The following is a 55,529-nucleotide window of genomic DNA, read 5'->3' as shown; positions in this document are numbered from 1 at the left end:
GCTGGCGGAGCTCGGCGCAGAGCGCCTGCTGGACCGCGTAGATGCAGATGTTGAATACCAGCCCGCCGCCGCGGAATGGCGTGCGCGCATCGTTGAGGTGCTGAAAGCCCGCGTGCCGAAAGAGACGCCGGTGCAGGCCGCGTTCACCGCGACGGGTGCCGTTAACGACATTCACACCAGCCCGTACACCAAAGAGGCCCCGCTGGTCGCGAGCCTGGCGGTGAACCAGAAAATTACCGGCCGCGACTCGGAAAAAGACGTGCGCCATATCGAGATCGATCTCGGCGACTCTGGCCTGCGCTACCAGCCGGGCGACGCGCTGGGGGTCTGGTATCAGAACGATCCGGCGCTGGTGAAAGAGCTGGTTGAGCTGCTGTGGTTGAAGGGAGACGAGCCTGTCACCGTTGACGGCAAAACCCAGCCGCTTTCCGACGCGCTGCAGTGGCATTTCGAGCTGACGGTGAACACCCCGAATATCGTTGAAAATTATGCCACCTTAACGCGCAGCGAATCATTACTGCCGCTGGTGGGCGATAAGGCGAAGCTGCAGCATTACGCGGCGACGACGCCAATTGTCGATATGGTGCGTTTCTCTCCAGCGCAGCTGGACGCCGACGCGCTGATTGGCCTGCTGCGTCCGCTGACTCCACGCCTGTACTCCATTGCCTCTTCCCAGGCAGAGGTGGAGAGCGAAGTGCATATCACCGTGGGCGTGGTGCGTTATGACATTGAAGGCCGCGTCCGCACGGGCGGAGCCTCGGGTTTCCTGGCTGACCGCGTGGAGGAAGACGGTGAGGTTCGCGTCTTTATCGAGCACAACGACAACTTCCGCCTGCCGACGAACCCGGAAACCCCGGTCATCATGATTGGCCCGGGCACCGGCATTGCGCCTTTCCGCGCCTTTATGCAGCAGCGCGCGGCGGACGAGGCGCCGGGTAAAAACTGGCTGTTCTTCGGCAACCCGCACTTTACGGAAGATTTCCTCTACCAGGTTGAGTGGCAGCGCTATGTGAAAGAGGGCGTACTGACCCGCATCGATCTGGCCTGGTCCCGCGACCAGAAAGAAAAAGTATACGTACAAGACAAACTGCGCGAACAGGGCGCAGAGCTGTGGCGCTGGATCAATGACGGTGCCCACATTTATGTCTGCGGCGACGCCAATCGCATGGCGAAGGACGTTGAGCAGGCACTGCTGGAAGTGATTGCCGAATTCGGCGGTATGGATGCCGAAACGGCGGATGAATTTTTAAGTGAGCTGCGCGTTGAGCGCCGTTATCAGCGAGATGTCTACTAATGAGCGAAAAACATCCAGGGCCACTGGTGGTCGAAGGTAAACTGACAGACGCCGAGCGCATGAAGCTGGAAAGCAACTACCTGCGCGGCACCATTGCTGAAGATCTGAATGACGGTCTCACCGGCGGTTTCAAAGGCGACAACTTCCTGCTGATCCGCTTCCACGGGATGTACCAGCAGGATGACCGCGACATTCGCGCCGAGCGTGCTGAACAGAAGCTGGAGCCGCGCCATGCGATGCTGCTGCGCTGCCGCCTGCCGGGCGGGGTGATCACCACCAAACAGTGGCAGGCCATCGACAAGTTTGCGGGTGAAAACACCATTTACGGCAGCATCCGTCTGACCAACCGTCAGACCTTCCAGTTCCACGGCATTCTGAAGAAGCACGTGAAGCCGGTGCACCAGATGCTCCACTCCGTCGGGCTGGACGCGCTGGCGACCGCCAACGACATGAACCGTAACGTGCTCTGCACGTCGAACCCGTATGAGTCCGAGCTGCACGCCGAAGCGTACGAGTGGGCGAAGAAGATCTCCGAGCACCTGCTGCCGCGCACCCGCGCCTATGCGGAGATCTGGCTCGATCAGGAAAAAGTCGCGACCACGGACGAAGAGCCGATCCTGGGCCAGACCTACCTGCCGCGTAAGTTTAAAACTACGGTGGTGATCCCGCCGCAGAACGATATCGACCTGCACGCTAACGACATGAACTTCGTGGCGATTGCCGAGAACGGCAAACTGGTCGGCTTTAACCTGCTGGTGGGCGGCGGCCTGTCCATTGAGCACGGTAACAAGAAAACCTATGCCCGCACCGCGAGCGAGTTCGGCTTCCTGCCGCTGGAGCACACGCTGGCCGTGGCCGAAGCCGTGGTTACTACCCAGCGCGACTGGGGCAACCGTACCGACCGTAAAAATGCGAAAACCAAATACACCCTGGAGCGCGTGGGTGTTGAGACGTTCAAAGAGGAAGTGGAGCGTCGCGCGGGGATCAAATTTGAGCCTGTCCGCCCTTACGAATTCACCGGCCGCGGCGATCGTATTGGCTGGGTAAAAGGCATCGACAATAAATGGCACCTGACGCTGTTTATCGAAAACGGCCGTATTCTGGACTACCCGGGCCGTCCGCTGAAAACCGGTTTGCTGGAAATTGCGAAGATCCATAAAGGCGAGTTCCGCATTACCGCCAACCAGAACCTGATTATTGCCGGCGTGCCGGAGAGCCAGAAGGCGAAGATCGAGAAGCTGGCGCGCGATCATGGGTTGATGGATGCGGTTAAACCGCAGCGCGAAAACTCAATGGCCTGCGTGTCGTTCCCGACCTGCCCGCTGGCGATGGCCGAAGCGGAACGTTTCCTGCCGTCATTTACTGACAAGGTAGAAGCGATTCTGGAAAAACACGGCATTCCGGACGAGCATATTGTTATGCGCGTCACCGGCTGTCCGAACGGCTGCGGTCGCGCGATGCTGGCCGAGCTCGGCCTGGTGGGCAAAGCGCCGGGTCGCTACAACGTACACCTGGGCGGCAACCGTATGGGGACGCGTATTCCGCGGATGTATCGCGAAAATATCACGGAACCGGAAATTCTCGATTCCATTGACGAGCTTGTCGGGCGCTGGGCGAAAGAGCGCGAAGCGGGTGAAGGCTTCGGCGACTTTACGGTGCGTGCGGGCATCATTCGCCCGGTGCTCGATCCCGCCAGGGATTTCTGGGAGTAACCCATCCTTTGCCCGGTGGCGCTTCGCTTACCGGGCCTACGGGTTTTGTAGGCCGGGCAAACGTAGTGCCGCCCGGCAAAACAGGCAAACGAGGTTCTTATGTCCGTACTCGATCTAAACGCCCTTAATGACCTGCCAAAAGTCGAACGCATTCTGGCGCTGGCAGAAACCAACGCTCAACTGGAAAAGCTGGACGCCGAAGGGCGCGTGGCGTGGGCGCTGGAAAACCTGCCGGGAGACTACGTGCTGTCGTCAAGCTTTGGTATTCAGGCGGCGGTCAGCCTGCATCTGGTGAATCAGATCAGCCCGGACATTCCGGTGATCCTCACCGATACCGGCTACCTGTTCCCGGAAACCTACCAGTTTATTGATGAGCTGACGGACAAGCTCAAGCTGAACCTCAAAGTTTACCGCGCGACGGAAAGCGCGGCCTGGCAGGAGGCGCGCTACGGCAAGCTGTGGGAGCAGGGCGTTGAGGGCATTGAGAAATACAATGCGATCAACAAAGTTGAGCCGATGAACCGGGCGCTGAAAGAGCTTAATGCGCAGACGTGGTTCGCGGGTTTGCGCCGTGAGCAGTCCGGCAGCCGCGCCACGCTGCCGGTGCTGGCAGTTCAGCGCGGGGTCTTTAAAGTGCTGCCGATTATCGACTGGGATAACCGGACGGTGTACCAGTACCTGCAAAAACACGGGCTGAAGTACCATCCGCTGTGGGATCAGGGCTACCTGTCAGTGGGGGATACCCACACCACGCGCAAATGGGAACCGGGAATGGCGGAAGAAGAGACGCGATTCTTTGGGCTGAAGCGCGAGTGCGGGTTGCACGAAGGGTAATTTCATTGACTCCCTCTCCCTGTGGGAGAGGGTTGGGGTGAGGGCATCAGGCCGCACGGCGTTCAAAAACCTCAGGCTTTCCCCGCTTTCGCCAGCTCTTTCACCAGCGGCAGCATCACTTTCACTACATCCCGGCTGCGGTGTTCAATGCGCTGCGGCAGGGCGCTATCAATGTGCTGCTGATTATCCAGCATTACGTTATGCCAGCTTGTCCCGTTCGGGAAGGCTTTCGATTTAGCCCGCTGCTGATAGCCATCTTTCTTGCCCAACGCCCAGTTTGTCGCTTCGACGTACAGCACCGGAATGCCCGCCTTATCGAACACTTCCCCATCGTTGCAGCAGCCCGTTCCGCGCGGATAGCCCGGATTACCGCCGGGGTTGCTGGTGGCATAAACCCCGTGGCTGCGGGCAATCGCCAGTGCCCGGTCGCGCGTCAGCTTCCGCACGGTACCCGGCGTACTCTGTCCGCTGTTGAAATAAAGCTTATCGCCGACGATCAGGTTATCGAGGTTGATCACCAGCAGCGTATTTTTCTTCTCTTCAGCACTCATGCGCTTCAGGAGATTCTCAGCGCCGAGTTTGCCTTCTTCTTCACCGCTGGTGGCAACGAAACGAATGCCATACTGGGTGGGAATATTCTTCATCCGCTCGGCCAGTTCGAGCATCACGCCCAGGCCTGCCGCGTTATCGTCCATGCCCTGCAGCGTCAGACCGCCGAGGTTGTTATCCGTATCGGCGTCGCTCATCGGCGCGTAGGTATCGAGGTGCGCCATAATAATAATCTGCTCGTTTGCGCTACCTTCATGCGCTGCGATAACCGTACTGCCGGTCACGTTATGCCAGTTTTTGGTTTTATTTCTGGAGGTATAAACGTAGCGGCTGTGAAACGATCGGATATCGCTCTGGTAACCCATATCGGCAAACTGCTGGCGAATATAGTCAGCGGAGAGCATTTCCGCCGGTGAGCCGGTCATGCGTCCGGGGAAGACGGTGGCAATGTGCCGCGCCTGCATGTTGGCGATTTCACCATACGGTTGATTTTTTGCCTGAGCCGGAAGGATAAAGCAAACGCCGAGCGCCAGGGCAGCAATACGGTGGCGCGTTGCGGAAAACATAGTGAGTCCTTAAAAACAGAGCAAAATTTTGACCCGTCTAGTATGAAACTGTGATCGTCCTTACACAATTTGAATTGCTCTTAAATGCCCGAAATTTCGCGTGTTAAGCACTTTTTGATATTTGCTTTTTCATCGCGTTATTCCATTGAGTAACTACTCATTCCAATTCGTAATTTCATTCGCTCTAAGCCGCCCCCTATAGTCCCTCTATTCCTCGTTGTTAGTGAGTTGTTGCTTGTGGACTATCTGCCCTTATTTGCCGCGATTAAAGAGAAACCGGTGCTGGTTGTTGGTACGGGTGAGATTGCCGATCGCAAAATCGCGTTTCTGCAGCGCGCGGGCGCGCGGGTGCAGGTCGTCGCGGGGGCAGATTTCGACGAGTCACAAATTGACAGCGTGGTGCTGGTGATTGCGGCGACGGAGGATCGCGAACTGAACCGACGCGTTTCCGATGCCGCTCAGGCGCGTTACCGCCTGGTGAACGTGGTCGACGACCAGCCTTTGTGCTCGTTCATCTTCCCGTCGATCGTCGATCGCTCTCCGCTGCTGGTCGCCATCTCTTCCGGCGGTACCGCACCGGTACTGGCGCGCGTGCTGCGTGAAAAAATTGAAGCGCTGCTGCCGACCAGCCTCGGGCGTATGGCGGAGAAGGCCAGCTACTGGCGTAACCATCTAAAAACTCGCCTGACCAGCGTGACGGAGCGCCGTCGCTTCTGGGAGCGCGTGTTTCGCGGCCGCTTTGCCAGCCTGATGCATGCCGGTAACGAGACGGCGGCGCAAAAAATACTCGAAGACGAACTGGATAACCCCGGCAGTACGGGCGGGGAGATCATTCTGGTGGGCGCGGGGCCGGGCGATGCCGGTCTGCTGACGCTGCGTGGCCTGCAGGTGCTGCAGGACGCGGACGTGGTGTTCTATGACCATCTGGTTACCGACGGCGTGCGCGAGCTGATCCGTCGCGACGCGGAGCAAATCTGCGTCGGTAAACGGGCGGGCGAGCACTCCGTCCCGCAGCACGATACCAATCAGATGCTGATTGACGCCGCAAAAGCCGGAAAAACCGTGGTGCGCCTGAAAGGGGGCGATCCGTTTATTTTCGGCCGCGGCGGCGAAGAGCTGCAGGCGGCAGCCGAAGCCGGGGTACCGTTCCAGGTGGTGCCCGGCATCACGGCGGCCTCGGCGGTAACGGCCTACGCCGGTATTCCGCTGACCCATCGCGATTACGCCCAGAGCGTGACCTTTGTGACCGGCCACTACAAGACTGACAGCACGCCGTTTGACTGGTCGCACCTCGCCCAGAGCCGACAGACGCTGGCTATCTACATGGGCACGATGAAGGCGGCGGACATCAGCGAACAGCTTATTCAGCACGGCCGCGCTGCGACGACGCCCGTGGCCGTCATTTCTCGCGGTACGCGCGTCGATCAGCACGTTGCGATCGGCACGCTTGACGATCTTGCAACCCTGGCGAAAGACGCCCCAATGCCCGCCCTGATCGTGGTGGGGGAAGTGGTGCAGCTGCACAGCACGCTCGCCTGGTTTCAGCACACAACCGACACAGAAGGCTTTGGCGCTTCTGTCATAAATTTGGCTTAAGGAACGGTTATGGACCAAAAACGTCTTACACACCTGCGGCAGCTCGAAGCGGAAAGTATCCATATTATCCGCGAAGTGGCTGCCGAGTTTTCTAACCCGGTGATGATGTACTCCATCGGTAAAGATTCCAGCGTCATGCTGCATCTGGCGCGTAAAGCGTTTTATCCGGGTACGCTGCCGTTCCCGCTGCTGCACGTTGATACCGGCTGGAAATTCCGCGAAATGTACGAGTTCCGCGACCGTACCGCGAAAGCCTACGGCTGCGAGCTACTGGTGCATAAAAACCCGGAAGGGGTGGCGATGGGCATTAACCCGTTCGTGCACGGCAGCGCCAAACACACCGATATCATGAAAACCGAAGGGCTGAAGCAGGCGCTGAATAAATACGGTTTTGATGCGGCCTTCGGCGGCGCGCGCCGTGACGAAGAGAAGTCCCGTGCCAAAGAGCGTATCTACTCCTTCCGCGACCGCTTCCACCGCTGGGACCCAAAAAACCAGCGTCCGGAGCTGTGGCACAACTACAACGGCCAGATCAACAAAGGCGAAAGCATTCGCGTCTTCCCGCTCTCTAACTGGACCGAGCTGGATATCTGGCAGTACATCTATCTGGAAAACATCGAGATCGTTCCGCTGTATCTGGCCGCCGAGCGTCCGGTGCTGGAGCGCGACGGCATGCTGATGATGATCGATGACGATCGCATCGACCTGCAGCCGGGTGAAGTGATCAAACAACAGATGGTACGCTTCCGTACCCTCGGCTGCTGGCCGCTGACCGGCGCGGTGGAATCCAGCGCGCAGACGCTGCCGGAGATCATCGAAGAGATGCTGGTGTCGACCACCAGCGAGCGACAGGGGCGCGTGATTGACCGCGACCAGGCAGGCTCCATGGAGCTGAAGAAACGTCAGGGTTATTTCTAAGGAGCCGCCATGAACACCACTATTGCTCAACAAATTGCCAACGAAGGCGGCGTGGAAGCGTATCTGCACGCCCAGCAACACAAAAGCCTGCTGCGTTTTCTGACCTGCGGCAGCGTGGATGACGGGAAAAGCACCCTGATTGGCCGCCTGCTGCACGATACGCGCCAGATTTACGAAGATCAGCTCTCTTCCCTGCACAACGACAGTAAACGTCACGGTACCCAGGGCGAAAAGCTGGATCTGGCGCTGCTGGTGGATGGCCTGCAGGCGGAGCGCGAGCAGGGCATCACCATCGACGTGGCCTACCGCTACTTCTCCACCGAGAAGCGCAAATTTATTATCGCCGACACCCCGGGGCACGAGCAGTACACCCGCAATATGGCGACCGGTGCGTCGACCTGCGACCTGGCGATCCTGCTGATCGACGCCCGTAAAGGCGTGCTGGATCAGACCCGTCGCCACAGCTTTATCTCCACGCTGCTGGGGATCAAACACCTGGTGGTGGCGGTCAACAAGATGGATCTGGTGAACTTCAGCGAAGAGAAGTTCGAGGAGATCCGCCAGAGCTATCTGACCTTTGCTGAACAGCTGCCGGGCAACCTCGATATTCGCTTTGTGCCGCTCTCGGCGCTGGAAGGGGATAACGTTGCCTCACAGAGCGCGAACATGCCGTGGTACAGCGGCCCGACGCTGCTGGAAGTGCTGGAAACCGTTGAGATCCAGCGCGTGGTCGACACCCAGCCGATGCGTTTCCCGGTGCAGTACGTCAACCGTCCGAACCTCGATTTCCGCGGCTTCTCGGGCACCCTCGCGTCAGGCTCCGTGAAGGTGGGTCAACGCGTCAAGGTGCTGCCATCCGGCGTGGAATCGACCATCGCCCGTATCGTCACCTTTGACGGTGACCTGCAGGAAGCGGGCGCCGGTGAGGCGGTAACCCTGGTGTTGAAAGACGAGATTGATATCAGCCGGGGCGACCTGCTGGTGGACGCTCAGGAAACGCTGGTGGCGGTGCAGGGGGCGTCCGTGGACGTGGTATGGATGGCGGAGCAGCCGCTGACCGCGGGCCAGAGCTACGACATCAAAATTGCCGGCAAGAAAACCCGTGCCCGCGTGGACGGTATTCAGTTCCAGGTAGACATCAACAACCTGACCCAGCGCGAGGTCACCGAGCTGCCGCTGAACGGCATTGGTCTGGTCGATCTGACCTTCGACGAACCGCTGGTGCTGGATCCGTATCAGCAGAACCCGGTGACGGGCGGGCTGATCTTTATCGACCGCCTGACCAACGTCACCGTCGGCGCAGGAATGGTGCGCGAGCCAAACGAGCAGGCGAGCGTGGCATCTGAATTCAGCGCCTTCGAGCTGGAACTGAACGCGCTGGTGCGTAAGCACTTCCCGCACTGGGGTGCCCGCGATCTGCTGGGAGGCAAGTAATGGCTGCCCATGATGAGAACGTCGTCTGGCATCCTCATCCGGTCACCGTCGCCCAGCGCGAACAGCTCCACGGTCACCGTGGGGTTGTGCTGTGGTTTACCGGGCTGTCCGGCTCGGGTAAATCGACGGTTGCAGGCGCGCTGGAAGAGGCGTTGCATCAGCAGGGCGTAAGCACGTACCTGCTGGATGGCGACAACGTGCGCCACGGCCTGTGCAGCGATTTAGGGTTCAGCGACGACGATCGTAAAGAGAACATCCGCCGGGTGGGCGAAGTGGCCAGCCTGATGGCCGACGCCGGGCTGGTGGTGCTGACCGCGTTTATCTCTCCGCACCGCGCCGAGCGCCAGATGGTGCGCGAGCGCGTGGGTCATGAGCGCTTTATTGAAGTGTTTGTCGACACCCCGCTGGAGGTTTGCGAAGCGCGCGATCCGAAAGGGCTGTACAAAAAAGCCCGCGCCGGTGAACTACGCAACTTCACCGGAATTGACGCGGTATACGAAGCGCCTGAATCGCCTGAGATTCACCTCGAAGGTCAACAATTGGTAACAAATTTAGTAAGCCAATTATTAGACCTGCTGAGACGGGACGATATTATCAGATCCTGAGACGGTATCGTTCGGGAGCTGTCTTCCCGAACGATGAGTCACGGTCACAGGATTAGCTATGCGCAACAGTGAAAATTATATTATCACCACCGGGTCGGAGCCGCTCGCGACCGACGACGAAACGACCTGGTCATTTCCTGGGGCCATCATTGGCTTCGTCTCATGGCTGCTGGCGCTTGGCATCCCGTTTCTCATCTATGGCGGTAACACGCTGTTCTTCTTTCTCTATACCTGGCCTTTCTTCCTGGCGCTGATGCCCGTGGCGGTTGTCGTCGGCATTGCGCTGCACTCGCTGCTCAACGGCAGGCTTCTGTACAGTACCGCGATCACGATTGTGACGGTGGTCCTGATGTTTGGTCTGTTATTTTTGTGGCTCATGGGCTAACTTCAGCCATAATTCAAACCGTAACCAACTGTGTGACGATATTGTGCAGGACGATTCTGCGGAAAAAATGTGGTACATTTGCCCGCGATGTTGCGGCATCTCTGTTACCCCGGCGTAGTGCCCTGGGGAAGTCTTGGGATGAGGATGCCGTTTTTCAGGGGGCAGGATGGGTAAACTAACGCTGCTGTTGCTGGCTTTGCTAATCTGGCTGCAATATTCGCTGTGGTTCGGTAAGAACGGACTGCACGACTATAGCCGGGTGAGCGATGACGTCGCGGCTCAGCAGGCAACAAACGCCAAACTTAAGGCGCGAAACGATCAACTCTTTGCTGAAATTGATGACCTCAATGGCGGGCAAGAGGCGATTGAGGAACGCGCACGCAATGAACTCAGTATGACAAAGCCGGGCGAAACCTTTTATCGTCTGGTTCCGGATGCGTCTAAACGCAATCAGGGCTCAGCACAGAACAATCGATAATCAGGCCCAGGATTACGACATGGCAGCAACTTTTTCGGACGTATGTGCCGTGGTGCCGGCCGCAGGTTTTGGCCGGCGCATGCAAACAGAATGTCCCAAGCAGTACCTCTCTATTGGCGATAAAACGATCCTTGAGCACGCCGTGGCGGCGCTGCTGGCGCACCCCAGGGTGACGCGCGTGGTCATCGCCATCAGCCCGGGCGATGCGCGCTTCGCGCAGCTACCGCTGGCAAATCACCCGCAGATTACCGTTGTCGACGGCGGTGCCGAGCGCGCCGATTCCGTGCTGGCGGGCATTCAGGCTGCCGGAAACGCGCAGTGGGTGCTGGTGCATGACGCGGCGCGTCCGTGCCTGCACCAGGACGATCTGGCGCGCCTGCTGACGCTGAGTGAAACCAGTAACGTGGGCGGCATTCTCGCCGCCCCGGTGCGCGACACCATGAAGCGGGCTGAGCCAGGCAAAGCGGCCATCGCCCACACCGTCGAGCGCGTTGACTTATGGCACGCGCTGACGCCACAGTTTTTCCCCCGCGAATTACTCCACGACTGCTTAACGCGTGCGCTGAATGAAGGGGCGACCATTACGGACGAAGCCTCTGCGCTGGAGTATTGCGGTTTCCACCCAACGCTTGTTGAAGGGCGTGCTGATAATATTAAAGTGACGCGTCCCGAGGATTTACAGCTCGCGGAATTCTATCTTACCCGTTCGACCCATCAGGAGAAGGCATAATGCGAATTGGACACGGTTTTGATGTACACGCCTTTGGCGGAGAAGGCCCAATTATCATTGGCGGCGTGCGCATTCCTTATGAAAAAGGACTGCTGGCCCATTCTGATGGCGACGTGGCGCTGCATGCCCTGACCGACGCGCTGCTCGGCGCGGCTGCGCTGGGGGATATCGGCAAGCTATTCCCGGACACCGACCCGGCGTTTAAAGGCGCTGACAGCCGCGAGCTGCTGCGCGAAGCGTGGCGCCGCATTCAGGCTAAAGGCTACACCCTCGGCAACGTCGACGTGACGATTATCGCCCAGGCGCCGAAAATGCTGCCGCATATTCCGCAGATGCGCGTGTTTATTGCGGAAGATCTGGGCTGCCATATGGACGACGTCAACGTCAAAGCGACGACCACCGAGAAGCTGGGCTTTACCGGCCGCGGCGAAGGGATTGCCTGTGAAGCCGTGGCGCTGCTGGTGAAGGCGAGCAAATGACAGACTTCGACAACCTGACATACCTGCACGGTAAACCGCAGGGGAACGGGGTGCTAAAAGCCAGCCCTGAAGACTTCCTCGTGATGGAGGATCTGGGCTTTGAGCCGGATGGCGAAGGCGAACATATCCTGGTGCGTATTCTGAAAAATGGCTGCAATACCCGTTTCGTGGCCGACGCGCTGGCAAAATTCCTCAAAATTCACGCCCGCGAAGTCAGCTTTGCCGGGCAGAAAGATAAACACGCCGTCACTGAACAGTGGCTCTGCGCGCGCGTTCCGGGCAATACGATGCCTGATTTAAGTAAATTTGAGCTTGAAGGCTGTAAGGTACTGGAATTCGCCCGCCACAAGCGCAAGCTGCGTCTGGGCGCGTTGAAAGGGAACGACTTTACGCTGGTGCTGCGTGAAGTGACCGACCGCGATGACGTCGAGAAGCGCCTGAATGCCATCAGCGCGCAGGGCGTGCCGAACTACTTTGGCGCGCAGCGCTTTGGCATCGGCGGCAGCAACCTGCAGGGTGCGCTGCGCTGGGCGCAAAGCGATGCGCCGGTTCGCGACAGGAATAAACGCAGTTTTTGGTTGTCGGCGGCCCGCAGTGCGTTGTTTAATCAGATTGTGAGCGAAAGGCTGAAAAAACCGGACGCGAATCAAGTTGTTGTTGGCGATGCGCTACAATTAGCGGGACGCGGAAGCTGGTTTGTGGCAACGGCCGAAGAGATGGCCGATGTTCAGTCGCGCGTGGATGCAAAAGCGCTGATGATTACCGCCGCGTTGCCCGGTACGGGCGACTGGGGAACCCAGGGCGGAGCCTTGGCTGCCGAGCAGTCTGCCGTCGCGGATGCGCAGGCATTACAATCCTTGCTGGTGCGGGAAAAAGTCGAAGCAGCACGCCGCGCGATGCTGCTCTATCCGCAGCAGTTAAGCTGGAACTGGTGGGATGACGTGACCGTTGAGTTACGCTTCTGGCTGCCGGCAGGTAGCTTTGCCACCAGTGTTGTCAGGGAACTTATCAACACCTCGGGTGATTATGCGAATATTGCTGAGTAACGATGACGGGATCCACGCGCCAGGCATTCAGACGCTGGCGAAACACCTTCGCGAATTCGCGGATGTGCAGATCGTGGCACCCGATCGTAACCGCAGTGGAGCGTCTAACTCGCTGACGCTGGAGTCGTCGCTTCGCACCTTTACCTTTGAAAATGGCGATATTGCCGTGCAGATGGGCACGCCAACCGACTGCGTTTTTCTGGGCGTGAACGCGCTGATGCGACCGCGTCCGGATATCGTCGTTTCCGGCATTAACGCCGGGCCCAACCTCGGCGATGACGTGATTTACTCCGGCACCGTGGCGGCCGCAATGGAAGGGCGCCATCTCGGATTTCCGGCGCTGGCGGTCTCGTTAAACGGCCACACGCACTACGACACCGCTGCCGCGGTAACCTGTTCGATCCTGCGAGCGCTTGGCCGTGAGCCGCTGCGCACCGGGCGCATTCTAAACATCAACGTGCCGGATCTTCCTCTTGATGAAATTAAAGGCATCCGCGTCACCCGTTGCGGGAGCCGGCATCCGGCCGATCAGGTGATCCCGCAGCAGGATCCTCGCGGCAATACGCTTTACTGGATTGGCCCTCCCGGCGATAAGTGCGACGCGGGTCCGGATACCGACTTTGCCGCCGTGGATGAAGGCTATGTTTCGGTTACCCCGCTGCACGTAGATTTAACCGCATATAGCGCGCATGATGTGGTGTCGGGCTGGCTGGATCGCGCAGGAGTGAACGCGCAATGGTAAACAAACGTGTACAAACTCTTCTGGAACAACTCCGCGCGCAGGGGATCCGCGACGAGCACGTGCTTGACGCGCTCGCCCAGGTTCCGCGTGAGAAATTTGTAGACGAGGCGTTTGAACACAAAGCGTGGGAAAACGTGGCGCTGCCCATCGGGCAGGGTCAGACGATTTCGCAGCCCTATATGGTGGCTCGCATGACGGAGCTGCTGGAGCTCACGCCCGACTCCCGCGTGCTGGAGATTGGCACCGGCTCGGGGTACCAGACCGCGATCCTGGCGCATCTGGTGCATCACGTTTGCTCCGTTGAGCGGATTAAAGGTTTACAGTGGCAGGCGCGTCGTCGCCTGAAACAACTTGATTTACACAATGTTTCGACACGACACGGTGATGGATGGCAAGGTTGGCAGGCTCGCGCCCCGTTTGACGCTATCATCGTGACGGCGGCCCCGCCTGAAATTCCTGCTGCACTGCTGTCGCAGTTGGATGAGGGGGGCATTCTTGTTCTGCCTGTCGGGGACGAGCAGCAGCTTTTGAAGCGCGTTCGTCGGCGCGGCGGCGAGTATATTATCGACACCGTGGAAGCCGTGCGCTTTGTGCCTCTGGTAAAAGGGGAGTTGGCCTGAGACTCGGAATTATCCAGGGTTATTAAGGCAAATTCAGCGTATGGTGTGGCGCGAAAGATTCGTACCATCACGGTAAATTTTAAGTCACTGGTAGTTAACACATTCCTGGGGGATAAATGAGCGCGGGAAGCCCTAAATTCACCATCAGCCGTGTTGCGGCATTATCACTGGTTTCGCTCTGGCTGGCAGGCTGTACAAGTTCTAACAATGCTCCTGCGCCCGTCAGTTCCGTCGGTGGAAACAGCGGCTCCGGTAACACGTCCAGCGGAATGTTGATCACGCCGCCGCCTAAAATGGGTACTGCTGCACCGCAGCAAACACCACAAATTCAGCCTGTGCAACATCCTGTTACACAGCCAATGCAGGTTCAGCCAGTCGAACAACCTGTTCAGACCCAAAATGGCCGCATAGTCTATAACCGTAAGTATGGGAACATTCCGAAAGGTAGCTATACCGGTGGCAGTACCTATACCGTGAAGCGCGGCGATACGCTGTTCTACATTGCGTGGATCACCGGGAACGATTTCCGTGACCTTGCTCAGCGCAATAACGTCCAGGCCCCGTACGGTCTGGAAGTCGGGCAAACGCTTCAGGTTGGCAACGCAACGGGTACGCCGCTCACGCCTGGCAACACCGTTTCAGCGGCCGACGTGACGGCGCAAAATAACAGCGTGAAGCCTGCACAAAAATCCACCACGGTGGTTGCTTCACAACCTGTAATTACGTATTCTGAGGATTCAGGTGATCAGACTGCTAACAAAATGTTGCCGAATAATAAAGGGACTGCGACTGTTGTCACAGCACCGGTAACGGCACCTGTGGTTAGCTCTACTGAACCGACTGCCAGCAGTATGACATCCAGTTCGCCAATCTCTGCGTGGCGCTGGCCAACTGACGGCAAGGTTATCGAAAACTTCTCTTCCTCCGAAGGGGGAAATAAAGGGATCGATATCGCAGGGAGTAAAGGACAGGCTATCACCGCGACCGCAGATGGGCGCGTTGTGTATGCCGGTAACGCTCTGCGCGGTTACGGTAATCTTATTATCATCAAACATAACGATGATTACCTGAGTGCCTACGCCCATAACGACACAATGCTGGTCCGGGAACAACAAGAAGTTAAGGCGGGGCAAAAAATCGCTACCATGGGTAGCACCGGAACCAGTTCTACACGCTTGCATTTTGAAATTCGTTACAAGGGGAAATCCGTAAACCCGCTGCAGTATTTGCCGCAGCGATAATTTGACGGGGCATGCCAGCCAGGGTGTCTCGTTCAGGGATCACGGGTAGGAGCCACCTTTATGAGTCAGAATACGCTGAAAGTTCATGATTTAAATGAAGACGCGGAATTTGATGAGAACGGAGTAGAGGCTTTTGACGAAAAAGCCTTAGTAGAAGAGGAACCCAGTGATAACGATTTGGCTGAAGAAGAGCTGTTATCGCAGGGCGCCACACAGCGTGTACTGGACGCGACTCAGCTTTACCTTGGGGAGATTGGTTACTCCCCACTGCTAACGGCCGAAGAAGAAGTCTATTTCGCACGTCGTGCTTTGCGTGGTGATGTTGCCTCGCGTCGTCGCATGATTGAAAGTAACCTGCGACTGGTCGTGAAAATTGCCCGCCGTTACGGCAATCGCGGTCTGGCTCTGCTGGATCTGATTGAAGAGGGCAACTTAGGTCTCATCCGCGCAGTTGAGAAGTTTGACCCGGAACGCGGGTTCCGTTTCTCAACCTACGCGACCTGGTGGATTCGTCAGACCATCGAACGGGCTATTATGAACCAGACCCGTACGATTCGCCTGCCGATTCACATCGTCAAAGAGTTGAACGTGTATCTGCGTACCGCGCGCGAGTTGTCCCATAAACTGGACCACGAGCCAAGCGCAGAAGAAATTGCCGAACAACTCGATAAACCGGTTGATGACGTTAGCCGTATGCTGCGTCTCAACGAGCGCATTACCTCCGTTGACACCCCGCTGGGTGGCGACTCCGAAAAAGCGCTGCTGGACATCCTGGCCGATGAAAAAGACAACGGCCCGGAAGACACCACGCAGGACGATGACATGAAACAGAGCATCGTCAAATGGCTGTTCGAACTGAACGCCAAACAGCGTGAAGTGCTGGCGCGTCGTTTCGGTTTACTGGGGTATGAAGCTGCGACACTGGAAGACGTCGGCCGCGAAATTGGTCTGACCCGTGAACGTGTTCGTCAGATTCAGGTTGAAGGTCTGCGCCGCCTGCGTGAAATCCTGCAGGGGCAAGGTCTGAACATCGAAGCGCTGTTCCGCGAATAAGCAACCTTTCGTCAAAAAAGGCCCGTCGTGAGACGGGCCTTTTTCTTTTGGGCTACGGCTGCGCCGTTTCGTGCAGCAGACGCCACGTAATTTTGTCGCCTTCCTGATTAAGCACCGCGGTTGACCAGCGTACGTTGACGGGCTGGTCCGGCCGGGTTTGCGTCTCCCGGTAGTGAAGCACTGCATCCCGATCGCCGCTCTGGATCGTGGTTAATTCATCAATGACGATCTTCAGGCCGGGACGACTTCCACGCTGTTTTTCCAGAAAACTGGCCAGGCCGTTATAGTCGACCTGCACACCGCCCGGCGGAATCATCAGAAAATCCGGGCTGAAGCGGGCGAGCAGGGCGTCGTAATCGCCTTCGCCTTTGCCTAACCAGTCCTCAAGCGCAATGTGGAGGTCGATAATGTCGTGTTCGAAAGGCGTCATGAATTCTCCTGTCGCAGCTGGGTGAGCACCTGCGTATTGTTAAGACGAAAAACGTACATTACAGGCAGTAAGGTAATGCCTGCGGCAAAAATAAACATCCCGTGCCATGCGGCGAGCGGCGGCAGCCAGATTTGCGCCAGGTTCAGCGCCTGCGCCAGCAGCAGGGCGCAGGCAAAAAAGCTCAGCTGACGATTGAGATTCCACAGGGCGCTGGCATCCGGCATATCTTCCCGGCGCGTGGTCAGAAACGCGCTGCTCTGAGCCGTGCTGCTGCACAGGCTTCCTCCCGCGCCCATCAGGGTAAACGCGACGGCAGGCAGCAGCACTGACGAGCTGACGTTAATCAAAAGCAGAATACCCGCTGCCTGCAACAGGCAGCCGATGACAATCAGCGGTCGTGGGCCGATACGGTTAAAATAACGTCCCGTCGCCGTGATGGCTATAAACGATGCCACAGACCACGGCAGCATCAGCATTCCCGTTACGGCCGGGCTCATGTTCGCCTCGTGCTGAAGATAAAACATCCCCGTGACGTTCACCCCAATAAACATGCCGGGCACACAGACGTAGACAAGCATGGAAAAACGCAAAAGCGGGTCCGCGAGCAAAGGCAGGTTTAGCAGTCTGGCCGCATTCATCGCGGGCATTTCGTGCTTAAGCCACAGGCAGGCCAGAGCAAAGGTCATGATAGCCACCGGGAGCGTGGCGAAAAATATCCATCGCCAGCTTAGCGTCTGCACCAGCAGTCCCCCGACAGCAGGAGAACAGGCGGGAGCAAGCAACGCAACCAGCATGACCGCCGAGGAGAGCCGGGCGCGTTCGTGAGGCTTAAACTGCTGCCAGGTCAGCGCCTGCCCGACGGGGATCAGTAAGCCACCTCCCACGCCCTGCAGCACGCGCCAGGCGATCAGGCTTTCAAGCGTTGCAGCCAGGCCTGCCGCCGCAGAGGCTGCGCTGAACAGAAAAAGCGAGAGCAGGATGACGCGCTTTGGCCCGATGCGGCGCGTCAGCACGGCGCTGAACGGGATCACCAGCGTCAGGCCGGCAATGTACCCGTTACTGACCCAGGCAAGCGCTGAAGGCGTGGCGTTAAAATCGTGTGCCATCGCCGGAAAGGCGACGCTGGCAATGAACATATTGATCAGATCAAGAAAAAAGCCCAGCAGGTAGACTGCGGCGACTTTGCTGCGATACGTCATGGTAGATCCTCCGGTGAGGTGGCGTATCGTATCGGCCGGTGAAGAACGGATAAACCTGACAAAGCGCGATATACTGTCAAAATTATTTTGACGGTAAAAAGAGCGATGATGATTAACTTACAGCGCACGCAGATGTTTGTTGCGGTGGCCGACACCGGCAGCTTCACGGCGGCAGCGGATGCAATGGGCCTGACAAAAGCGGTGGTCAGCTTCAATATTCGCCAGCTCGAAGCTGAGCTGGGCGTCACCCTGCTGCTGCGATCCACCCGCCGTCTGACGTTAACCGAGGCGGGCGCGCTGTTTCATCAGCGCAGCGTCGCGCTTCTGAAGGACGCAGAACAGTTGCAGGATGATGTCCGCGCTAACCATGCGGGGCTCACGGGGGAACTGCGGATCACGACAACGCCCGAGTATGGCTCGCAGGTCGTGGTGCCGCTGCTAGCCAGGTTTAGCCAGCAGCATCCGGATCTTCGCGTGCGTCATGTTTCGTCGTCACTGCACGCCGACCTTATCTCGGAGCGCTTTGACGTGGCCATCCGGCTGGGAACGCTTGCCGATTCGCGCTACCACGCCGCGCTGATTTCGCACTTCTCCATTCTCCCCGTTGCGGCGCCCGAGTGGCTCGTTATCCATCCGGTCGAATCGCTGGCGCAGCTGGCGCAGGCCGACTGGATTATTCACGAGCGCGTCGCGTCGCCGCTTCGCTGGCAGGTGAAAGATGCCGGCGGCGCGCCTGAAGCGCTGGAGATTAAAAAAGCGCCGCGTTTGTTTGCCGATAGCGCTCAGGCGCTTATGGCCTTTGCGCTTGCGGGAGGTGGGGTGGCGTTACTGCCGGAATGGCTGGCGCGCGAGGCGCTTGCTGCGGGAAAACTTGTCCCGGTTTTACCGGAATATACCTTTGCGCAGCAGGGCATCTATGCGGTCTATCCGGATGCCCGGCATGTGCCAGCGAAGGTGCGCACCTTTATTGATTTTATGCGCACCAGCGTGAATTAACCGTGCATCATCTTTTTGATGAGGGCAGAGAATTGCTCCCGCTCGGCCTGAGAGAGACGGCCTAAAAACGCCTCATCCACCGCGTTGCCCACCGGCTTACAGCCTGCAAGCAGAGCTTCACCTTCTGGCGTCAGGAAGACAAACCGGCGGCGCTTGTCTGCCGGGTCGTGCTCGCGTTTGACCAGCCCGCGTGCCTCCATGCGGCTCAGCATTTCCGCCAGTGTCGCTTTCGTGCTGACCGCCACTTCGGTCAATGCCACCTGTTCAATACCCGGATGCTCGGCAACTGAGCGCATAACCGCGTACTGCGGCTTGGTCAGTTCCGGTAAGGCATGCTGCCACTGCGCGGTATGCTGTTGAAAAAGCTGACGTAACAGGTGGAACGCCTCTTGTCTTAGTTCCATGAACACTCCGACGGGAAAAATCTCCCACTATGATAGCCGCTATTGCTCCGGATTTTAACGCGGCATTTTTTAGCTATTCGTGTGATCGTGTGCGAACGATCTTGTCAGGAAAACGTTCCGGGAGTAGCTTATCTATAATGTTCGTGTACGAACAAATTAATTGAGGTGCAGAATGAGATTGATCGTGGGAATGACCGGGGCGACGGGCGCTCCGCTGGGCGTGGCGCTGCTGCAGGCGCTGCGGGAAATGCCGGAGGTGGAGACCCACCTGGTGATGTCGAAGTGGGCAAAAACCACCATTGAGCTGGAAACGCCCTACACCGCGCAGGACGTTGCTGCCCTGGCTGACGTTGTCCACAGTCCGGCCGACCAGGCCGCCACGATCTCCTCCGGTTCGTTTCGCACCGACGGCATGATCGTCATTCCCTGCAGCATGAAAACGCTGGCGGGTATCCGCGCTGGCTAAGCCGAGGGGCTGGTGGGCCGTGCTGCAGATGTGGTGCTGAAAGAGGGGCGCAAGCTGGTGCTGGTTCCCCGTGAAACGCCGCTGAGCACCATTCATCTGGAGAACATGCTTGCGCTTTCCCGCATGGGCGTGGCGATGGTGCCGCCCATGCCTGCGTACTACAACCATCCGCAAACCGCCGATGACATCACCCAGCATATCGTGACGCGCGTGCTCGACCAGTTTGGTCTGGAGCATAAAAAGGCGCGCCGCTGGAACGGGCTGCGCGAGGCGAAACATTTTTCACAGGAGACTAAAGATGGCATTTGATGATTTGAGAAGCTTCCTGCAGGCGCTCGATGAGCAAGGGCAACTGCTGAAAATTCAGGAAGAAGTGAACGCTGAGCCGGATCTGGCGGCGGCGGCCAACGCCACCGGACGCATAGGCGACGGCGCACCGGCGCTGTGGTTCGATAATATTCGCGGGTTTACCGATGCCCGCGTGGTGGTGAACACCATCGGCTCCTGGCAGAACCACGCCATTTCGATGGGGCTACCGGCGAATACCCCGGTGAAAAAACAGATCGACGAGTTTATTCGCCGCTGGGATAAATTCCCGATCGCGCCGGAGCGCCGGGCCAACCCTGCATGGGCGCAGAATACGGTGGACGGTGAAGACATTAACCTGTTCGACATCCTGCCGCTGTTTCGCCTGAACGACGGGGACGGTGGTTTTTATCTCGACAAAGCGTGCGTTGTCTCGCGCGATCCGCTCGACCCGGATAACTTCGGCAAGCAGAACGTCGGGATCTACCGCATGGAAGTGAAGGGCAAGCGTAAGCTTGGCCTGCAGCCGGTACCGATGCACGATATCGCTCTGCATCTGCACAAAGCGGAAGAGCGTGGTGAAGACCTGCCGATTGCGATTACGCTGGGCAACGATCCGATCATCACCCTGATGGGCGCGACGCCGCTGAAATACGATCAATCCGAGTATGAAATGGCGGGAGCGCTGCGTGAAAGCCCGTACCCGATTGCGACCGCGCCGTTGACCGGCTTCGATGTGCCGTGGGGATCAGAAGTGATCCTGGAAGGGGTGATCGAAGGCCGTAAGCGTGAAATTGAAGGACCGTTCGGTGAGTTTACCGGCCACTATTCGGGCGGGCGCAATATGACGGTCGTGCGTATTGATAAAGTCTCGTACCGCACCAAACCGATTTTCGAATCCCTCTACCTCGGCATGCCGTGGACCGAGATTGACTATCTGATGGGGCCAGCCACCTGTGTGCCGCTTTACCAGCAGCTGAAAGCAGAATTCCCGGAAGTGCAGGCGGTGAACGCGATGTACACCCACGGTCTGCTGGCGATCATCTCCACCAAAAAGCGTTACGGCGGTTTTGCCCGCGCGGTCGGTTTACGCGCCATGACCACGCCGCACGGTCTGGGCTACGTGAAGATGGTGATTATGGTGGATGAAGATGTCGATCCGTTCAACCTCCCACAGGTGATGTGGGCGCTGTCATCGAAAGTGAACCCGGCAGGAGATCTGGTGCAGCTGCCGAACATGTCGGTGCTTGAACTCGACCCGGGATCCAGCCCGGCGGGCATTACCGACAAACTGATTATCGATGCCACCACGCCTGTCGCACCGGACACCCGTGGCCACTATAGCCAGCCGGTACAGGATCTCCCTGAAACCAAAGCCTGGGCTGAAAAACTGACCGCCATGCTGGCAGCACGTCAATAAGGAGGAAAAGATGATTTGTCCACGTTGTGCCGATGAGCATATTGAAGTGATGGCAACATCACCGGTGAAAGGGATCTGGACGGTTTATCAGTGCCAGCATTGTCTGTATACCTGGCGCGATACCGAGCCGCTGCGTCGTACCAGCCGCGAGCACTACCCTGAAGCGTTTCGCATGACGCAGAAGGATATTGACGAGGCACCGCAGGTGCCGACCATTCCACCGCTGTTGTAAAAAAAAACCGGTGGCGCTGCGCTTACCGGGCGATAACATCGTGCGGTCTGTTTTGCCGGGTGGCGGCTTCGCCTTACCCGGCCTACAAAACCCGTAGGCCCGGTAAGCGCAGCGCCACCGGGCAAAAGACCGCAGAAAACTAGACCAGACTCTTCAGCCGATAAATCCACTCCAGCGCCTGTCGCGGCGTCAGGGAATCCGGATTGAGGTTCTCCAGCGCTTCTACCGCCGGAGAGGTCTCTTCCGCAGGTGCCAGCAGCGACATCTGCGTACCGTCAATCTGCGTCGCCGCCGCGTTTGGTGACAGGCTTTCCAGTTCACGCAGTTTCTGACGCGCGCGCTTGATCACCTCTTTCGGCACGCCTGCCAGCGCCGCGACGGCCAGACCATAGCTTTTGCTCGCCGCGCCATCCTGCACCGTATGCATGAAGGCGATGGTATCGCCGTGTTCCAGCGCATCAAGATGGACGTTTGCCACGCCTTCCATTTTTTCCGGCAGCTGAGTCAGCTCGAAATAGTGGGTAGCAAACAGCGTCATGGCCTTGATTTTATTCGCAAGGCTTTCAGCACAGGCCCAGGCCAGCGACAGGCCATCGTAGGTTGACGTTCCGCGTCCGACTTCGTCCATCAGCACCAGGCTGTTCTCCGTCGCGTTATGCAGAATGTTAGCCGTTTCGGTCATTTCGACCATGAAGGTTGAGCGGCCGCTCGCCAGATCGTCCGCTGCCCCGACGCGGGTAAAGATACGGTCGATAGGGCCAATCTCCACTTTTTGCGCCGGAACGTAGCTGCCGATATAGGCGAGCAGGGCGATCAGCGCCGTCTGACGCATATAGGTACTCTTACCGCCCATGTTCGGACCGGTAATAATCAACATTCTTCGCTGCGGCGACAGGCTCAGCGGGTTAGCGATGAACGGTTCGTTCAGCACCTGCTCAACCACCGGGTGACGGCCTTCAGTGATGCGAATGCCGGGTTTGTCGGTAAATGTCGGACAGGTATAGTTCAGCGTTTCCGCGCGTTCCGCCAGATTCACCAGCACGTCCAGTTCCGCCAGCGCGCTGGCGCTCAGCTGCAGGTCGGCAAGATGCGGCATCAGCATGTCAAACAGCTCTTCATACAGCTGTTTTTCCAGCGCCAGCGCTTTGCCTTTCGAGGTGAGAACTTTGTCCTCGTACTCTTTAAGTTCAGGGATAATATAGCGTTCAGCATTTTTCAGCGTCTGGCGACGGACGTAGTGAATCGGTGCCAGGTGGCTCTGCCCGCGGCTGATCTGAATGTAATAACCGTGTACCGCGTTATAGCCCACCTTCAGGGTGTCCAGCCCAAGGCGCTCGCGCTCGCGGATTTCCAGCTTATCAAGGTAGTCCGTTGCGCCGTCGGCCAGCGCGCGCCACTCGTCCAGCTCCTCGTTGTAGCCAGGGGCAATCACGCCGCCATCACGCACCAGAACCGGAGGCGCATCGATAATGGCGCGTTCAAGCAGCTCGCGAAGCTCGGTAAATTCGCCCATGGTTTCGCGGAGCTTCTGTACCGGCGCGCTGTCAACGTCGCTCAGCTGTGCACGCAGTTCCGGCAACTGCTGGAAAGCATGACGCATCCGCGCGAGATCGCGTGGTCGCGCGGTTCGCAGAGCCAGACGGGCCAGGATACGCTCCATATCGCCCACCTGGCGCAGGACGGGCTGCAGCTCGGTATAGCGATCCTGCAAAGCGGCAATTGTCTGCTGACGGCAAACAAGCGTGTCGGTATCGCGAACCGGCATATGCAGCCAGCGTTTGAGCATGCGGCTGCCCATTGGCGTCACCGTACTGTCGAGGACCGACGCGAGCGTATTTTCTACGCCCCCCGCCAGGTTCTGGGTAATCTCCAGGTTACGGCGCGTGGCGGCATCCATGATGATGCTGTCCTGCTGGCGCTCCATGGTGATAGAGCGGATATGCGGCAGGGCGGTGCGCTGGGTATCTTTCACGTACTGCAGGAGGCAACCTGCCGCACACAGCCCGCGCGGGGCATTTTCAACGCCAAAGCCAATCAGATCGCGGGTGCCAAACTGCAGATTCAGCTGCTGGCGCGCGGTATCAATTTCGAATTCCCACAGCGGACGACGGCGCAACCCGCGACGACCTTCAATCAGCGCCATTTCGGCGAAATCTTCGGCATAGAGCAGTTCTGCCGGATTGGTGCGCTGTAGTTCGGCCGCCATCGTTTCACGATCGGCCGGTTCGCTCAGACGAAAACGTCCGGAGCTGATATCCAGCGTCGCGTAGCCAAACCCCTTGCCGTCCTGCCACAGCGCGGCCAGCAGGTTATCCTGGCGTTCCTGTAGCAGGGCTTCATCGCTGATGGTGCCTGGCGTGACGATGCGTACGACTTTGCGCTCAACCGGACCTTTCGAGGTCGCCGGATCGCCAATCTGTTCGCAGATGGCGACGGACTCACCCTGATTCACCAGCTTCGCCAGGTAATTCTCTACCGCGTGATGCGGGATACCGGCCATGGGAATGGGCTCGCCTGCCGATGCGCCACGTTTGGTCAGCGAGATGTCGAGCAGCTGCGATGCGCGTTTGGCATCGTCATAAAACAGCTCGTAAAAATCGCCCATACGGTAAAACAGCAGGATTTCAGGATGCTGTGCTTTCAGCTTCAGATACTGCTGCATCATCGGCGTATGTGCGTCGAAATTGTCGATTGTGCTCATGGAGTTATGATGTCCATTTCTTTGAAAATAAACCGTTTTGAGCGGCTCAGTGGCCGTTTGTTCCTTCTATTGTCGCATGAAAAAAAGATACGGCGCAGAAAAATGTCGTCGCTTTACGAGGTGCCTTCCGACATGAGCTCAATGACGATTTTTCCGTGCTCCACGCCCACTCTGACCCGGGAATGGGTGGTAAACCCCGCCTGTTCAAGCCAGTCGCCTTTCAGGCTCAGCGCCGCATGCACGCTGTAACGCTTCGGTATCTTGGTATTGCGGTCTTCATGGCGCTTTCTAAAATATCCCACTTTTAAATGGCGATAGGGTTTGCTGCTCGCTCTCTCTTGCATAGGGTCTCCTGAAAACATGGACAACGGTCATGTTTGATGCCTGTATAAAATACCAGTGATTGTCGGGCGGTGCAGGGCTAAAACTGGAATCAGGCTTCAGAAAACGGCATGCAACAACTGAAATTCTGCGCTTAAAAGTGTATTGTGAATGCACTTTATTATTAGGTAAGCCGTTATGTCCGTTAAACGCATATCACGAGAAAAAGAGACCATCGCGAAGATGATCGCGTTGTATGAAAAGCAGTGCCCGCAGGCTTCGCAGGACGCAGGTCATTATCAGGCGCTCAAGGCGTATGCGGAAAAGCGCCTGGATAAATGCGTTTTTGGGGAGGAAAAGCCGGCCTGCAAACAGTGTCCGGTGCACTGCTACCAGGCTGCCAGGCGCGAAGAGATGAAGCAGGTTATGCGCTGGGCAGGCCCGCGTATGTTATGGCGCCATCCCATCCTGACCGTTCGTCATCTGATTGATGACCGCCGTCCCGTGCCGGAATTGCCGGAGAAGTATCGTCCGAAAAAGTGACCGGTTCAGCGTCTCAGCGGGCGGAAAATCACGTTGAGTGCCAGCGCGCTAAAGAGCGGGAAAATTGCCAGCAGGAGCCAGGGGTATATTGCCTGCGTTGAGGGCACCAGAGCGCGATCCAGTAGATTGCCAAACAGCAAATTTCCAGCCAGTACCGCGACGCCTCCGGCGGTAGAGAGTGCGCCGTAATGCGCCCCCAGCGTTGATTCCTCGGCGAAGCGCGGAATGAGATCTTTTGCCGATGGCACCAGCAGCATCTGTCCCAGCGTCAACAGCGTTACAAAACATACCGACGGCATAAGCCGCAGCCAGCCCTCAGGCGGTTCTGTCGCCGCAAACATCGCTACGCTCGCAAAGGCGGCGGAGAGCAGCAAGAAGCCCACCGGCAGAATTCTCACCGCCCCCACGCGTCGGGCGAAGCGGGCCAGCGGAAGCTGCAAAGTGATGATCAGCACCGAGGCCAGCATAAACAGCGGGCCAAGATCTTTCTCGTTTCCGCCAGAGCGCTGGATTTCTACCGGCAGCGCCAGATAGAGCTGGTTATAGCTTAACAGCCACGAGCTGTAGGCAATGATAAAGGCGACAAAGCGCGGCTGGCGGAACGTCGTCCACCAGGGCTGTATGTTTAGCGTCTGTGAGCGGTGGTGGGAAGCAGGAAGGCAGAAGTACAGCACCACCAGGGCAATAATGAAAACCCCTGCACCCGCCAGCGCCACCTGGCGGAAGCCAAGCCCAGTCAGCAGAGCACCGACAACCGGGCCCAGTACCGCGCCGAGTTCACCGCAGACGGCAAAGAGGGCAAACCACTCCGCCCGGCTGCGCTTGCCTCTCGCCTCGCTTTGCGTGCCTGCTTTTGCCAGCAGTGCCTCAATCGAGGGGGAGAACAATGCGCCGCCGATACCGGTCAGGCACGCCCCAAGAATGATGGGCCAGAGTGCGTGCCCGAACGCCAGCAGCAGATAGCCCGCGACGCGAATAATACACCCGCTCAGAATAACGACTTTCGCGCCAAACCGGTCCGAGAGCGCACCGCCGACGATAAACATCCCCTGCTGGGAGAACGTGCGAAGGCCCAGGATCAGCCCGATAAGCCCGCCTGAGAGCAGCATATCGTCGCGCAGGAATATCGCCAGGAAGGGAACAACGGCGTAAAAGCCAATGTTAAAAACAAACTGGCTGCCCAGTAAAACGGGCGGCCAGAGCGTGGTGGCAGGGCGAAGGAGCATCGTCGTTCACTCGCCCCTAAACGATAAAGTGAATGTGCTTTTTGCCATGGAACGGCGAGATCTCAATTTTGGTTTTGACCCGGAAGACATCCCACAGCAGCGACTCGGATAAAATGTCCTGCGGCGTTCCCGTCGCCACAATTTGCCCTTTCTGCATCACAATCAGCGAGTCACAGAACATCGAGGCGTGATTGAGATCGTGGATTGCGACAATGCTGGTGACCGGTAATTCGCTGATCAAATGCATCAGCTGCATCTGATGATGAATGTCCAGGTGGTTGGTCGGTTCATCCAGCAGGATTTCAGTCGGGGTCTGAGCCAGCGCGCGGGCAATGTGTACGCGCTGGCGCTCGCCGCCGGAGAGGCTCAGCCAGCCCTGGTCGCTTTTATCCAGCATATCCACGCGCTGCAGGGCGGCGGTGACGGTCTCGTCATCGTGCGTGCTCCAGTTGGAAAAAGGGGAGTGGTGCGGAATACGCCCGAGCTTCACCACGTCGCGCACGCGCATATTGGCGTCGGTCATCCCGTGCTGTTCAACGAAGGCGACCCGGCGGGCAAGCTGCTTTTTGGCAATGCGAGAGATGTCCTGGCCGTCCAGCGTCACACAGCCCGCATCCGGGCGGCGCAGACCAGCCAGAATGCGCAGAAGCGATGATTTACCGCAGCCGTTAGGGCCAAGCAGTCCTACCGTTTCTCCCCGTGACACCTTCAGCGAAACGTCATTAACGATGACTTTTTTACCCACCTTCCAGGTAATATTTTCAGCGCAGATACTCATCACTTATTCCTTGAGCGGTAGATAATCACGGCAAAGAACGGAACGCCTACCAGCGCGGTTACCACGCCCACGGGCAGGCTTTGCGGGGCAATCAGCATGCGCGAGGCGATATCTGCCAGCACCATCAGGATTGCGCCTGCCAGCGCGCTGGCAATCAGCAGCGTACGGTGCAGCGGCCCGAACAGGAAACGCATGACGTGCGGTACCACCAGTCCTACAAAGCCGATTGAGCCCGCCATGCTAACGATGGTCGCGGTAATCAGTGCGGTGGTGGTGAAGAGCGCCAGGCGCACCCACGGGACGGCGATGCCCAGAGACGCCGCGGCGTCATCGCCGAACGTAAAGGCATCCAGCGCCCGGGAATAGTAAAGGCAAACGGCTAGCCCAATCAGCACCACCACCAGTGCCAGCTGGAACTCAGGCCAGCGAACGCCGCTGAAGCTGCCCAGCAGCCAGAACATTACGTCGCGCGCCTGCTGCGCGCTGGCGGAGGTGCTGATGGTGTAGGCGGTAATGGCGTTAAACAGCTGAGAGGCGGCTACGCCCGCCAGAATGGTGCGTTCATTGCCGCCGCGCGCGCCGTTGGTCAGGAAGGCGACAAACGCAAAGGCGGCGAACGCCCCGGCAAAGGCGCCGGCGGAGAGCGACACCGCGCCGGTGCCGATCCCCAACACCACGACGGATACCGCCCCGGTCGACGCGCCTGCGGACACGCCAAGCACGTACGGCTCCGCCAGCGCGTTCTTCAGCAGGCTCTGCAATACGGCACCGCAGATGGCCAGCCCTGCGCCGCAGCAGGCTGCCACCAGCGCGCGGCTCAGGCGAAAGTCCCAGATAACGCTCTCATAGATGCGGTTGAGCGGAACGCCGGTGAACCCCATTTTATTGCTGATGGCATAAAAGACGTTCTGCAGCGGGATGGACAGTTCGCCGACGCTGACGCTTAGCGCGATAACCAGAAATAACAGGACAAAGGCGAGCAGGCACGAGCTCATCAGCACCAGGCTCTGCCGGGCCTGAAGAACGGCGGATGTCATCAGTTCAGCCCCAGTTTTCTGAGCTGTTCGCCGACCTGCTCAGCCCCGTAAATCGTGCGGATTGTCGGGTTCATCGCCTGGCCGTCCATCACCACGATATGGCCTTTTTTCACCGCGTCCAGCTGGCTTACCGCCGGATCGCTCTTCAGGAATTTGATTTTTTCTTCCGCGTTATCCAGTGCCCAGCGGTTGCGGTCGAGGCTGGACACCACGATGACATCCGGATTGGCGGCAATAATGCTTTCCCAGCCGACGGTTGGCCATTCGGTCTCAGAAGTGATGGCGTTGTGCCCGCCCAGCACGTCAGCGATGAACCCAGAGGCGCTGTTTTTACCGCCGACGTAGGCGTCCGCAGAAGGGGATGAGCTGGAGAACCAGAAGACAAACGACAGGTCTTTTTTATTCTTGCTGAATTCCTTACGCAGGTCGGCCTCGCGTTTTTTGAAATCCGCAATGACGGCCTGGCCGCGATCTTCAACGTTGAAAATTTTAGCGAAATCCTCAATCTCTTTATAGAGATAGGTCATATCCCACAGCTTCTGGCGGCTGCCGTACATATCGCCGGCGGCCTTTTTGGTCGCGCACATGCCCGGTGATAAATAGCTGTTCACGCCGACGGTGGCCAGATCTTCACGCTTTGCGACCTTACTCTCCGGCCCGAGCAGCAGAGGAAGCTGGGCAGGAACAAAATCAGGGTTTTGCGACAGGATGGATTCCAGCGTCGGGATTTCTACCGTCAGGGTTTTGATTTTTGCATTCTGTTCCGCCAGCTGCGGCAGCACTTTGGTCGGCCAGAAGGCGCTGGCCTTCACCTTATCTTCCAGGCCCAGCAGGAGCAAAATTTCGACGGTGTTCTGACCCAGGGCCACGACGCGTTCCGGCGCTTTGGTGAACGTCTCTTTATAGCCACAGTTTTCAATCGTCAGGGGATATGTGGTTGCCAGAGCAGAACCGACCGACGCAATCGCCAGGCCTAACGCGCAGATGACCTTTTTCATTAAACGCTACCCTTCATAAATATTATTGTTGTTGCAAATGAAACTCATTATTAAGGCGGAATTTTATACAGAGGAAACGATTTTGTGTCAATGAGGGACAGTTGCGCAGGGTAAAGAATGGCGGTGTCAGAAAAACACCGCCGGAATGCGGCCTTAAGCCAGGCTCTCTTTATCAATCCCGAGACGCTTCATGCGCGACAGCAGGGTGGTACGTTTTAACCCCAGGCGCTGGGCGGCACCTTTTGGTCCGGCGACCACGCCGTTGGTCTCTTTCAGCACGCGCATTATGAGCTGATATTCATCTTCTCCCTCTTTTGCTGTCTCGGCGGCGGGCGCGATCGCGTCAGGAAGCGTAACCTCAGGCAGGGAGAGCTGCAGCACATTGCCGCGCGTCAGCAGCACCGCGCGCTCAATGACGTTTTCCAGCTCGCGCACGTTGCCGGGCCATTCCATTGATGAAAGGGTGCGTAACGTCTCGGCAGGGATACTGTCGATGTTGCGTCCCATCCGGCGCGCAATCTTCGCGGTAAACGCTTTGACCAGCAGGGGAATATCTTCCGGGCGTTCGCGCAGCGGCGGCAGGAAGATCGGGAAGACGTTCAGGCGATAGTAAAGATCGCTGCGAAACTCGCGGTCGGCGACCATTTTTTTCAGGTCGCGGTTGGTGGCGGCAATCAGCCGCACGTCGGTCTGGATAAGCTTGTTGCTGCCCAGGCGCTCAAACTCCTGCTCCTGCAGGACGCGCAGCAGCTTCGGCTGTAGCTCCAGCGGCATATCGCCCACTTCGTCGAGGAACAGCGAGCTTTTGTCCGCCAGCTCAAAACGGCCCAGACGCTGGCTGCTGGCCCCGGTAAACGCGCCGCGCTCGTGGCCGAACAGGTCGCTTTCCAGCAGTCCCGCTGGCATCGCGGCGCAGTTCATCTTCACCATCCTGCGGCTGTTGCGGTTGCTCAGATTGTGGATGGCGCGGGCAATCAGCTCTTTACCCGTGCCGGTTTCGCCCAGGATCAGCACCGTGCTGTCGCTTTGCGCCACCATTTCAACCTGCTTGAGCACGCTGTACATGGCATCGCTGCGCCCGATGATTTCACCAAACTCGCTGTCCACGTTGTTGAGCTGTTCGGTCAGGGCGAGGTTCTCATCCACCAGCCGCTCTTTCAGACGATGAATTTCCTGATAGGCGAGGGCGTTATCCAGGGCGATGGAAATACGCTCGGCGATCTGGCGCAGCAGCTTCAGGTTGGCGGTGGTGAATACGCCCTCCTCACACTGCGCCAGCTTCAGCACGCCGAGCATGGTGTCACCGGACATGAGGGGCAGCAGGCACAGCGTCTGAATTTTGTTGCCCCAGGTGTTGAACAGCATTCGCTCGTAAGGGGCCACCGGATCCTGTTCGTTCAGGTTGAGCAGCAGGATCTCTTTGCTTTTAAACACCCGCTCGGAGAGCGTACCGGCCTCATCGACCTCGCTCTGCTCGTGTGCCGGATTGGCCTCATCAAGATAGTGGGTGGAGTAGATGTTGAGCTTGCCCTTGCGATGGCCGCGCAGCGCGATGCTGATAGCGTCGATTTTAAAATAGTGGTGGATCTCTTTTGAGACTTCGCTGACCAGCTCGTCCATGTCGAGCCGTGACAGCACGGCGTTGGTGATGGCGACCAGAATGCGGAAGTTGTCGCGCTCGCGGCTCAGCAGGTCGTAATCGACGTTATTGGTGACGCGGCTTTGGATCTGCTCCGCGACGACGGCCACAATCTGGGTAAAGGTGTGCAGGCGTTCGTACTCCGCCTCGCGCCACGGCTGGTCGGTGGTGCGGATAAACTCGCAGCCGCCAAAAATCTGGCCCTCTGCCGCCAGCGGCAACATGCAGTAATGCCCGAAAGGCTGATAAAGGTTGCTCTCCGCAAGCCTCGGCCACGCCTGCCGGAACTCGTCAAAATTGCAGTGCAGCACTTCAGGCCGGGAAAGAATGCGGCGCACCGGGCCATGCGCCAGATACGTTTCGTCTTCGTATTCAAACGTTTTGCCATTATCGCGCGTTGAGTAGTAGCTCGCGCGATGCGTTCCGCTATGCCAGAGCACAATCGCGGCGCTGTCGGCCAGCGCCGACTGCCTGACCAGCCGCGTCAGGGCATCGCTCAGCGCGCCGAGATCGGGCTGCTGTAAAAGTGTGCGCGTGATGTCAAACAGGCCCTGCTGTCCAAGATCGCTCATCGGTGTATACGGCATATTGCTTTCCAATAGAAACTGGCAAAAAGAGACGTTCAGTGCTGACCGCTTTTGGCGCGGTTCTAGCAAATACGGGGTAAGGGTTCCGCGTGCGGCAGATCCAGCGTGCGTTTCACGCCGTAAAGCCCGGTCAGGCGCACCCCTTTGCGCTCAACCACTTCACCAATGATTGCCGCCTCGCGTCCTGAGGGGTGCGCCCGCAGCTGTTCAAGCACGGCCTGTGCCGCGGCGCGTTCAACGCCAACCACCAGCTTGCCTTCGTTGGCAAAGTTGAGCGGGTCAAGCCCCAGCAGTTCGCAAAGCCCGCGAACGGCGGGCTTAACGGGCAGGCTGCGCTCGGCGAGCTCAATCCCGCACCCGCAGCTTGCCGCAAATTCATGGACCACGGCGTTTACGCCGCCTCGCGTCGCGTCCCGCAGGGTCTTCACGCCGGGGATCGCGCGCAGCGTCTGAATCAGCGGGGTGAGTACCGCGCAGTCGCTGCGCAGTTCGCCGTCCAGCCCCAGGCCTTCGCGCAGGTTCAGGATGGTCGCCCCGTGGCAGCCCAGCGTTCCGGTCACGATCAGCACGTCGCCCACGCCGAGGCGCTGCGCGCCCCAGTGAATATCGGCGGGGATTGCCCCCATGCCGGCGGTGTTGATGAACAGTTTGTCGGCCGCGCCGCGCTGTACCACTTTGGTATCGCCGGTGACGATAGCAATCCCCGCCTCGCGCGCGGTCTGCGCCATGCTGTTGACCACCGCGGTGAGCGTCTCCATCGGCAACCCCTCTTCAAGGATAAACCCGCAGGAGAGGTAGCGCGGAATGGCGCCGCTGACGGCGACGTCGTTCGCCGTACCGCAGACGGCGAGCTTGCCGATATCGCCGCCCGGGAAGAACAGCGGGTCAATCACGTAGCTGTCCGTAGAGAAGGCCAGCCTGTCGCCCTGCGCGGTGAGGGTCGCGAGGTCAATGCGCGCCTGGTCTTCCTGCTCGGCGAGCCAGGGGTTGTTGAAGGCTTCCATAAACAGCCGGTTAATCAGTTGCTGCATCGCCTGTCCGCCGCTTCCGTGCGCCATTTCAACCGTATTCATGCTTCACTCTCCTGGTTGCGATACTGATACCACGCGGCACACGCCCCTTCGGAGGAGACCATCAGCGCGCCAAACGCCGTTTGCGGATTACAGGTGTTGCCGTATAGCGGGCATTGATCAGGCTTGCATTTACCGGTGAGCACCTCGCCGCAGCGGGCACGGGGATCGTCGCAAACCTGCTGCGGCTGCGGGCGGAAATGCGCTTCGGCGTCGAACGCGCGATAGGCCGGCGTCAGGCGCACGCCGGATTCGGCAATCAGCCCCAGGCCACGCCATTCGCTGTCGCCCTCAACGCAAAACACGTCGGCTATCGCCTGCTGGGCCCGTTCATTGCCTGCATCCGGTACCACGCGGCGGTACTGGTTTTCCACTGCACTCAGGGCCGCTATTTTCTGCTCAACCAGCATGGCGACACCTTGCAGTAGATCAAGTGGTTCGAAACCAGCGACCACTAACGGACGATTGTACTGTTCAGCGATAAAACCGTAGGCGTCTGTGCCAATCACCATGCTGACATGCCCCGGCGCCAGAAAGGCGTCAATTCCGTTTCCCGGCTCTTCCAGCAGGCTGCGCAGCGTGGGGATGAGCGTAATGTGCTGGCAGAAGAAGAAAAAGTTATCGACGCCGCGCGCTTTCGCCTGCTGCAGCGTGATGGCGGTGGCGGGCATGGTGGTTTCAAAGCCCAGGCCAAAAAACACCACCTTGCGCGCGGGGTTATCCGCTGCCAGCGTCAGGGCATCCATCGGCGAATAGACGATCCGGATGTCGGCCCCGCGCGCTTTTGCCTGCAGCAGCGAGCCGTTTTTCCCCGGCACGCGCATCGCGTCGCCAAAGGTGCAGAAAATGACGTCGGGCCGGCTGGCAATCTCGATGCAGCTGTCGATACGCCCCATCGGCAGAACGCAGACCGGGCAGCCGGGGCCGTGAATAAACTCGATGTTGTCCGGCAGCAGCTGGTCGAGGCCAAATTTGAAGATGGCGTGCGTGTGTCCGCCGCACACCTCCATGATCCGCAGCGGTTTTTCTGCCGTGTACTCCAGCAGCGCCGCGCGCGTTTTCAGATGCCCGATAAGCTGCAGCACCTGCTCCGGGGCGCGGTATTCATCAACGTAACGCATGATTATCGCTCCTCGCCGTACAGCAGCGCGCCCACGTCAGGCTCCACGTCGAACATGTTTTGCAGGGCGTCGAGCGTGTCGCGGGCTTCCGCTTCGTTAATTACGCTCATGGCAAACCCCACGTGCACCAGCACCCACTGGCCGAGACGCGATGCGCCGCTTTCATCGCTGCTGCCGACCAGCGTCAGGTCGACGTCGCGCAGTATGCCGCAGACCTCGACTTTGGCCTGATTACCGTCGATGGAGTGAATCTGTCCCGGTACGCCTATGCACATCGTTCGTTCTCCAGCCAGCGAAGCCAGCCGTCCATGCCGTCGCCGCGCGTGGCGGAGACCAGCAGAATGTTAATGTCCGGGTTCACCTCGCGGGCGTACGCCAGGCACTTATCCACGTCGAAGTTCAGGTACGGCAGCAGGTCGACTTTGTTCAGCAGCATGAGGGAGGCGGCGGCAAACATATGCGGGTACTTCAGCGGCTTGTCTTCGCCTTCGGTCACCGAAAGCACCGCGACTTTATGCCGTTCACCGAGGTCGAAGCTCGCCGGGCAGACCAGGTTGCCGACGTTTTCAATAAACAGAATACCGTTGTCCGCCAGCGGCAGGCGCGGGGCGGCGTCGGCAATCATCTGCGCATCCAGGTGGCAGCCTTTGCCGGTGTTGACCTGAATCGCCGGTGTGCCGGTTTCGCGAATGCGCGCCGCGTCGTTAACGGTTTGCTGATCGCCTTCTATCACCGCGCAGGAGACGCGCCCGTTCAGGCGCTTGAGCGTTTCCGTGAGCAGCGTGGTTTTGCCGGAGCCGGGGCTGGAGACCAGGTTCAGCACCAGCTGCTTGCGGGTGGCAAAGCGGGCGCGGTTGCGGGCGGCGAGCTGGTTATTTTTGTCCAGCACGTTGATCTCCACCTCCAGCATCTGGCGCTGGCTGATGCCCGGCGCGTGGGTACCCGCTTCGCCGTGGCCGTAGTGCAGATCGCCCGCATCGGAGCGTTGCGGGACGAAAGCGATCCCGGTCAGTGCCGCAGAGGGACGTGGGGCTGGTGAAAACGGCGCGGAGCGAAACGCGGAATGAGGACGGTGTTCATCCCCTTCTATATACAGGTTGCCTTCGGCGCAACCGCAGGTGCTACACATACTTTACTCCTTCTCGATTTCGAGGCGTTGGATCTGCATGCCGTCATCTGCCACGATGCGCAGCCCGGTGCTCTGGCACTGCGGACAGCGCTGAACCTTCGATGACAGCAGGGTGACGTACTGCTGGCACTGCCCGCACCAGCACTCCGCCTGCTGCTCTTCAATATGCAGTTCGCAACCTTCCGCCAGCGTGCCGCGGCACACCAGCTCAAAACAGAAGTTCAGGGCGCTGGTCTCGACGCAGGAAAACGCCCCGACCTTCAGCCAGACGCCGGTGACGCGCTTCGCGTGGTTTTGCACTGCCTGCTGTTCGATAAGTTCCAGAGCCCGCTGGCAGAGGGTGATTTCGTGCATGACGCCTCCTCAATGAATTGCGCCATTGAATGCAATAACAGTGCCAGCTTGATTTTTGTTAAGGCGTGTCGATGTCAACGCTGTCGAAATGACACGTCGACACCCCGGCGTTGACAGCGTCTTTTTGGTTTAATTTCTTTAAAATCAATCAAATAAAAACTGGCATGGAATCTGCTTAACAGCCGCTATCTCCATTAAACGGATACCTTCTATGACTATTTGGGAAATCAGCGAAAAAGCGGATTACATCGCGCAGCGTCATCAACAGCTGCAGGACCAGTGGCACCTCTACTGCAACTCTCTGGTCCAGGGCATTACCCTCTCGAAAGCGCGTCTTCACCACGCGATGAGCTGTGCGGCGCAGGGCGACATGCAGTTTGTCCTCTTCGGCCATTTCATCATCAACGTTACCCTGGCGGATAACTTCAACAGCCACACCATTGAGTACCACCTCGAGACAAAAGACGGCCAAAAACAGTGTATTGCGAAGGCGCAGCTGATGGCCGATGGCATGGTGGACGGCCACGTCAGCAACCGCGATCGCCAGCAGGTGCTGGAGCACTATCTGGAAAAAATCGCGCCGGTTTATAACGGCCTGTACGCCGCAGTCGAGAACGATCTCCCGGTCAACCTGAAGCAGCTGATGGATGGAAATGCCTCAGCAAACGTGGCCTGACCGATGCGTGTCGAGAAGTGTCGACAAGACAGTTTTTCGTCAAAAATGACTATCACCAGAGGATGACCCGGTGAACCGTTTTGTAATTGCTGACTCGACGGTCTGTATTGGCTGTCGAACCTGCGAGGCGGCGTGTTCGGAAACGCATCGCCTGCATGGGCTGCAGTCCATGCCGCGCCTGCACGTCATGCGTAATGAAAAAGAGTCTGCCCCGCAGCTCTGCCACCACTGTGAAGATGCCCCCTGCGCAGGCGTCTGTCCCGTGAATGCCATCACCCGCGTTGATGGCGCTGTCCAGCTGAACGAAAGCCTGTGCGTAAGCTGCAAGCTGTGCGGCATTGCCTGCCCGTTCGGCGCGATTGAATTTTCCGGCAGCCGCCCGCTGCACATTCCGGCGAACGCCAACTCGCCAAAAGCCCCGCCCGCGCCGCCGGCGCCTGCGCGCGTAAGCACGCTGCTGGACTGGGTGCCCGGCATCCGCGCCGTTGCGGTGAAGTGCGACCTGTGCAGCTTTGATGAGCAGGGGCCGGCCTGCGTGCGCACCTGCCCAACCAAAGCGTTGATTCTGGTTAACATTCGCGACATCGCACGTACCAGCAAGCGTAAACGCGAGCTGACCATCAACAGTGATCTTGGCGACCTTTCTCTGCTACAGGCGCTTAACGAGGGGGCGAAATGAACGCGGCGATGATGATTACCAGCGCGATAGCCTGTTTTGCTGCCGCCGCCGTTCTGGCGCAGATCTTCTCTTTCCATAAAATCCTCAGCGGCTTGGTCGCCGGGGTCGGCGGGGCGGTAGGTAGCCTGATGACGCTGGCGGCAGGCGGTGCTGTTCTGCTCGGCGGGCAATCCGTTGACGCGCTCGTGCCGCTGATTCGCCACGCCGTTGAGATCGCGCCGCTGAACGCCGTCTGGCTGGTGACGTTTGGCTTGTGCGGGCTGTTTATCAGCCTGTTCAATATCGACTGGCACCGCCACCCGCACGCTAAAGCCAACGGCCTGCTGGTCAATCTGCTGATGGCGACGGCGGTCTGCACCGTTATCGCCAGTAACCTCGGCGCGCTGGTGGTGATGGCGGAGATCATGGCGCTCTGCGGCGTGTTTCTGACGGGCTGCAGCGCCTCCGGCAAGCTGTGGTTTGCATTGGGACGCCTGGGGACGCTGCTGCTGGCGCTGGCCTGCTGGCTGGTGTGGCAACGCTTCGGCACGCTGGACTTCGCTGCGCTCAACGGCCATCCGCTGGGGAATGACGTCTGGCTGCTGGGCGTGATTGGCTTTGGCCTGCTCGCCGGAATCATCCCGCTGCACGGCTGGGTGCCGCAGGCGCATGCAAATGCCTCCGCGCCCGCCGCCGCGCTGTTTTCTGTGGTGGTGATGAAGGTCGGTCTGTTCGGGATTCTGGCGATTACGCTGACCGACGGCCAGCCGCCGCTGTGGTGGGGCGTCGTGCTGCTGGTCGCCGGGATGGTTACCGCCTTCGTCGGCGGCTTGTACGCCCTGATGGAGCACAATATCCAGCGTCTTCTGGCGTATCACACCCTCGAAAATATCGGCATCATCCTGCTCGGCCTGGGCGCGGGCGTGACCGGGCTGGCGCTGAATCAACCGGCGCTGATTGCCGCCGGCTTTATCGGCGGTCTCTATCACCTCGTCAACCACAGCCTGTTTAAAAGCACCCTGTTCCTCGGCGCGGGAAGCGTCTGGTTCCGCACCGGCCATCGGGATATTGAAAAGCTGGGTGGGATTGGCAAAAAGATGCCGGTGGTTTCACTGGCGATGCTGGTCGGGCTGATGGCGATGGCCGCGCTGCCGCCACTGAACGGCTTTGCCGGGGAGTGGGTGATCTATCAGTCCTTCTTCGCGCTCGGCCAGAGCGACGTCTTTATCGCACGCCTGCTCGGCCCGCTGCTGGCGGTCGGGCTGGCGATTACCGGGGCGCTCGCGGTGATGTGCATGGCGAAAGTTTACGGCGTCACCTTCCTCGGCGCGCCGCGCACGCGCGAAGCTGAAAACGCCTGCTGCGCACCGGTGTTGATGGGTGTGAGCGTGGTTGCGCTGGCGCTGTGCTGCATCGCGGGCGGGGTTGCCGCGCCGTGGCTGCTGCCGCTGCTGGGTAACGCCATTCCGCTGCCGCTGACCGTGGCGAATACCACCGTCTCTCAGCCTATGATCGCGCTGCTGCTGATTGGCGCACCGCTGCTGCCGTTCGTCCTGATGCTGTTCTTCAAACGCGACCGACTCTCTTCCCGCTCGCGCGGTGCGGCGTGGGCCTGCGGCTACGAACACGAACAGTCGATGGTCATCACCGCCCACGGTTTTGCCATGCCGGTGAAAGAGAACTTTGCCGCGGTGCTGAAGCTGCGCCACTGGCTGAATCCGGTGGGCTGGGTACCAGGCTGGCAAAATGCCGCCGCGCCCGCACTGTTCCGCCGTCTGGCGGTCATCGAGCTGGCGGTGCTGGTGGTGATTGTGATTTCACGAGGAGCCTGACATGAGTTTGTTACTGGCATTACTTCAGGCGCTGGTGCTGTTCGCCGCTGCGCCGCTGCTTTCCGGGATTAGCCGCGTGGCGCGCGCCAGGATGCACAACCGTCGCGGGCCTGGCGTGCTTCAGGAGTACCGCGATCTCTTCAAACTGCTTTCTCGTCAGAGCGTGGCCCCGGACGCCGCAGGCTGGGTCTTCCGCCTGACGCCGTTCGTGATGGTGGGGGTGATGCTGACCATCGCCACCGCGTTGCCGGTGGTGACGGTGGGCTCGCCGCTGCCGGCGCTCGGCGATCTGATTACGCTGATTTACCTCTTCGCCATTGCCCGCTTCTTCTTTGCCATTGCGGGTCTGGACACCGGAAGCCCGTTTACCGGCATCGGCGCCAGCCGCGAGGCGATGCTGGGCGTGCTGGTTGAGCCGATCCTGCTGCTGGGGCTGTGGGTCGCCGCGCAGGTCGCGGGTTCAACCCATATCAGTTTTATCACCGACACCGTTTATCACTGGCCGGTTGCCCGCTCGATCCCGCTGGTGCTGGCGCTGTGCGCCTGCGCGTTCGCCACGTTTATCGAGATGGGCAAACTGCCGTTCGACCTTGCGGAAGCCGAGCAGGAGCTGCAGGAAGGGCCGCTCACCGAATACAGCGGCTGCGGCTTTGCGGTGCTGAAATGGGGCATCAGCCTCAAACAGCTGGTGGTGCTGCAGATGTTTGTCGGCGTCTTCTTCCCGTGGGGGCAGATGACGCACTTCTCCGCGGGCGGCCTTGTGCTGGCCGTGGTGGTAGCCGCCCTCAAGCTGCTGGTCGGCGTGCTGGTGATTGCCCTGTTTGAAAACAGCATGGCGCGCCTGCGTTTTGTGGAAACGTCGCGCATCACCTGGGCCGGTTTTGGTTTTGCATTTTTAGCGTTCGTCTCCTTGCTGGTGGCGTGATTAAAGAGAGTTTTTATGTCTGAAGAAAAGAAAGGTCAGCAGTATCTCGCCGCGTTGCATCAGGCTTTCCCCGGCGTGGTGCTGGAGGAGTCCTGGCAAACCAAAGACCAGATAACCGTCACCGTAAAGGTGAACTACCTGCCGGAAGTGGTGGAGTTCCTCTATTACCAGCAGGGCGGCTGGCTGTCGGTGCTGTTCGGTAACGACGAGCGTCAGCTGTGCGGCAATTACGCCGTGTACTACGTGATGTCGATGGAGCAGGGGGAGAAGTGCTGGCTCACCGTGCGCGTAGAGGTCGATCCGGCTAAACCGGAATACCCGTCCGTCACGCCGCGCGTGCCTGCCGCCGTCTGGGGCGAGCGCGAAGTGCGCGACATGTACGGCCTGGTGCCGGTTGGCCTGCCGGACGAGCGCCGCCTGGTGCTGCCGGACGACTGGCCGGACGAACTTTATCCGCTGCGTAAAGACAGCATGGACTACCGCCAGCGCCCGGCGCCGACCACCGACAGCGAAACCTACGAGTTCATCAACGAGCTGGGCAGCAAGAAGAACAACGTGGTGCCGATCGGCCCGCTGCACGTCACCTCCGACGAGCCGGGCCACTTCCGCCTGTTCGTTGACGGCGAAAACATTATCGACGCCGACTACCGCCTGTTCTACGTCCATCGCGGCATGGAAAAGCTGGCGGAAACCCGCATGGGCTACAACGAAGTGACGTTTCTTTCTGACCGCGTGTGCGGCATCTGCGGCTTCGCCCACAGCACCGCCTACACCACCTCGGTGGAGAACGGCATGGGGATCGTGGTGCCGGAGCGCGCGCAGATGATCCGCGCCATTCTGCTGGAGGTGGAGCGCCTGCACTCGCACCTGCTGAACCTCGGCCTGGCCTGCCACTTCGTCGGCTTTGACTCCGGGTTTATGCAGTTCTTCCGCGTGCGCGAGGCGTCGATGAAGATGGCAGAGATCCTCACCGGGGCGCGCAAAACCTACGGCCTGAACCTGATCGGCGGGATCCGCCGCGACCTGCTGAAGGACGACATGATCCAGACCCGCCTGCTGGCGCAACAGATGCGCCGCGACGTGCAGGAGCTGGTGGACATGCTGCTCAGCACGCCAAACATCGAGCAGCGCACCGTGGGCATCGGCCGTCTTGACCCTGAAATCGCCCGCGACTTCAGCAACGTCGGCCCAATGGTGCGCGCCAGCGGCCACGCCCGCGATACCCGCGCCGATCACCCGTTTGTCGGCTACGGCCTGCTGCCGATGACCGTGCACAGCGAGCAGGGCTGCGACGTTATTTCGCGCCTCAAGGTGCGTATCAACGAGGTATTCACCGCCCTGAATATGATCGACTTCGGCCTCGATAACCTGCCGGGTGGCCCGCTGATGGTGGAGGGCTTTACCTACATCCCGAACCGCTTTGCCCTCGGCTTTGCCGAAGCGCCGCGCGGGGACGACATTCACTGGAGCATGACCGGCGACAACCAGAAGCTCTACCGCTGGCGCTGCCGCGCGGCCACCTACGCCAACTGGCCAACCCTGCGCTACATGCTGCGCGGCAACACGGTTTCCGATGCGCCGCTGATCATCGGCAGCCTCGACCCGTGCTACTCCTGCACCGACCGCATGACCGTCGTGGACGTGCGCAAGAAGAAAAGCCAGGTGGTGCCGTACAAAGAGCTTGAGCGCTACAGCATTGAGCGTAAAAACTCGCCGCTGAAATAAGGACTCGCCATGTTTACCTTTATCAAAAAAGTGATCAAAACCGGCACGCAGACCAGCCGCTATCCGCTGGAGCCGATGCCGGTGGATAAAAACTTTCGCGGCAAGCCGGAGCACAATCCGCAGCAGTGCATCGGCTGCGCGGCCTGCGTCAACGCCTGTCCGTCGAATGCCCTGACGGTGGAAACGGATCTCAAAACCGGCGAGTTGGCCTGGCAGTTTAACCTCGGGCGCTGCATCTTCTGCGGCCGCTGCGAAGAGGTCTGCCCGACGGTCGCCATTCGCCTGTCTCAGGAGTACGAGCTGGCGGTGTGGAAGAAAGAGGATTTCCTGCAGCAGTCGCGCTTTGACCTGTGCAGCTGCCGCGTCTGCCGGCGTCCGTTCGCCGTGCAGAAAGAGATCGACTACGCCATCGCGCTGCTGCAGCACAACGGCGACGCCCGCGCGGAGCATCATCGTGAAAGCTTTGAAACCTGCCCGGAGTGCAAGCGTCAGAAGTGCCTGCTGCCGTCCGACCGTATTGATATCACCCGCCATATGAGAGAGGCCAGCTGATGGACAATTTACTCGGCCCGCGCGACGCAAACGGCATTCCGGTGCCGATGACGGTGGACGAATCCATCGCCAGCATGAAGGCGTCGCTGCTAAAAAAAATCAAACGCTCGGCCTACGTCTACCGCGTGGACTGCGGCGGCTGCAACGGCTGCGAGATTGAGATCTTCGCCACGCTGTCGCCGCTGTTTGACGCCGAGCGGTTCGGCATCAAGGTGGTGCCGTCTCCGCGCCATGCTGACATCCTGCTGTTCACCGGGGCAGTGACACGCGCCATGCGATCCCCCGCGCTGCGCGCCTGGCAGTCCGCGCCGGACCCGAAAATCTGCATCTCGTACGGGGCCTGCGGCAACAGCGGCGGCATCTTCCACGACCTTTACTGCGTCTGGGGAGGCACCGACAAAATCGTGCCGGTGGACGTCTACATTCCGGGCTGTCCGCCGACGCCTGCCGCGACGCTGTACGGCTTTGCGATGGCGCTCGGCCTGCTGGAGCAGAAAATCCACGCGCGCGAGCCGGGCGAGCTGGATAACCAGCCTGCGGCCATCCTGCACCCGGACATGGTGCAGCCGCTGCGGGTCAAGGTCGACTGCACGGCGCGGAAACTGGCGGGCTACCGCTATGGCCGCCAGATTGCCGACGATTATCTGCGCCTGCTGAGCCAGGGCGACCATCAGGTGGCGCGCTGGCTGGAGGCGGAAAACGATCCGCGCCTCAACGAGATTGTGGCGAACCTGAACAGCGTTGTGGATGAGGCGCGTATCCGATGAGTGAAACGGTGGTGTTCAGCCAACTGAGCCGTAAGTTTATTGATGAGAACGATGCCACGCCGGATGCGGCGCAGCAGGTGGTCTATTACAGCCTGGCGATTGGGCATCACCTCGGGGTGATCGACTGCCTCGAAGCGGCGCTGAGCTGCCCGTGGCCTGAGTACCTGGCGTGGATCGCCACGCTGGAGGAGGGCAGTACGGCGCGGCGCAAAATGGAGGGCGTGCCGAAGTACGGCGAGATCGTTATCGACGCCAACCACATTGCGATGCTCGCCAACGCCTTTGACGCGGCGCTGAGCAGACAAACCCCCGAGCAGCAGGCGTGGAGCAAAACGCTGCTCGGCATGCTGCATGACATTCATCAGGAGAGCGCCATCTACCTGATGGTGAGGAGATTACGTGACTGACGTTTTACTGTGCGTGGGCAACAGCATGATGGGCGACGACGGCGCGGGGCCGCTGCTGGCAGAGATGTGCGCCGCGAACCCGCAGGGCGGCTGGGTGGTTATCGACGGCGGCAGCGCGCCGGAAAACGACGTGGTCGCCATCCGCGAACTGCGCCCGGAGAGGCTGTTAATCGTCGATGCCACCGATATGGGGCTCAACCCCGGTGAGATCCGCCTGATTGACCCGGACGACATCGCCGAGATGTTTATGATGACGACGCACAATATGCCGCTGAACTACCTGGTCGATCAGATTAAAGACGACGTGGGCGAGGTGCTGTTTTTGGGCATTCAGCCGGACATTGTCGGATTTTATTACCCGATGACGCCGCCGGTGAAAGAGGCGGTGGACGTGGTGTATTCACGGCTTGCCGGGTGGGTTGGGGATGGGGGATTTTCTCCACTCTGAGCAGTGCCGGGTGGCGGCATTGCCTTACCCGGCCTACCAAACCCATCTCCCCCTCCCTGTGGGCTGAGGGTTCCCCACAAAATAATGCCTGCAGGGACGACCCCCTCTCCCTTTAGGGAGAGGGCTGGGGTGAGGGGGAACATACGGCTCTGGTGGTCATTCCGTTCACTTCATGTTCCTTGCTACTCTGTAACGACATGACCGGTGAACGTGCCAGGGTGGCTCAATCGTCACCACCCTGGCGACCCGGGCTCCCGGCGGTAAATCGCCGCTTCGCGGTACCCTCAGCTTATTCCTTCAGGCTATCGGGTCGGGCATGAGCCTGCATCCCTGCAGGCCACGCCCTCTCGGCGCATCCCTGCGCCTCGCCCCGGCCTTACGGAAACGCCTCGGCGATTTACAGCCGGACCAGGGCATCGCTGTAATCCATTCATTTTCCTGAAGCAACATTCACCGCTTCCGGTTAAAAAAATTACTGGGGATCCCTCAGCCCTGTGGGAGATGGCTGGGGTGAGGGCAACAGCCTATTCGAGATCCGCCCCGTTACTCGCAATCACCTTCTTATACCACCCGAACGATTTCTTGCGCTTGCGGTCAAGCGTGCCGTTGCCCGCGTCGTCGCGGTCAACGTAGACAAAGCCGTAGCGCTTGCTCATTTCACCCGTTGAGGCCGACACCAGGTCGATACAGCCCCAGGTGGTATAGCCCATCAGCGGCACGCCGTCCTCAATTGCGTCGCCCATCGCGCGGATATGCTCGCGCAGGTAGCTGATGCGGTAGTCGTCGTTAATCTCGCCATTCGCATCGATCTCGTCCTTCGCCCCGAGGCCGTTTTCCACCAGGAACAGCGGCTTCTGGTAGCGGTCGTACATCATGTTCATGGTGATGCGCAGGCCGAGCGGGTCAATGCCCCAGCCCCATTCGCTCACCTGTATGTGCGGGTTACGCAGAGACTTCACAATGTTCGCCGCGCTGGTGTTGCCCGCGTTCATGTCCGCCGACGCGCAGCGCGAGGCGTAGTAGCTGAACGAAACGAAATCGACGGTGTTTTTCAGCAGTTCGTCATCGCCCGGGTCTTTCACAATCACCACGCCTTTCTCGCGGAACACGCGGGCGGAGTAGGCCGGATAGCGGCCGCGCGCCTGCACGTCGATAAAGAACAGGTTCTCGCGATCTTTCTCCAGCGCCATCCACACGTCTTCCGGCTTGCAGGAGTACGGGTAGAAATTGCCGCCCGCCAGCATGCAGCCCACCTGGTTTTCCGGGTTCACCTCGTGGGCGATTTTGGTCGCCAGCGCGCTCGCCACCAGCTCGTGGTGCGCGGCCTGGTACTTCACCTGGTCCTCGTTTTCACCTTCTTCGAAAACCAGCCCCGCGCCGGAGAACGGGCTGTGCAGCATGATGTTGATTTCGTTGAAGGTCAGCCAGTATTTCACCAGCCCGTTAAACTCTTCAAAGCAGGTGCGGGCGTAGCGGGCGAAGAAATCGACCATCTTGCGGTTGCGCCAGGAGCCGTACTCCGTCACCAGGTGCATGGGGACGTCGAAGTGGCAGAGCGTCACCAGCGGCTCGATATTGTACTTTTTGCACTCCTCGAACACCGCGCGGTAGAAGGCAATACCTTCCTTATTCGGCAGCGGCTCGTCGCCGTTCGGATAGAGGCGGCTCCAGGCAATCGAGGTGCGGAACACCGTAAAGCCCATCTCCGCCATCAGGGCGATGTCTTCTTTATAGCGATGGTAAAAATCAATCGCCTCGTGGCTCGGGTAGAACTCGTCGTCACGCAGCGAAAAACGCTTTTCCTTACCGAGCTTCACCGCCAGGCGATTCGCGCCGTGGGGGATCATATCGACCGTCGTCAGCCCTTTGCCGCCTTCACGGTAAGCCCCTTCACTCTGGTTAGCGGCAAGCGCGCCGCCCCATAAAAATCCTTGTGGAAAAACAGACATTCTTACCTCGCTTTCAATTTATGCTTGTGCCGCTTTGCTTTGGGCCGGTGCGGTCTGCAGGGCGCGCGCTTTTTCGGCGTCGTCTTCAACCGGGATATCCTCAAAGCCGAGTATCAGGGTCAGAACAAACGACAGCACCACTGCCAGCCCCATCACGCCAAACACCCAGACGATGGTCATCGGGTTCGCCGGGTCAAAGAACTGCACGCTGGTAAACAGCCCCGGCGCCGCCATCGAGTGGCTGGCAAGACCCGCGATGCCGGCCACCGCGCCGCAGATAAAGCCGCTGATCAGGCTCGCAATCAGCGGACGCTTCAGGCGTATCGCCACGCCGTACAGCGCCGGTTCAGAGATCCCCGCCATAATGGCGGAAGCTGCCGCCGCCAGCGCCGTCTGGCGCAGTTCCGGGTTTTTGGTTTTCCACGCCACCGCCAGCGACGAGCCGCCGAGCGACAGGTTGGCGCCGATTTCGGACGGCATCACCATCCCCTCTTTGCCCGTTTCGGCAATGGTCTGAATGATGGTCGGCGTAAAGACGCGGTGCATCCCGGTCATGACCAGCAGTGGCCACAGCGCGCCCATAATGGCAACGGAGAGCCACCCCAGATAGCCGTGAATGGTGTAAACCAGCGCGGAGATGGCGCTACCGATCCAGATGCCCAGCGGCCCAATCAGCACGATGGCAAGCGGGGCGGCAATCAGCACGATCAGCATCGGCTTGAGGAAGTTTTTCGTTACCGCCGGGGTAATGCGATCGACCCAGCGTTCGATGTAAGACAGGCACCAGGTCATCACCAGCGCGGGGATGACGGTGTAGGTGTATTTCACCGCCGTCACCGGGATAAAGGCGAACTCAACGTGCTCGCCCTGCGCGGCTTTCGCCATCAGTTCGATAAAGCTCGGGTGGACCAGCACGCCCGCAATGGCTATCGCCAGCGACATGTTGGTTTTGAACTTCACCGCCGCCGAGGCCGCCACCATCAGCGGCAGGAAGAAGAACGCGCCGTCGCCGATGACGGTCAAAATGGTGAGCGTCGGCGCGCCTTTTGGCAGCACGCCGGTCATCTCAAGGATCATCGCCAGCAGCTTGACCATCGAGCCGCCGATGATCGCCGGGATCAGCGGGGACATGGTACCGATCAGCGCGTCGAGGATCCCGGCGCCGATGCGGCGTAATGTCAGTTTCTGCGGGCCTTCCGGTACAGCAGGCTGCAGGCTGCCTGGCAGCAGGCTCACCACTTCGCGGTACGCCTGAGAAACGGTGTTGCCAATAATGACCTGACACTGGTTGTCATTGCGTACCACGCCGAGCACGCCGCTGATGCTTTTCAGGCGCGCGGCGTCGGTAAGGCTTTCGTCTTTCAGGACGAAGCGCAGACGCGTCATGCAGTGGGTGACGGCGACAATGTTCTCTTTGCCGCCCAGCGCGCTGACAACGTCGTTCGCCAGCGCGGCGTAATTTTTGGCCATCGGATGTGATCCTGTTATCGTTGTGAGAAATGTAGGAAACCGGTTCCACATAATCATCATGAGTTTTTATGAATGAAACAAGATGGCTTTTTGACCATTTTTTCGTTTCGTGATGCGGATCGCAATGGGGTGCTAAAAGCGTGATTTCGCCGCTGCGACAATTTCCCCGCGGTGCAGTACACTGCGCATCATCAGAGGCAGACGGATTAACAACATGACCACGATGCTTGAAGTGGCGAAGCGGGCAGGCGTTTCGAAAGCCACGGTGTCCCGGGTGCTGTCGGGAAATGGCTACGTCAGCCAGGAGACCAAAGACCGGGTGTTTCAGGCCATTGAAGAGAGCGGCTATCGTCCGAATTTACTGGCGCGCAACCTGGCGACCAAGCGTACTCAGACGCTGGGGCTGGTGGTGACGAACACCCTTTATCACGGCGTTTACTTTAGCGAACTGCTGTTTCACGCCGCGCGCATGACGGAAGAGAAAGGGCGGCAGCTGATCCTCGCGGACGGCAAGCACAGCGCGGACGAAGAGCGCGAGGCGATCCAGTACCTGCTTGATATGCGCTGCGACGCGGTGATTATCTATCCGCGTTTCCTGAGCGTGGAAGAGATGGATGAGATCGTCGAGAAGTGCGAGCAGCCCATCATGGTGCTCAACCGCCGCCTGCGGAAAAACAGCAGCCACAGCGTCTGGTCCGATCATAAAGCTTCCAGCCAGGACGCGGTGGCGCAGCTGATTGCGAAAGGCCACCGGGACATCGCGTTTATTACCGGCTCGCTGGATTCGCCGACCGGGGTTGAGCGTCTTTCCGGCTACAAAGACGCGCTGGCGCAGCACGGTATTCCGCTGCGCGAGGGGCTGATCGCGCAGGGGAAGTGGAACCCCGCCAGCGGCGCGACGGCGGTGACCGAACTGCTTGCGCGCGGCGAGCGCTTTACGGCGCTGGTGGCGAGCAATGACGATATGGCGATTGGCGCGATGAAGCAGCTGCACGACAGCGGCGTTGCCACCCCGGACGCGGTATCGGTGATCGGTTTTGACGACGTGGCCATCGCGCCTTACATCGTGCCGTCGCTCTCCAGCGTTCGCATCCCGGTGACGGAGATGATCCAGGAAACCATTAGCCGCCTGATCTTCATGCTCGACGGCGGAGAGTTCAAATATCAGCAAACCTTCTCCGGCGAGCTTGTCCTGCGCGACTCGGTTATTGACGGCCCGCACCGCTGATGTCGACAGCTGTCATCGTCATAAGTGACGATGACAGCGCCGCTGTGATTTTTAAAATAGCTTTAAATCAATAGGTTAATAATTGGCACGGTTTATGAATATCTCCGCGCATAACTGTAATGCTGGAGAAGCAGATGAACCGTTTTATTATGGCCGATGCCAGTAAGTGTATTGGTTGCCGTACCTGTGAAGTGGCGTGCGTGGTTTCCCATCAGGCAGAGCAGGATTGCGCGTCGCTTACCCCTGACACCTTCCTGCCGCGCATTCACGTCATCAAAGGCGTGAATATTTCCACCGCCGCCATCTGTCGTCAGTGCGAAGACGCCCCGTGCGCGAACGTCTGCCCGAACGGGGCGATCAAACGCGAGAAAGGCTTTGTGCACGTGATGCAGGAGCGCTGTATTGGCTGCAAAACCTGCGTAGTCGCCTGCCCGTACGGCGCGATGGAGGTGGTGGTCCGTCCGGTGGTCCGCAACAGCGGAATGGGGCTGAGCGTGCGCGCGGAAAAAGCCGAAGCCAACAAATGTGACCTCTGCTACCACCGCGACGCCGGCCCGGCCTGCATGGAAGCCTGTCCGACGCACGCGCTGGTCTGCGTCGATCGCGACAAGCTTGAGCAGATGAGCGCGGAAAAGCGCCGTCGCGCGGCGTTCGACACCTCCTCATCACTGCTGTTCTGATCCGCCATGAGCAGTAACGGCGTACAGCTGCGCGTGCGCGGCAAGGTGCAGGGCGTGGGGTTTCGTCCCTTCGTCTGGCAGCTGGCGCAACAGCTTCAGCTTGCAGGCGATGTCTGCAACGACGGAGAGGGCGTGCTGGTGCGCCTCGCGGGTAATGGGGGGGCCTTTACCGCGAGGCTGCATCAGGACTGCCCGCCGCTGGCACGCATTGACCGCGTTGAAGCGCAGCCGTTCACCTGGGCGCGCGTGCCGAAGGACTTTACCATCCGCCACAGCGCGGGCGGGGCGATGGACACCCAGATTGTGCCGGATGCCGCGACCTGTCCGGCATGTCTGGCTGAAATGCGCGATCCGCGCGAGCGCCGCTATCGCTACCCGTTTATCAACTGCACCCACTGCGGGCCGCGTTTCACCATTATTCGCGCCATGCCCTATGACCGCCCGGCGACGTCGATGGCGGCATTCCCGCTCTGCGCGCCGTGTGAAGCGGAGTACCGCAACCCTGCCGACCGACGTTTTCACGCCCAGCCGGTCGCCTGCCCGGACTGCGGGCCCGCGCTTGCGTGGCGGGCGGGCGACGTCACTGCTGCCGGTGAGGCTGCGCTGAGCGCGGCGGTGAAGACGCTGAAAAACGGCGGTATTGTCGCCATTAAAGGGCTGGGGGGCTTTCACCTCGCCTGTGACGCACGGGATCCCCAGGCGGTCGCGACGCTTCGCTCGCGCAAGCAGCGTCCGGGTAAACCGCTGGCGGTGATGATCCCGAATGCCGACGCGTTACCCGCGTCGATTCAGACGCTGCTCGGCTCACCCGCTGCACCCATCGTACTCACGCCGAAAGCCTGGCTGCCCGCATTTCCCGACGGCATCGCGCCGGGTCTGGATGCGTTAGGCATCATGCTGCCCGCTAACCCGCTGCATCATTTACTGATGCAGGACTGCCGGCATCCGCTGGTGATGACCTCCGGCAACCTCAGCGGTCGTCCGCCTGCCATAACCAACGAGCAGGCGCTGGAAGAGCTCGGCGAAATTGCGGACGGCTTCCTGCTGCACAACCGCGACATCCTGCAGAGAATGGATGATTCGGTGCTGGATCGGGACGGGGCAGTGCTGCGCCGTGCGCGCGGCTTTGTGCCGGATGCCGTCACGCTGCCGGCAGGGTTTGACGATATCCCCGCCATGTTGGCTACCGGCGCGGAGATGAAGAATACCTTTTGCCTGGTGCGCGGGAACCAGGCGGTGCTGAGCCAGCACTTTGGCGATCTCGGTGACGACGGCGTCGAGGCGCAGTGGCGTTCGGCGCTGGCGGTGATGCAGCAGATCTACGCCTTTCAGCCGCAGCGCGTGGTGTGCGACGCCCACCCCGGCTACCACACCCGGCAATGGGCGCAGGAGCAGGCGCTGCCGGTTGAAACCGTACTGCACCATCACGCCCACGCGGCGGCGTGCCTGGCTGAAAACGGCTGGCCGCGCGACGGCGAAGACGCTATCGCCCTGACGCTGGACGGAACGGGCATGGGCGAGAACGGCGCGCTGTGGGGCGGGGAGTGCCTGCGGGTGAACTATCTCGAGTGTGAACGTCTGGGAGGGCTGCCTGCCGTTGCGTTGCCGGGCGGCGATCTCGCGGCGCGGCAGCCGTGGCGCAACCTGCTCGCCCACTGTCTGGCGTTTGTTCCTGACTGGCAGCAATACCCGGAAACGCGCGCGGTACAGTGCCAGAACTGGCCGCTGCTGGCGACGGCTATCCAGCGCGGCGTCAACGCGCCGCGGTCCTCGTCGTGCGGTCGCCTGTTTGATGCGGTTGCCTGCGCGCTGGGTATCGACACGCAAACCTGGGAAGGCGAAGCGGCCTGCCGGCTGGAAGCGCTGGCGGCACGGTGCAATGGTGTGGAACACCCGGTCACGCTTGCGGTGGATAACCTCGCGCGCTTCTGGCAACAGTGGCTGGCCTGGCGGGCGGAACCCAGCGCGCGCGCCTGGGCGTTTCACGATGCGCTGGCAAAAGGGCTGGCGGATCTCGCCGCGTTCCATGCCCGGCGCTTATCGCTTTCGACAATCTGCCTCAGCGGCGGCGTGCTGCACAACCGTCTGCTGCGCGCGCGCCTGCGCCATTATCTTTCTGACTTTACGCTTCTTTTTCCTTCGCGCCTGCCTGCAGGCGACGGAGCGATCTCCTTTGGGCAGGCGGCGATCGCCGCTGCCCGGTCATGTTCAAAAAGGATTTAAAATGTTACGACTCTTACGCAATGAACCTCGCGCCGCGCTACTGCTGCTGGCTCTGGTAATGGCAAACCTGCTGGCCTGGGGATGGGCATGGCGCACCTTCAGCGACAGCACGGCGCTGATGGCGGCAAGCCTGCTGGCCTGGTGCTACGGGCTGCGTCATGCGGTAGATGCCGACCACATTGCAGCGATTGATACCGTGACGCGTAAGATGATGCAGCAGGGGAAACGCCCGTCCGGCGTGGGGGCGTGGTTCTCGCTGGGGCACTCCACCATCGTGGTGCTGGCGTCCATTGCCATCGCCGCGACCGCCACGGCATTTCAGAAGAATATGGCGTGGTTTCACGAGACCGGCAGCCTGATTGGCACGGCGGTGTCGGCGACCTTCCTGCTGGCGATGGCGCTGGTGAACATGGTTATCCTGCGCGGCGTCTGGCGCAGTTTTCAGGCGCTGAAAAAAGGCAGGCCGGTGCAGGGAGACGTCACGCTCCCGGCGCAGGGCGGAGTGATGAACTGGCTGTTCGGCGCGACGTTCCGCCTGGTGAATAAAAGCTGGCAGATGTACCTGGTCGGTTTTCTGTTTGGCCTGGGGTTTGATACCGCGACCGAGATTGGCGTATTGGGCATTTCTGCCGCCAGCGCCTCTCACGGGATATCGGTCTGGGCAATCATGATCTTCCCGGCGCTCTTTGCGAGCGGCATGGCTCTGGTCGATACCCTCGACAATTTGCTGATGGTGGGTGCCTACGGCTGGGCGTTCAACAAGCCGCAGCGCAAGCTGTACTACAACATGACCATTACCGGCACCTCCGTGGTGGTGGCGCTGTTTATCGGCGGGCTGGAAGCGCTGGGTCTGCTGATGGATAAATTCGCCCTCAGCGGCGGCGTCTGGGATGTAATTGGCGCGGTGAACGACAACCTGGGCAACGCCGGGTTTGTGGTGGTCGGGCTGTTTGTCGCCTGCTGGCTGATCTCCATGGTCAACTACCGCTGGCGCGGCTACGACGCGCTGGTGGTGCGCTCCTGAGCCGGCGGCAGCCAGGCGCGGGTAAAATCAAGCCATCCGCTGGCGGTCAGCACAATACCCTGCACGTTTTCCAGGGTATTAAGACGATAGCGGTAGTGGAACAGCGGCGTGCAGGCGCCGCTTTCGAGCAGGCGCTGAAAGAAGGCGGGCAGATGCGTTCGCAGGCTCTCTTCGCTTTCGCAATAGGTCATCAGCGTCTGCTTCGCTTTTTGCCACGGGGCCTGCCCCAGCGCCGTGGCCCACGCGGGTTCTTCCGTAAACCACTCTGCCAGCGCAAACTCCGGCACCTCGCCCGCCAGATAATCCCCCAGTAAGATATCCGCCTGCGTCAGCGCGTCGGGGGCATGCCACGCCTCACGGTCTTTCCAGCGGATGATGACGTCACAGCCGCGCTTTTTCAGGCGCGCTTGCAGCATGCTGGCCAGATCGCACAGCCCCGGCGCGTGATAGCAGACCAGCGACAGGGTGGCGGGAAGGGTGACGTCGGACGCTGCCGGAAACGCGGGCGTCGCGATGCCGTGCAAAATTTCGGTGCGGGTGTCGATATCGTCCCGGCGGACGTACTGCTGATTAATATGCTGAATTTCCTGACGCAGCCAGGCGGCCAGCGGCTGCGGTAACCCGGCGTTCAGCATCAGCCAGGCGAAACCTCCGCTGGTGGAGGTGACGGACTCCCGGGCGTTTTCGCCTTTACCTACGGTGATCCACGCGGGTTTTTCCGGCTCGCTGCGGGTGCGCCAGAACTCTATCGCATGCAGCAGCGGGTGCGCCGCAAAGTACCACGGCTGGCGCTCAAGGCGCAGGTAGTGCGAGTGGTGGTGGGCGATAGCAAAGGGACCTGCGCCAACGGTCGGCTGCTGCGGATGCGGCAGGCGACAGGCGTGATGCGCAAGACGATGCGCCAGCATGGCATCGGGGGCGCTGAGGACGATCTCCAGACACCAGGGGGCGACAAGCGACACCTGGTGAACGTGCGCGAGCCCCGCGCTGCGCGCCGGATCGGCCAGCAGCTGGTGCAGCGCGGCGAGAATATCCTCATCGCTGATGGCTTGCCCGTTGTGCCAGTGCGCGCCGCTGCGCAGATAAAAACGCCAGCAGCGCATGTCGTCGCGGGTATCCCAGTGATGGGCTAAATCCGCGACCGGCTGCGAGTGGCCGGGCGCGCAGCGCGTCAGCCCCGCGTGAACCGCGCAGATAATATGCTGTTCGGCGCGGCGGCGCTGAAGGGCCGGGTGCAGCGACGCGAGCGGGCGATGCCACGGAATGCGCAGCGTCGGCTGGTGCTTAAGCCATTTACCGCCTAAAAACGGGGTGATGATGTGGTGCAGGCTGGCGGGGTCGCCGTCGGCCAGCTGCAGCGCGCTCTGGTAATCTCCTTTCTCCAGGCAGGCGTGCATCAGCGGCGCGCTCAGCTCGCCGGTGGTCGTCAGACAGTGCAGGATGGCGCGATGCCCGCGCCCCGGCTGCGCGCTCCAGCTTAGCCAGCCGCTTTGCGCGAGCTGGCGCAGCAGGGTGCGCGCATGGCGTTCGCTGCACAGCGCAACTTCCGCGACTTCAGCGATGGTCGTGGGCGCTGGCGCTGCGCCGTAGTGCTGATAAAGCCGTTGATACTGACGGATTTTCTGAAGCTGGCGCATAGCGGCATACCGGAAAAGAAGGATGCTGAGAGTGTAGGGCTTTTTGCGGAATAAATAAGGCCGGGATGAATAAAGTGTTCCTGTTTTTTGCCCGGCGGCGCTACGCTTGCGCGGGCCTACGGGCTTTGCAGGCTGGGTAAGCGTAGCGCCCCAGGCAATTACTGCTCAGGTTTACTTACCGGTTCTATCAATTCACGCAGACGTTCAATGCGCGCCTCCGGGCTCAAATAAAGCCAGCGGAATAAAATGTGTTCCGCATTTTTCGTCTGCTGGAAATAATGAGAAAGATAATTGAGTTCTTTATTAAAAGTCGCCATGATTCGCCTCCGGCTGATTAATACCTTTTCAGGGTAAGCCGGATGCGAATAATAAAACAGGGTGATGTTTTTCAGCTGTTCCGCATTTAAGTATCAATGGAAATAATAAATTAGGGATGAATAGCGATGATTTATCTGTTTTGTATTTATTTGATGAATAGAATGCGCAAAAAAAAGCCCCGGGACAGCGGGGCGGCGGACAATAAAATCCAAAGGTTAAGTAAGCGTGGCAGGAGGCTGCGGGTTAAGCGGGCAGCGATTTCAGCAGGACGAAAGCCTCCTTCATCCGGTCTTCACTGACGACAAAAGCGCGCATCTGGCCCTCGTTATCCGCGCCTCGCGCGACCATGCCTTCCGGCTCGAGGGTGATTTGCCAGTTCAGATCCTTACGCTGGGTTTCACCGGCAAGATGCAGCGGTAATTCCGGCGTTTTGACTTTAACCAGCATGGCGGGTAATTTCAGCGGCGCGCTGCCGCCGAGCAGGTTTTTCGCCAGATACATCGCACTTAATTGAATCGGCTGTAAAAAGGGCAGCACCTGACCGTTAATTTCGGCGCAGTCCCCCAGCGCGTAAATATCGGGCTGCGTGGTTTGCAGGTAGCTATCTACCTTCACGCCGCGCTGTGTTTCCGCGCCGGCACGGTGAGCCAGCGCGGTTTCCGGACGCAGCCCCGTCGCGGCAACCACGACATCCACCTCAACGCTGCGGCCGCCGTCAAGCGATGCGCGAATGCCGCCTTCGGTTTTAGCGAGGCTCTGCAGCTGCGATTTGAGCAGCAGATGGACGCCCATGTCGGTCAAACGATGCTGCAGGCGGCTGCTTACCTCTGCGGGCATCAGCGCCGACAGAATGCTCGCCGCGTGGTCAACCAGGGTAATGGCCTTGCCTGCCCGGCAGAAATCCATCGCCAGCTCGGTGCCGATCAGCCCACCGCCGACAATCATTACACGCTTTGCATCGCGCAGCAGGGTTTCGCTGGCCTGATACTCCTGCTGGCTGTTGAGCGTTATCATCAGCTCGCGGCCTTCAACCGGCGGCACGAACGCAGAGGCTCCCGTGGCCAGCACCAGCTTGTCGTACTGCCAGGTTTTCTCCTTCGCTTTCACCACGTGCGCGGCGGCGTCGATATCGGTGACCCAGGTGTACGGAAACAGACGCAGGTTGAACTGTTCTGCGAACTCCCCCGCCGTCTGGCGGGTGAGATCTTCGGCGCGCTGATTCTGGCTGATGACGTGGCTTAAATCAGGCTTGTTGTACTCGTCCATGCTGTCGGCGGCGATCACCGTCAGCGGCACGTTAGCATCCTGTTTGCGGATATTTTTCACCAGCTGGCGGGCGGCAAAGCCCGAGCCGATGATGACGATGCCGTTATTCATTTTGCCTCCGTACCCAGTTCATCAAAGACGTCTTTACCGAGGGAACATTCCGGGCAGAGGAAGTTGTCCGGCACGTCACTCCACGGCGTGCCTGGCGCAACGTCCTGCAGCGGCTCGCCCAGCTCTGGGTCGTAGATCCACTGGCAGACGCTGCACTGCATGCGTGGGCCGAGATCGGCGGCGGCAGATTCACAGGCGGTCGCTGCAGGCGCTGGGGCTGCGGTAGGTGCGGCTTCCGGAAGCGGTGCAAGCGCCCACTGACGGGCAATATCGCGGCCGTGCTGGCGGCAGCTCTCCAGGGCGTCGATATCCGGGCGCCACTTGGCCTTCAGGCTCATGGACATCTCAAAGCCCGCATCCTGTAAGCGGGTGGAGAGACGGTCTACCGCGCCGC

General features: G+C 59.7%; 55 protein-coding genes and 1 pseudogene (2 of these 56 only partly in view). 34 read left to right on the top strand and 22 right to left on the bottom strand.

Features of this window, described 5'->3' with window-relative positions:
* The 3 genes from cysJ to cysH all read left to right on the top strand — a co-directional run.
* Nucleotides 1-1,294, top strand: the 3' portion of a protein-coding gene (gene cysJ / locus ACWHWP_RS18665) for an NADPH-dependent assimilatory sulfite reductase flavoprotein subunit (protein ID WP_447856137.1). It extends 512 nt beyond the left edge of the window; 1,294 of the gene's 1,806 nt are visible here — the last part of the coding sequence; the start codon falls outside the window, past its left edge; its stop codon occupies nucleotides 1,292-1,294.
* Entirely contained in the window at nucleotides 1,294-3,006 is a 1,713-nt protein-coding gene (gene cysI, locus ACWHWP_RS18660; protein ID WP_059311739.1) for an assimilatory sulfite reductase (NADPH) hemoprotein subunit, read from the top strand. Before cysJ ends, cysI begins: the two co-directional genes overlap by 1 nt.
* A 99-nt stretch (nucleotides 3,007-3,105) precedes the next feature.
* On the top strand, nucleotides 3,106-3,840 hold the full coding sequence (gene cysH, locus ACWHWP_RS18655; RefSeq protein WP_059311740.1) for a phosphoadenosine phosphosulfate reductase: 735 nt from the start codon (nucleotides 3,106-3,108) through the stop codon (nucleotides 3,838-3,840).
* Between the two features lie 71 nt (nucleotides 3,841-3,911).
* On the opposite strand, the gene ACWHWP_RS18650 is transcribed toward cysH, so the two are convergent.
* On the bottom strand, nucleotides 3,912-4,955 hold the full coding sequence (locus tag ACWHWP_RS18650) for an aminopeptidase (protein WP_063430519.1): 1,044 nt from the start codon (nucleotides 4,953-4,955) through the stop codon (nucleotides 3,912-3,914).
* A gap of 246 nt (nucleotides 4,956-5,201) precedes the next feature.
* On the opposite strand from ACWHWP_RS18650, the gene cysG reads away from it, so the two are divergent.
* From cysG to rpoS, 13 genes are all read left to right on the top strand, one after another.
* On the top strand, nucleotides 5,202-6,551 hold the full coding sequence (gene cysG / locus ACWHWP_RS18645) for a siroheme synthase CysG (protein WP_173829305.1): 1,350 nt from the start codon (nucleotides 5,202-5,204) through the stop codon (nucleotides 6,549-6,551).
* A 9-nt stretch (nucleotides 6,552-6,560) separates the two neighbouring features.
* Entirely contained in the window at nucleotides 6,561-7,469 is a 909-nt protein-coding gene (cysD, locus tag ACWHWP_RS18640) for a sulfate adenylyltransferase subunit CysD (RefSeq protein WP_010434549.1), read from the top strand.
* A 9-nt stretch (nucleotides 7,470-7,478) separates the two neighbouring features.
* The gene (cysN, locus tag ACWHWP_RS18635; protein ID WP_447856136.1) at nucleotides 7,479-8,903 is read left to right on the top strand and encodes a sulfate adenylyltransferase subunit CysN; all 1,425 of its coding nucleotides are present in this window, start codon (nucleotides 7,479-7,481) and stop codon (nucleotides 8,901-8,903) included.
* Entirely contained in the window at nucleotides 8,903-9,508 is a 606-nt protein-coding gene (gene cysC / locus ACWHWP_RS18630) for an adenylyl-sulfate kinase (RefSeq protein WP_059311745.1), read from the top strand. Before cysN ends, cysC begins: the two co-directional genes overlap by 1 nt.
* Nucleotides 9,509-9,566: 58 nt before the next feature.
* On the top strand, nucleotides 9,567-9,893 hold the full coding sequence (locus ACWHWP_RS18625) for a DUF3561 family protein (RefSeq protein WP_045286500.1): 327 nt from the start codon (nucleotides 9,567-9,569) through the stop codon (nucleotides 9,891-9,893).
* A 166-nt stretch (nucleotides 9,894-10,059) separates the two neighbouring features.
* On the top strand, nucleotides 10,060-10,371 hold the full coding sequence (ftsB, locus tag ACWHWP_RS18620; RefSeq protein ID WP_008499609.1) for a cell division protein FtsB: 312 nt from the start codon (nucleotides 10,060-10,062) through the stop codon (nucleotides 10,369-10,371).
* A 19-nt stretch (nucleotides 10,372-10,390) separates the two neighbouring features.
* Nucleotides 10,391-11,101: a 2-C-methyl-D-erythritol 4-phosphate cytidylyltransferase gene (gene ispD / locus ACWHWP_RS18615; RefSeq protein ID WP_059311746.1), complete on the top strand. Its 711-nt coding sequence runs from the start codon at nucleotides 10,391-10,393 to the stop codon at nucleotides 11,099-11,101.
* A complete protein-coding gene (ispF, locus tag ACWHWP_RS18610; protein WP_008499607.1) occupies nucleotides 11,101-11,580 on the top strand; it encodes a 2-C-methyl-D-erythritol 2,4-cyclodiphosphate synthase in 480 nt (159 codons plus the stop codon). Before ispD ends, ispF begins: the two co-directional genes overlap by 1 nt.
* A complete protein-coding gene (gene truD / locus ACWHWP_RS18605) occupies nucleotides 11,577-12,626 on the top strand; it encodes a tRNA pseudouridine(13) synthase TruD (RefSeq protein WP_447856135.1) in 1,050 nt (349 codons plus the stop codon). Before ispF ends, truD begins: the two co-directional genes overlap by 4 nt.
* A complete protein-coding gene (surE, locus tag ACWHWP_RS18600) occupies nucleotides 12,607-13,368 on the top strand; it encodes a 5'/3'-nucleotidase SurE (protein WP_059311748.1) in 762 nt (253 codons plus the stop codon). The genes truD and surE overlap by 20 nt, the downstream gene beginning before the upstream one ends.
* Complete coding sequence (locus ACWHWP_RS18595; RefSeq protein ID WP_059311749.1) at nucleotides 13,362-13,988, top strand: protein-L-isoaspartate(D-aspartate) O-methyltransferase; 627 nt, start codon at nucleotides 13,362-13,364, stop codon at nucleotides 13,986-13,988. Before surE ends, ACWHWP_RS18595 begins: the two co-directional genes overlap by 7 nt.
* 116 nt (nucleotides 13,989-14,104) lie before the next feature.
* A complete protein-coding gene (gene nlpD / locus ACWHWP_RS18590; RefSeq protein WP_059311750.1) occupies nucleotides 14,105-15,229 on the top strand; it encodes a murein hydrolase activator NlpD in 1,125 nt (374 codons plus the stop codon).
* A 60-nt stretch (nucleotides 15,230-15,289) separates the two neighbouring features.
* Nucleotides 15,290-16,282 carry an RNA polymerase sigma factor RpoS gene (gene rpoS / locus ACWHWP_RS18585; RefSeq protein ID WP_008499600.1) on the top strand — a complete coding sequence of 331 codons (993 nt, stop codon included), beginning with the start codon at nucleotides 15,290-15,292 and terminating at the stop codon, nucleotides 16,280-16,282.
* Between the two features lie 52 nt (nucleotides 16,283-16,334).
* On the opposite strand, the gene ACWHWP_RS18580 is transcribed toward rpoS, so the two are convergent.
* Nucleotides 16,335-16,712, bottom strand: a complete 378-nt coding sequence (locus ACWHWP_RS18580; protein WP_059311751.1) for a DUF4440 domain-containing protein — start codon at nucleotides 16,710-16,712, stop codon at nucleotides 16,335-16,337.
* Complete coding sequence (locus ACWHWP_RS18575; protein ID WP_447856134.1) at nucleotides 16,709-17,911, bottom strand: MFS transporter; 1,203 nt, start codon at nucleotides 17,909-17,911, stop codon at nucleotides 16,709-16,711. The genes ACWHWP_RS18580 and ACWHWP_RS18575 overlap by 4 nt, the downstream gene beginning before the upstream one ends.
* Before the next feature lie 108 nt (nucleotides 17,912-18,019).
* On the opposite strand from ACWHWP_RS18575, the gene ACWHWP_RS18570 reads away from it, so the two are divergent.
* Nucleotides 18,020-18,907 (top strand): LysR family transcriptional regulator, encoded by an 888-nt coding sequence (locus ACWHWP_RS18570; RefSeq protein ID WP_447856707.1) that lies wholly within the window; start codon nucleotides 18,020-18,022, stop codon nucleotides 18,905-18,907.
* On the opposite strand, the gene ACWHWP_RS18565 is transcribed toward ACWHWP_RS18570, so the two are convergent.
* Entirely contained in the window at nucleotides 18,904-19,311 is a 408-nt protein-coding gene (locus tag ACWHWP_RS18565; protein WP_047348029.1) for a MarR family winged helix-turn-helix transcriptional regulator, read from the bottom strand. The genes ACWHWP_RS18570 and ACWHWP_RS18565 overlap by 4 nt on opposite strands.
* A gap of 172 nt (nucleotides 19,312-19,483) precedes the next feature.
* Here ACWHWP_RS18565 and ACWHWP_RS18560 point away from each other — a divergent pair.
* The 3 genes and pseudogenes from ACWHWP_RS18560 (at nucleotide 19,484) to ACWHWP_RS18550 (ending at nucleotide 21,735) form a co-directional block, all read left to right on the top strand.
* Nucleotides 19,484-20,086, top strand: a pseudogene (locus tag ACWHWP_RS18560) (non-oxidative hydroxyarylic acid decarboxylases subunit B).
* Complete coding sequence (locus tag ACWHWP_RS18555; RefSeq protein ID WP_063956882.1) at nucleotides 20,076-21,503, top strand: non-oxidative hydroxyarylic acid decarboxylases subunit C; 1,428 nt, start codon at nucleotides 20,076-20,078, stop codon at nucleotides 21,501-21,503. Before ACWHWP_RS18560 ends, ACWHWP_RS18555 begins: the two are co-directional and overlap by 11 nt.
* Before the next feature lie 10 nt (nucleotides 21,504-21,513).
* Entirely contained in the window at nucleotides 21,514-21,735 is a 222-nt protein-coding gene (locus tag ACWHWP_RS18550; RefSeq protein WP_059311755.1) for a non-oxidative hydroxyarylic acid decarboxylases subunit D, read from the top strand.
* A 139-nt stretch (nucleotides 21,736-21,874) separates the two neighbouring features.
* On the opposite strand, the gene mutS is transcribed toward ACWHWP_RS18550, so the two are convergent.
* Nucleotides 21,875-24,436, bottom strand: coding sequence for a DNA mismatch repair protein MutS (gene mutS / locus ACWHWP_RS18545; RefSeq protein ID WP_447856133.1), 2,562 nt, complete (start codon nucleotides 24,434-24,436; stop codon nucleotides 21,875-21,877).
* Between the two features lie 113 nt (nucleotides 24,437-24,549).
* A complete protein-coding gene (locus ACWHWP_RS18540; RefSeq protein ID WP_047348033.1) occupies nucleotides 24,550-24,780 on the bottom strand; it encodes a SymE family type I addiction module toxin in 231 nt (76 codons plus the stop codon).
* Nucleotides 24,781-24,955: 175 nt separating this feature from the next.
* Here ACWHWP_RS18540 and ACWHWP_RS18535 point away from each other — a divergent pair, with 175 nt between their 5' ends.
* Nucleotides 24,956-25,300, top strand: a complete 345-nt coding sequence (locus ACWHWP_RS18535) for a nitrous oxide-stimulated promoter family protein (RefSeq protein ID WP_447856132.1) — start codon at nucleotides 24,956-24,958, stop codon at nucleotides 25,298-25,300.
* 5 nt (nucleotides 25,301-25,305) lie between these two features.
* On the opposite strand, the gene ACWHWP_RS18530 is transcribed toward ACWHWP_RS18535, so the two are convergent.
* From ACWHWP_RS18530 to hypA, 10 genes are all read right to left on the bottom strand, one after another.
* Nucleotides 25,306-26,526 carry an MDR family MFS transporter gene (locus ACWHWP_RS18530; RefSeq protein WP_447856131.1) on the bottom strand — a complete coding sequence of 407 codons (1,221 nt, stop codon included), beginning with the start codon at nucleotides 26,524-26,526 and terminating at the stop codon, nucleotides 25,306-25,308.
* Between the two features lie 16 nt (nucleotides 26,527-26,542).
* A complete protein-coding gene (locus ACWHWP_RS18525; protein WP_047348036.1) occupies nucleotides 26,543-27,304 on the bottom strand; it encodes an ABC transporter ATP-binding protein in 762 nt (253 codons plus the stop codon).
* The gene (locus ACWHWP_RS18520; RefSeq protein ID WP_059312531.1) at nucleotides 27,304-28,341 is read right to left on the bottom strand and encodes a FecCD family ABC transporter permease; all 1,038 of its coding nucleotides are present in this window, start codon (nucleotides 28,339-28,341) and stop codon (nucleotides 27,304-27,306) included. The genes ACWHWP_RS18525 and ACWHWP_RS18520 overlap by 1 nt, the downstream gene beginning before the upstream one ends.
* On the bottom strand, nucleotides 28,341-29,339 hold the full coding sequence (locus ACWHWP_RS18515; RefSeq protein ID WP_059312532.1) for an ABC transporter substrate-binding protein: 999 nt from the start codon (nucleotides 29,337-29,339) through the stop codon (nucleotides 28,341-28,343). The genes ACWHWP_RS18520 and ACWHWP_RS18515 overlap by 1 nt, the downstream gene beginning before the upstream one ends.
* A gap of 153 nt (nucleotides 29,340-29,492) precedes the next feature.
* Complete coding sequence (flhA, locus tag ACWHWP_RS18510) at nucleotides 29,493-31,565, bottom strand: formate hydrogenlyase transcriptional activator FlhA (RefSeq protein WP_447856130.1); 2,073 nt, start codon at nucleotides 31,563-31,565, stop codon at nucleotides 29,493-29,495.
* A gap of 62 nt (nucleotides 31,566-31,627) precedes the next feature.
* On the bottom strand, nucleotides 31,628-32,638 hold the full coding sequence (hypE, locus tag ACWHWP_RS18505) for a hydrogenase expression/formation protein HypE (RefSeq protein WP_063956871.1): 1,011 nt from the start codon (nucleotides 32,636-32,638) through the stop codon (nucleotides 31,628-31,630).
* Complete coding sequence (hypD, locus tag ACWHWP_RS18500) at nucleotides 32,635-33,756, bottom strand: hydrogenase formation protein HypD (protein ID WP_063956870.1); 1,122 nt, start codon at nucleotides 33,754-33,756, stop codon at nucleotides 32,635-32,637. The genes hypE and hypD overlap by 4 nt, the downstream gene beginning before the upstream one ends.
* A gap of 2 nt (nucleotides 33,757-33,758) precedes the next feature.
* Nucleotides 33,759-34,031 (bottom strand): HypC/HybG/HupF family hydrogenase formation chaperone, encoded by a 273-nt coding sequence (locus tag ACWHWP_RS18495; RefSeq protein ID WP_047348042.1) that lies wholly within the window; start codon nucleotides 34,029-34,031, stop codon nucleotides 33,759-33,761.
* On the bottom strand, nucleotides 34,022-34,885 hold the full coding sequence (gene hypB, locus ACWHWP_RS18490) for a hydrogenase nickel incorporation protein HypB (RefSeq protein WP_447856129.1): 864 nt from the start codon (nucleotides 34,883-34,885) through the stop codon (nucleotides 34,022-34,024). Before hypB ends, ACWHWP_RS18495 begins: the two co-directional genes overlap by 10 nt.
* 3 nt (nucleotides 34,886-34,888) lie before the next feature.
* The gene (gene hypA, locus ACWHWP_RS18485; protein WP_047348044.1) at nucleotides 34,889-35,239 is read right to left on the bottom strand and encodes a hydrogenase maturation nickel metallochaperone HypA; all 351 of its coding nucleotides are present in this window, start codon (nucleotides 35,237-35,239) and stop codon (nucleotides 34,889-34,891) included.
* Between the two features lie 211 nt (nucleotides 35,240-35,450).
* On the opposite strand from hypA, the gene hycA reads away from it, so the two are divergent.
* The 9 genes from hycA (at nucleotide 35,451) to hycI (ending at nucleotide 43,229) form a co-directional block, all read left to right on the top strand.
* Nucleotides 35,451-35,915, top strand: coding sequence for a formate hydrogenlyase regulator HycA (gene hycA, locus ACWHWP_RS18480; protein ID WP_059312537.1), 465 nt, complete (start codon nucleotides 35,451-35,453; stop codon nucleotides 35,913-35,915).
* A 70-nt stretch (nucleotides 35,916-35,985) separates the two neighbouring features.
* Nucleotides 35,986-36,594, top strand: a complete 609-nt coding sequence (locus ACWHWP_RS18475) for a 4Fe-4S dicluster domain-containing protein (RefSeq protein WP_447856128.1) — start codon at nucleotides 35,986-35,988, stop codon at nucleotides 36,592-36,594.
* Complete coding sequence (hycC, locus tag ACWHWP_RS18470; RefSeq protein WP_447856127.1) at nucleotides 36,591-38,405, top strand: formate hydrogenlyase subunit 3; 1,815 nt, start codon at nucleotides 36,591-36,593, stop codon at nucleotides 38,403-38,405. Before ACWHWP_RS18475 ends, hycC begins: the two co-directional genes overlap by 4 nt.
* Nucleotide 38,406: 1 nt before the next feature.
* Nucleotides 38,407-39,330 (top strand): respiratory chain complex I subunit 1 family protein, encoded by a 924-nt coding sequence (locus ACWHWP_RS18465; RefSeq protein ID WP_059312539.1) that lies wholly within the window; start codon nucleotides 38,407-38,409, stop codon nucleotides 39,328-39,330.
* Nucleotides 39,331-39,345: 15 nt separating this feature from the next.
* A complete protein-coding gene (gene hycE, locus ACWHWP_RS18460; protein WP_059312540.1) occupies nucleotides 39,346-41,055 on the top strand; it encodes a formate hydrogenlyase subunit HycE in 1,710 nt (569 codons plus the stop codon).
* A 9-nt stretch (nucleotides 41,056-41,064) separates the two neighbouring features.
* Nucleotides 41,065-41,607, top strand: coding sequence for a formate hydrogenlyase complex iron-sulfur subunit (locus ACWHWP_RS18455; protein WP_047059951.1), 543 nt, complete (start codon nucleotides 41,065-41,067; stop codon nucleotides 41,605-41,607).
* Nucleotides 41,607-42,374: an NADH-quinone oxidoreductase subunit B family protein gene (locus ACWHWP_RS18450; protein ID WP_447856126.1), complete on the top strand. Its 768-nt coding sequence runs from the start codon at nucleotides 41,607-41,609 to the stop codon at nucleotides 42,372-42,374. Before ACWHWP_RS18455 ends, ACWHWP_RS18450 begins: the two co-directional genes overlap by 1 nt.
* Nucleotides 42,371-42,781, top strand: coding sequence for a formate hydrogenlyase maturation HycH family protein (locus tag ACWHWP_RS18445; RefSeq protein WP_032660335.1), 411 nt, complete (start codon nucleotides 42,371-42,373; stop codon nucleotides 42,779-42,781). Before ACWHWP_RS18450 ends, ACWHWP_RS18445 begins: the two co-directional genes overlap by 4 nt.
* Nucleotides 42,774-43,229: a hydrogenase maturation peptidase HycI gene (gene hycI, locus ACWHWP_RS18440; protein WP_447856125.1), complete on the top strand. Its 456-nt coding sequence runs from the start codon at nucleotides 42,774-42,776 to the stop codon at nucleotides 43,227-43,229. Before ACWHWP_RS18445 ends, hycI begins: the two co-directional genes overlap by 8 nt.
* Nucleotides 43,230-43,753: 524 nt before the next feature.
* Here hycI and ACWHWP_RS18435 read toward each other — a convergent pair.
* A complete protein-coding gene (locus ACWHWP_RS18435; protein ID WP_447856124.1) occupies nucleotides 43,754-45,178 on the bottom strand; it encodes a 6-phospho-beta-glucosidase in 1,425 nt (474 codons plus the stop codon).
* A gap of 18 nt (nucleotides 45,179-45,196) precedes the next feature.
* Entirely contained in the window at nucleotides 45,197-46,648 is a 1,452-nt protein-coding gene (ascF, locus tag ACWHWP_RS18430) for a PTS cellobiose/arbutin/salicin transporter subunit IIBC (RefSeq protein ID WP_059312432.1), read from the bottom strand.
* A 214-nt stretch (nucleotides 46,649-46,862) separates the two neighbouring features.
* Here ascF and ACWHWP_RS18425 point away from each other — a divergent pair, with 214 nt between their 5' ends.
* From ACWHWP_RS18425 to ACWHWP_RS18410, 4 genes are all read left to right on the top strand, one after another.
* On the top strand, nucleotides 46,863-47,876 hold the full coding sequence (locus ACWHWP_RS18425) for a LacI family DNA-binding transcriptional regulator (protein WP_234085020.1): 1,014 nt from the start codon (nucleotides 46,863-46,865) through the stop codon (nucleotides 47,874-47,876).
* A gap of 134 nt (nucleotides 47,877-48,010) precedes the next feature.
* Nucleotides 48,011-48,556 carry an electron transport protein HydN gene (gene hydN / locus ACWHWP_RS18420; protein WP_023308960.1) on the top strand — a complete coding sequence of 182 codons (546 nt, stop codon included), beginning with the start codon at nucleotides 48,011-48,013 and terminating at the stop codon, nucleotides 48,554-48,556.
* A 6-nt stretch (nucleotides 48,557-48,562) separates the two neighbouring features.
* Nucleotides 48,563-50,779, top strand: a complete 2,217-nt coding sequence (hypF, locus tag ACWHWP_RS18415; protein ID WP_447856123.1) for a carbamoyltransferase HypF — start codon at nucleotides 48,563-48,565, stop codon at nucleotides 50,777-50,779.
* A gap of 1 nt (nucleotide 50,780) precedes the next feature.
* Nucleotides 50,781-51,803 (top strand): HoxN/HupN/NixA family nickel/cobalt transporter, encoded by a 1,023-nt coding sequence (locus tag ACWHWP_RS18410; protein WP_447856122.1) that lies wholly within the window; start codon nucleotides 50,781-50,783, stop codon nucleotides 51,801-51,803.
* Here ACWHWP_RS18410 and ACWHWP_RS18405 read toward each other — a convergent pair.
* From ACWHWP_RS18405 to norV, 4 genes are all read right to left on the bottom strand, one after another.
* Nucleotides 51,776-53,440, bottom strand: a complete 1,665-nt coding sequence (locus ACWHWP_RS18405; protein ID WP_447856121.1) for an SgrR family transcriptional regulator — start codon at nucleotides 53,438-53,440, stop codon at nucleotides 51,776-51,778. The two genes, ACWHWP_RS18410 and ACWHWP_RS18405, sit on opposite strands and share 28 nt — an antisense overlap.
* Nucleotides 53,441-53,598: 158 nt before the next feature.
* Nucleotides 53,599-53,757 (bottom strand): hypothetical protein, encoded by a 159-nt coding sequence (locus ACWHWP_RS18400; RefSeq protein WP_173829303.1) that lies wholly within the window; start codon nucleotides 53,755-53,757, stop codon nucleotides 53,599-53,601.
* A 244-nt stretch (nucleotides 53,758-54,001) separates the two neighbouring features.
* Nucleotides 54,002-55,135, bottom strand: a complete 1,134-nt coding sequence (gene norW / locus ACWHWP_RS18395; RefSeq protein ID WP_447856120.1) for an NADH:flavorubredoxin reductase NorW — start codon at nucleotides 55,133-55,135, stop codon at nucleotides 54,002-54,004.
* On the bottom strand, nucleotides 55,132-55,529 hold the 3' end of the coding sequence (gene norV, locus ACWHWP_RS18390; RefSeq protein ID WP_447856119.1) for an anaerobic nitric oxide reductase flavorubredoxin. 1,048 nt of this gene lie beyond the right edge of the window; the window shows 398 of its 1,446 coding nt (coding positions 1,049-1,446); the start codon falls outside the window, past its right edge — the gene reads right to left on this strand; the stop codon is at nucleotides 55,132-55,134. Before norV ends, norW begins: the two co-directional genes overlap by 4 nt.

It is taken from the genome of Enterobacter sp. WI-ESBL-E8 (genome assembly GCF_053364895.1).
Note: the sequence above shows the minus strand (reverse complement) of the source record. Positions and strands in the feature narration are given on the sequence as shown.

Coding starts and splice junctions, on each gene's coding strand:
- ispF (WP_008499607.1), top strand. CDS start 11,101: ATGCGAATTGGACACGGTTTTGATGTACACGCCTTTGGCGGAGAAGGC.
- cysC (WP_059311745.1), top strand. CDS start 8,903: ATGGCTGCCCATGATGAGAACGTCGTCTGGCATCCTCATCCGGTCACC.
- ascF (WP_059312432.1), bottom strand. CDS start 46,648: ATGGCCAAAAATTACGCCGCGCTGGCGAACGACGTTGTCAGCGCGCTG.
- ACWHWP_RS18535 (WP_447856132.1), top strand. CDS start 24,956: ATGTCCGTTAAACGCATATCACGAGAAAAAGAGACCATCGCGAAGATG.
- hypE (WP_063956871.1), bottom strand. CDS start 32,638: ATGAATACGGTTGAAATGGCGCACGGAAGCGGCGGACAGGCGATGCAG.
- ACWHWP_RS18405 (WP_447856121.1), bottom strand. CDS start 53,440: ATGCGCCAGCTTCAGAAAATCCGTCAGTATCAACGGCTTTATCAGCAC.
- hypA (WP_047348044.1), bottom strand. CDS start 35,239: ATGCACGAAATCACCCTCTGCCAGCGGGCTCTGGAACTTATCGAACAG.
- ACWHWP_RS18625 (WP_045286500.1), top strand. CDS start 9,567: ATGCGCAACAGTGAAAATTATATTATCACCACCGGGTCGGAGCCGCTC.
- ACWHWP_RS18595 (WP_059311749.1), top strand. CDS start 13,362: ATGGTAAACAAACGTGTACAAACTCTTCTGGAACAACTCCGCGCGCAG.
- cysN (WP_447856136.1), top strand. CDS start 7,479: ATGAACACCACTATTGCTCAACAAATTGCCAACGAAGGCGGCGTGGAA.
- hypB (WP_447856129.1), bottom strand. CDS start 34,885: ATGTGTAGCACCTGCGGTTGCGCCGAAGGCAACCTGTATATAGAAGGG.
- ACWHWP_RS18410 (WP_447856122.1), top strand. CDS start 50,781: ATGTTACGACTCTTACGCAATGAACCTCGCGCCGCGCTACTGCTGCTG.
- ACWHWP_RS18550 (WP_059311755.1), top strand. CDS start 21,514: ATGATTTGTCCACGTTGTGCCGATGAGCATATTGAAGTGATGGCAACA.
- hycA (WP_059312537.1), top strand. CDS start 35,451: ATGACTATTTGGGAAATCAGCGAAAAAGCGGATTACATCGCGCAGCGT.
- ACWHWP_RS18650 (WP_063430519.1), bottom strand. CDS start 4,955: ATGTTTTCCGCAACGCGCCACCGTATTGCTGCCCTGGCGCTCGGCGTT.
- ACWHWP_RS18565 (WP_047348029.1), bottom strand. CDS start 19,311: ATGGAACTAAGACAAGAGGCGTTCCACCTGTTACGTCAGCTTTTTCAA.
- hydN (WP_023308960.1), top strand. CDS start 48,011: ATGAACCGTTTTATTATGGCCGATGCCAGTAAGTGTATTGGTTGCCGT.
- hypD (WP_063956870.1), bottom strand. CDS start 33,756: ATGCGTTACGTTGATGAATACCGCGCCCCGGAGCAGGTGCTGCAGCTT.
- cysH (WP_059311740.1), top strand. CDS start 3,106: ATGTCCGTACTCGATCTAAACGCCCTTAATGACCTGCCAAAAGTCGAA.
- ACWHWP_RS18530 (WP_447856131.1), bottom strand. CDS start 26,526: ATGCTCCTTCGCCCTGCCACCACGCTCTGGCCGCCCGTTTTACTGGGC.
- hypF (WP_447856123.1), top strand. CDS start 48,563: ATGAGCAGTAACGGCGTACAGCTGCGCGTGCGCGGCAAGGTGCAGGGC.
- cysD (WP_010434549.1), top strand. CDS start 6,561: ATGGACCAAAAACGTCTTACACACCTGCGGCAGCTCGAAGCGGAAAGT.
- nlpD (WP_059311750.1), top strand. CDS start 14,105: ATGAGCGCGGGAAGCCCTAAATTCACCATCAGCCGTGTTGCGGCATTA.
- ACWHWP_RS18435 (WP_447856124.1), bottom strand. CDS start 45,178: ATGTCTGTTTTTCCACAAGGATTTTTATGGGGCGGCGCGCTTGCCGCT.
- mutS (WP_447856133.1), bottom strand. CDS start 24,436: ATGAGCACAATCGACAATTTCGACGCACATACGCCGATGATGCAGCAG.
- hycE (WP_059312540.1), top strand. CDS start 39,346: ATGTCTGAAGAAAAGAAAGGTCAGCAGTATCTCGCCGCGTTGCATCAG.
- ACWHWP_RS18425 (WP_234085020.1), top strand. CDS start 46,863: ATGACCACGATGCTTGAAGTGGCGAAGCGGGCAGGCGTTTCGAAAGCC.
- hycC (WP_447856127.1), top strand. CDS start 36,591: ATGAACGCGGCGATGATGATTACCAGCGCGATAGCCTGTTTTGCTGCC.
- ispD (WP_059311746.1), top strand. CDS start 10,391: ATGGCAGCAACTTTTTCGGACGTATGTGCCGTGGTGCCGGCCGCAGGT.
- ACWHWP_RS18450 (WP_447856126.1), top strand. CDS start 41,607: ATGGACAATTTACTCGGCCCGCGCGACGCAAACGGCATTCCGGTGCCG.
- ACWHWP_RS18540 (WP_047348033.1), bottom strand. CDS start 24,780: ATGCAAGAGAGAGCGAGCAGCAAACCCTATCGCCATTTAAAAGTGGGA.
- ACWHWP_RS18495 (WP_047348042.1), bottom strand. CDS start 34,031: ATGTGCATAGGCGTACCGGGACAGATTCACTCCATCGACGGTAATCAG.
- ACWHWP_RS18570 (WP_447856707.1), top strand. CDS start 18,020: ATGATTAACTTACAGCGCACGCAGATGTTTGTTGCGGTGGCCGACACC.
- surE (WP_059311748.1), top strand. CDS start 12,607: ATGCGAATATTGCTGAGTAACGATGACGGGATCCACGCGCCAGGCATT.
- flhA (WP_447856130.1), bottom strand. CDS start 31,565: ATGCCGTATACACCGATGAGCGATCTTGGACAGCAGGGCCTGTTTGAC.
- ACWHWP_RS18515 (WP_059312532.1), bottom strand. CDS start 29,339: ATGAAAAAGGTCATCTGCGCGTTAGGCCTGGCGATTGCGTCGGTCGGT.
- ACWHWP_RS18455 (WP_047059951.1), top strand. CDS start 41,065: ATGTTTACCTTTATCAAAAAAGTGATCAAAACCGGCACGCAGACCAGC.
- ftsB (WP_008499609.1), top strand. CDS start 10,060: ATGGGTAAACTAACGCTGCTGTTGCTGGCTTTGCTAATCTGGCTGCAA.
- ACWHWP_RS18525 (WP_047348036.1), bottom strand. CDS start 27,304: ATGAGTATCTGCGCTGAAAATATTACCTGGAAGGTGGGTAAAAAAGTC.
- ACWHWP_RS18465 (WP_059312539.1), top strand. CDS start 38,407: ATGAGTTTGTTACTGGCATTACTTCAGGCGCTGGTGCTGTTCGCCGCT.
- ACWHWP_RS18580 (WP_059311751.1), bottom strand. CDS start 16,712: ATGACGCCTTTCGAACACGACATTATCGACCTCCACATTGCGCTTGAG.
- ACWHWP_RS18445 (WP_032660335.1), top strand. CDS start 42,371: ATGAGTGAAACGGTGGTGTTCAGCCAACTGAGCCGTAAGTTTATTGAT.
- norW (WP_447856120.1), bottom strand. CDS start 55,135: ATGAATAACGGCATCGTCATCATCGGCTCGGGCTTTGCCGCCCGCCAG.
- ACWHWP_RS18400 (WP_173829303.1), bottom strand. CDS start 53,757: ATGGCGACTTTTAATAAAGAACTCAATTATCTTTCTCATTATTTCCAG.
- ACWHWP_RS18555 (WP_063956882.1), top strand. CDS start 20,076: ATGGCATTTGATGATTTGAGAAGCTTCCTGCAGGCGCTCGATGAGCAA.
- truD (WP_447856135.1), top strand. CDS start 11,577: ATGACAGACTTCGACAACCTGACATACCTGCACGGTAAACCGCAGGGG.
- ACWHWP_RS18575 (WP_447856134.1), bottom strand. CDS start 17,911: ATGACGTATCGCAGCAAAGTCGCCGCAGTCTACCTGCTGGGCTTTTTT.
- rpoS (WP_008499600.1), top strand. CDS start 15,290: ATGAGTCAGAATACGCTGAAAGTTCATGATTTAAATGAAGACGCGGAA.
- ACWHWP_RS18520 (WP_059312531.1), bottom strand. CDS start 28,341: ATGACATCCGCCGTTCTTCAGGCCCGGCAGAGCCTGGTGCTGATGAGC.
- cysI (WP_059311739.1), top strand. CDS start 1,294: ATGAGCGAAAAACATCCAGGGCCACTGGTGGTCGAAGGTAAACTGACA.